Genomic DNA, 55,897 nt, shown 5'->3' with positions numbered 1-55,897 from the left:
CACCGCTCCACCAACGCGGTGAAATCCAATGCCAGCGCCATCTGGCGGGCGCACCGGCGCGGTGCCGCCTTCGCCAACCCCTGCTTCACCCAGATCCATCCCACCTGCATCCCCAGCGGCGATCCAGGCCAGAGCAAGCTCACGCTGATGAGCGAAAGCCTGCGCAACGACGGCCGCGTGTGGTTGCCGGCCCAGGCCGGCGATGCGCGACCACCGCACGCCATCCCCGAAGCCGAGCGGGATTACTTCCTGGAACGCCAATACCCCACCTACGGCAACATGGTGCCCCGTGATGTGGCTTCGCGCCGGGCCAGGGAACGCTGCCTGGAGGGCCACGGGGTGGGCCCCGGCGGCCGCTCGGTCTATCTCGATTTCAGCGACACGATCCGTCGTGAGGGACGCGCTGCGATCGAAAGCCGCTACGGCAATCTCTTCGCCATGTATGAACGCATCACCGGCAGCGATCCCTATGCCGAACCGATGCGCATCTACCCGGCGCCGCACTACACGATGGGGGGGCTATGGGTCGACTACAACCTGATGAGCACCATCCCCGGACTGTTCGTGCTGGGTGAGGCCAACTTCTCTGAACACGGCGCCAACCGGCTGGGCGCCAGCGCCCTGATGCAGGGCCTCGCCGATGGCCTGTTCATCGCCCCGGCCACGGTGAGTGGCTGGCTGGCGGGCCACCTGCACACCGAGGTGAGCGCCGATCATCCGGCCTGCCGCGACAGCATCGCCGCGGTGCAGGCCCGCATCGACGGCCTCGGCAGCACGAGCGGCGGCCACAGCTGCGACAGCCTGCACCGGCAGCTGGGGGACACCATGATCGGCGCCTGCGGCATCAGCCGCCATGCCGACGGCCTGCGCGCCGCCATGGCGGAGGTGCGGGCGCTGGAGTTGGCCTTCGCCCAGGAGCTGCGTCTGCCGGAACCGCGTGCGGGGCGCAATCCCGAGCTGGAGAAGGCGCTGCGGCTGGAGGACTTCCTGCAGCTGGCCGGCCTGATGCTGCGCGATGCGCTGGCGCGGGAGGAATCCTGCGGCGCCCACTTCCGCGAGGAGCACCAGAGCGCCGATGGCGAAGCGCTCCGCAACGACGACAACTTCTGCCACATCGCCGCCTGGCAGTGGACCGGGGAGGGGCAGGAGCCGACCCGCCACTGCGAACCGCTCCACTACAGGCACGCCACGCCCAGCCGGCGCAACTACCGATGAGCAGCGCTTCCCTCCGGCTCACGCTGCGGATCTGGCGTCAGGAGAGCCCGCGGCAGCCCGGCGCCTTCGTGAGCTACCCGCTGGAGGAACTCAGCCCCGATCTCTCGCTGCTGGAGGCGCTCGATCGCCTCAACGAACAGTTGCTGATGGCCGGTGAGCGGCCGGTGAGCTTCGATCACGATTGCCGCGAAGGCATCTGCGGCGCCTGCGGCTTCATGGTGAACGGTCAGGCCCACGGCCCCCAGCGCGCCACCAGCGTCTGCCAGCTCTACCTGCGCCACTTCCGCGACGGCAACACGCTCACGCTTGAACCCTGGCGCGCCCGGGCCTTTCCCCTGCAGCAGGACCTCAGCGTCGACCGCTCCGCCTTCGACCGGGTGCTCGCGGCCGGCGGCTATGTGTCGGTGAACACGGGCAGCGCTCCGGCGGCCAATGCGCTGCTGGTGGGCCGCGAGCAGGCGGAGCAGGCCTTCACCGCCGCCAGCTGCATCGGCTGCGGTGCCTGCGTGGCCGCCTGCCCCAACGCCTCCGCCAGCCTGTTCGTGGCGGCCAAGCTGGGCCATCTGGCCCTGCTGCCCCAGGGGCAACCGGAGCGGCAGCGGCGCTCCGCTGCCCTGCAGTCCGCCATGGCGGCCGAGGGCTTCGGCAGCTGCAGCAACCAGCTGGAGTGCGCCGCCGTGTGCCCGAAGGAGATCTCCGCCGACTGGATCAGCCGCATGAACCGCTCCGGCTGACCGACTGAGCCACCCACTGACTGAGCCACTCCCTGAGTCACCGACTCACCGACCGCCATTGCGACTGCGGAAAGGCTGCCAGATCCGCGCACACTGCCATGCTGACCGCAGAACGATGAACTTCTTCGTCAAACTCACCGATGCGATGGCGAGCCGCCAGTCGCTGCTGATCACCGGTTTGGATCCCAACCCGGAGATGCTGCAGACCTGGACCCGCCATCACCCCTCCAGCGGCTCGTTCCTGGCTCAGGCACGGCGCTGGATCAAGGCGGTGATCGACGCCACCGGTGATCACGTCTGCGCCTACAAGCCGAGCCTCGGCTTCTACCAGGCGCTCGGGCCGATCGGCATCGAGCTGCTGCACGAAGTGCGCGAGCTGGTGCCGCGCGACATGCCACTGATCCTGGATGCCAAGCACGGCGATCTGAACACCTCCTCGGCCCTGGCCCAGTACGTGTTCCGCGAGCTGGGGGCTGATGCCCTCACCCTCTCGCCCCTGGCCGGCCAGGACATCGTCGCCCCGTTCCTGCTCTACCCCGACCGGGCCGTGGTGATCACCTGCCACAGCTCCAACCCCGGCGCCCGGGTGTTTCAGCATCACCCCGACGAAGACCGGCCGTTGTACACAACGGTGGTGCGCGAAAGCCAGTTGTGGGCCACCGCCGAGCAGCTGCTGCTGGAGGTGGGCACCAGTGATCCAGCGGTGCTGGCGCGGGTGCGCAGCGCGGCACCGGAACGCTTCCTGATCCTGCGCAGCCTCTGGGAGCAGGAGGAGCGGCTGGAAGCTCTGCTGCAGGCGGGCCTCAATGCCTCCGGCGACGGCCTGCTGCTGCCCCTGCCCCAGCACCTGCTGGTGGAGAAAGGGATGGCGGCCGGCACCAGCGCCCTGCGCATCCAGATCGAAACCATGCGGCACCGCTGGCTCAGCAACGTGGCCGACCGCTGCGACCTGTGGCTGCCGGCGCCAGAGACGGGGGCTGCCGCTGCTGTCCTCGGCGGGAGTGCCGGAGCTGTCGTCGAGAGCGATGGGGAGGAGGGAGATGGTGAAGACGTTGACGGGGAGGCGGGTGCAGCGAAGCAGGGTGCTGACCTCGGTGCTGGCGCTGGCAAGGGCGGTGGGGGCTCGCTCAACGCCGCCGTCTCCAGCTCAGGTGGGCGGGGCGCCGGGCGCAACGCAGACGCCGTCGGCACCGGGAGCGACGGTGCGAAGCGTGAGGGGGCGGGGCGCACCAGTCGTGTCAGCAGCGTCGATCCGCTCGATGAGCTGATCGTGGAACTGTTCGACGTGGGCTGCCTGCTGTTCGGTGAGTACGTGCAGGCTTCCGGCGCCGTCTTCAACTACTACATCGATCTGCGCCAGATCATTTCCGACCCCAACCTTTTCCACCGGGTGCTGCATGCTTACGCCGGCCAGCTGGAAGGGCTGCGGTTCGATCGGATCGCCGGCATTCCCTACGGATCGCTGCCCACCGCCACCGGCCTGTCACTGAAGCTGCACCTGCCGCTGATCTATCCCCGCAAGGAAGTGAAGGCCCATGGAGCGCGGCGGTTGATCGAGGGCGACTTCAACGAGGGCGAAACCGTGGTGGTGGTCGACGACATCCTGATCACCGGCGGCAGCGTGCTGGAGGGGATCGGCAAGCTGGAAACCTCGGGCCTAGTGGTGCGCGATGTGGTGGTGTTCATCGACCATGGCGGCCAGGCTCGCCAGCGACTGGCGGACGCGGGCTACCGCACCCATGCGGTGCTGATGATCCCGCGCATCACCAACGTGCTGATGGCCGCCGGCCGGCTCAGCAGCGACCAGGCCAGCCTGCTGGGCGGCGGTGCCGCGCATTCCGAGGGCTGAACTCCGGTGCTCAGCTGGCCACTTCTCAAGGGAATCAGCCAGCGGTGACACCAGAGGCCAGGGTGGATCCCATTGCGGAGCCGGTGGATATTGACCCCCCACGAGCAGAAGTGGACAGGACCAACACCAAGGCACCGGGATGATGCGATGAGGGTTCTGGCAGCCAAGAGTTCTGCACGATTCTCAGAGGCCAGAACCAGCAGGCCTTCAGGGTTTTAGTCAAGCGCTTGAAGCATGCGGGGAATGATGCAGAACTCTCCCAGGGAGTCAGCGGCATTCCATGCAGTCAGCACCCTCTATGGGTGACGTGGACACCGGAAACCGTTCCAGGCTTAATGGGAATCAGCAGCGTCTATGGAAGGCAGCTGCTTCTTTGATCGTCAACAACCTCCTGGCCAGCGAAGGAACGGCTCAGTCGGAGAGCAGTGCGGCGTCTTCAGACTTGTGATTGGTTGTGGTGTCCAGATTGGCAAGACAGGTTGCTGAGCCAAATACGAGGAGTTGATCTCCCACCTGAACGATTGCGTTGCCATTGGGGAAGCGCAGATTCTTTCCCTTTCTGCGGATGGCCTGAACAGTGACGCCGAATTGCTGTTGAACCTCCAGTTGAGCCAAGCTTTTGCCTGCCAGTGCACTTCTTTCCTTGATACGGATCCAAACGGAGGAGTCATCCGCTTGCGGAAGGTTGGACACTGACCCAGAGGCAAGCTTCTTGAAGGCAGCCAGCTCATCTGCCTCGCCCACCAACAAGTAGGTGTCGCCCTCCTCGAACAACGTATCGGCCTCTGGATAGTCGATGTGTGTGCCATTGGCTCGGGTCACTGCCATCATGATGACGCCCGTTAATGATCTAAGCTGTGATTCGGCAATGGATTTACCAAGCAAAGCGGATTGCGGCGGAAGAGGATAGAGCTTGGTTGTCATCGTCCTCGTTGCATCCTTGATTTCCTTGAGAATCTGATCTTTAGATTGTTGAGGCCTCAAGGTGGAATAATGAGAATCTCGAATCTGCTGAATGTTTTGCTGAATAGCCAGTGAGGGGATACCCAAGGTGGAGAACAGATGGGTTGAGAGTTCCAGGCTGGCCTCAAACTCCGGCTGTACGACTTCTCTTGCACCCATTTGGTAAAGAGGCTCAATCTCGCCCTCAGTGCTTGCACGTACCACCAGATCCAATTCAGGATTGAGCACGAGGGATCTTTTCAGACACAGCCGAATGCTCATGGGGTCGGGCAAGGCAATCGCCATTCCTTTGGCCTGGGTTACTCCTGCCTTTTCAAGGACGAGCGCACTTGCTGCGTTGCCAAAGATGTATGGAATCTTTGCTTCTCTCAGTTTCTGCACATACTGCTCGGACTGCTCGATGACCATGACGGGATAGTCGCGCTCAAGCAGCAGCTTCACAATGTTGCTGCCAACTCTTCCGTAGCCACAGACCACAATATGGTTGCGCAGAGATGCAACCTCCGAGGAGGCTTCCATCGCACCATCGGCTTTTGCAAACCAGGAAAAAGACTCAGCTCTCTCCAAAAGCGCAGGCAGCCACTGAAGAACGAAAGGCGTAATAATCAACGTGACCGCAGTTGTGCCCAGAATCAACGAATAGACATTGTCTGAGATCAAGCCAAATTTACTGCCTTGCCCTGCCAGCACAAACGAGAATTCACCAATCTGAGCCAATCCCAGCCCTGAAATGATAGCTGTCTTCAGCGGGTACTTAAAGAAGAACACCAAGGGTGCAGTGATCAACGACTTGCCGATTAACACAAGAGCGACCAAGCCCAGAATGAGCGGCAGATTATTCCAGAGGAAAACTGGATCGATCAATATACCAATGGCGGCAAAGAACGCCGCTGCGCAGATATCCCGGATTGGCTCTACGTAATCAAGAGTCTGATCAGAATATTCAACCTCTGAGATCATCAGACCTGCAACAAAGGCACCCATTTCGGTTGAGAGTCCAATTTTCCCAGTGAGCAGTGCAATGCAAAGGCAAAGTGTGACGACACCAAGCAGGAAGAGTTCATGGCTTTCCGTCTTTGCCAGGAGTTGCAAGTAAGGAGGGATGAGCCACCTGCCCACCACATAGGCACCCAGGGCGAACAGGGCAAGCTTCAGGACAGCGAAACCAATCGAATAACCGAGTTCTTCTATCGGGCTATTGAGAGCTGGCAGGATCGCAAGCATCAAGCCAAGGGCCAGATCCTGGACAATCAAGATCCCAAGCATGACCTGTCCATGGGCCGTAGCCATTTCATCCTGTTCTGCCAAAGCTTTGATGACGACGGCAGTGGACGAGAGCGAAACCAACTCGCCAAGGAAGATGCCCTGCGGAACAGTGGTGACCCAGCCCACAGTCACCGCCACCAGGGCCGTCAGAGAAATGGTTAGGAGCAGCTGCAAGCCACCACCACCCAACGCAATCTTTTTGACCTTATTGAGCTCTGCAAGGGAGAACTCAACGCCGATTGTGAAAAGCAGGAACGTGACGCCTAATTCGGCAATGGTTTCAACTTCTTCGTAGTTCCCAATCAATCCAAGCTCAAACGGGCCAACAATCACGCCCGCAAGCAAATAGCCCAGGATCACTGGTTGCTTCAGCAGGGATGCCAGCAAGCCGCCAAACGCAGCAGCTGCAAAGATGATGATCAGTTCTGTCATTGGTGGTGGGAAGGCGTTCTCGGTCTAAGCACCTGATGGCGTCGCTACAACGACTCTCGGTGAGGCCTTTCCACTCCCATGCCGTGAAGGATTCAACTTCCTACGAAGAGAGGTGTCTCTGCGCGAAGGGAAACGCCTCGGCGATTCAGTCCGACCGTCCTTTCCAGTCAGCTGGCTGGGGGCATCCAGCGGGAGCGATCAGGACATGCTTAGGAGGGTGATTTGGCCTTGGATAGGAGCGTGATAGGGGCGTGCACAGGAAGTGATTGGGTCATCCTCAAAAGAGTGATTGGGTCACCCATAGGAGAGGGGTTGAGCCCCGTACAGAAGGGTCATCGGGCCATGCGTGAGAGTGTGCTTGGGGTACCAGACAGCAGAGTGATGAGTGTAACCGTGGGCATCTGTCTGCATCGATACGTTGGTTCAACAAGCACCAAGCCGCAACCTCAGGCCCGCCTGATCATTTCCCCACGCACAGTCTTCTGACCAGCTCCGTGCCATTGCAATGGCAGGAAAGTTGGTCATCGTGCCGGTTGTTGATTCACCGCTGATGACCAGCTGCCTAGAGAAACCTGTGAGCCGGCCCAGTCGGGTCAGTGAACGTATGGGCTCCCGGCGGCCGCGGACAGCAGACCCCAAAGCCCCCCTGCAGCGGAGCTGAGGTCTGGACCCGCTCTTGTGCAGTTCACCTGGCCATAGAACAGGCTGAGAGTTCCGTTGACACCCGCTGGCCTCAAAAGGAAGAGGGCGATCACCTGATGCAGGGGTGGGATCAAGGTCCTCACGCTGTGAATGGTCGTCGGCGTTTGCTTCGATCTTCTGCCTCAGTGCCTCTCCACAGGGAGGATGCAAGCCGAGGAAGCCGGCGCCGAACGATGGGCGTGGCAGAGTTCGCCGCCGCGTGATGTCCCCTCAGTCGACCAGGCGCCAGGGCAGAGTCTGGCCGGCGTGGAATGGCACCAGCACCTCCACACCGCCGTTGCCATCGGCCAGCTCCAGGCGCCGTGGCACCGGCACCGGCTCGCGGCGCAATTCCACGGTCTGCTCGTGGGGCGGCAGGCCGTAGAAGCGGGGGCCGTAGAGCGACGCGAAGGCTTCGAGCCGGTGCAGCGCCCCCTCCTGCTCGAACACCTGGGCGTAGCTCTCCAGCGCATGGGGCGCATTGAAGATGCCGGCGCAGCCGCAGGCCGCTTCCTTGGCGGAGCGGCGATGGGGGGCGGAATCGGTGCCGAGGAAGAAGCAGGGGTTGCCGGAGACGGCGGCACGGCGCAGGGCCAGGCGATGCCGTTCCCGCTTGATCACCGGCAGGCAGTAGAAGTCGGGCCAGATCCCACCGCTGAACATTGCGTTGCGGTTGAGCTGCAGGTGGTGGGGGGTGATCGTGGCGCACAGGCGTGGGCTATCGCCACCCGCCTGGCTCTCCACGAAGGCCACCGCTTCGCTGGTGGTGATGTGCTCGAGCACCACCCGCATGCGGGGATAGCGCTCCAGCAGCGGCTTCAGGTGCCGCTCGATGAACACCGCTTCGCGATCGAAGATGTCGATCTCCGCGTCGGTGACCTCACCATGCAGGAGCAGCGGCATGCCGATGCGCTCCAGCGTCTCGAACACGGGCGTGAGCCTGGCGATGTCGGTCACGCCATGGGCCGAATTGGTGGTGGCGTTGGCCGGATAGAGCTTTACGGCCGTGAAGATGCCGGCCGCATGGCCCCGCTCCAGTTCCGCCGGATCGATCGTGTCAGTGAGGTAGGCGGTCATCAGCGGCTGGAAGCGGCTGCCGGGCGGCAGGGCGGCCAGGATCCGCTGGCGGTAGGCCTCGGCCATCGCCGCCGTGGTGATCGGCGGGCTCAGGTTGGGCATCACGATCGCCCGCCCGAACGCCCGCGCCGTGGCAGCCACCACCGCGTTGAGCAGGGGGCCGTCGCGCAGATGCACGTGCCAGTCATCCGGGCGACGCATCACCAGGGCAGGGGAGGCCGGGTCCGGCGCGGCTGAGGAAACGGACATCAAACGGCGACCCAGGCCCGGACCTGAACGCCATCATCGCCTTCCTCTGAGGGGATGGAGAGCGGTCGTGCAACGTGTGGGCGTTGTGACCGGCACTCCTTGTGTCCTGCTGGCAAACTGCGCTCACTTCGCCACAGCCCCTGATGCTTCAGCTGCGATCACCGCGCCTGCAACCATCGCGTCTGCAACCATCAGGTCTGCAGCCTTCACGTCTGCAGGGGTCGCGTCTGCGATCCCTGCTGGCGGCGGCTCCGGTGGCGCTGTCCCTGCTGCTGACCAGCTGCGCCAACGACGGCGGCGGCGGCGAAGGGGTGCAGAGCCAGAAGATGGACACGATCCGCAGCCGCGGCAAGCTCGTCTGCGGCGTGGATGGCAAGCTGCCGGGCTTCAGCTTCCTCGGCCCCGACGGCAACTACAGCGGCCTGGATGCCGACACCTGCCGGGCCGTGGCCGCCGCCGTGCTCGGCGATCCGTCGAAGGTGGAATACCGCGACCTCAACTCAAGTGAGCGCTTTGCAGCCCTCGCCAGCGGCGAGGTGGACATGCTGGCCCGCAACACCACCATGACCCTGAGCCGCGATTCAGCCGGCGGCAACGGCATTTCCTTCGGTCCCACCACCTTCTATGACGGTCAGGGCCTGATGGCCCCGGTGGCCAGCGGCATCAAGACCCTCAAGGATCTGGCCGGCAAGCCGATCTGCGTGGAGAGCGGCACCACCACCGAGCTCAACCTGGCTGATCGCATGCGCGAGCAGGGCATCGCCTACACCCCGCTCAAATTCCAGACTGGCGACCAGACCTACGCCGCCTACCTGGGCGGCCGCTGCGTGGCCGTGACCAGCGACCGTTCCCAGCTGGCCGCCAAGCGCAGCAGCTTCCCGCAGCCCGATGCCCACATCCTGCTGCCGGAAGTGATGAGCAAGGAACCGCTCACCCCCGCCACCGTCAACGGTGATCCCGCCTGGGCCGATGCCCTGCGCTGGACCCTCTTCGCCCTGTTCCAGGCGGAGGAGCTGGGCATCACCCAGGACAACGTGGCCGCCAAGGTGGCGGAAGCCAAGGCCAACACCAACCTGGCCGACCTGCGCCGTTTCCTTGGCGTGGAAGGGGATTTCGGCAAGCAGCTGGGCCTGCCGGCGGATTTCGTGCCGAAGGCGATCGCTGCGGTGGGCAACTACGGCGAGATCTTCGAGCGCAATGTGGGCACCGGCTCCCCGCTCAAGCTCGAACGGGCCGAGAACCGGCAGTGGAAAGACGGTGGGCTGATCTACTCGCCGCCCTTCCGTTGAGCACCTCGCAATGAGCGACATCCAGCGGGTTCCCTGGTGGCGGGATCGGCGCGTGGTTCCCTGGCTGGTCCAGGGGGCTGTGGGGCTGGCGATCCTGGTGGTGATCGCCCTGCTGATGGGCAACCTGGTGCGCAACCTCACCGCCGCCGGGCTGCTGCTCACCTGGCGCTGGCTCGGGCAACCTTCGAGCTTCGATGTGGCCGAAAGCCTCATCCCCTTCGATGCCTCCATGCCCTACTGGCGGGTGTTGCTGGTGGGGCTGGTGAACAGCCTGCGGGCAATCGTGGTGGGCCTGGTGGGGGCCACGCTCCTGGGCACGGCGGTGGGCATGGCCGCCTTCAGCGGCAATGGCCTGCTGCGCCGCCTGGCGCGGGTGTATGTGGAGGTGATCCGCAACATCCCGTTGCTGCTGCAGCTGCTGTTCTGGTATTTCGTGGTGTTCCTGGCGCTGCCGAACAGCACGGCGGCCCTGCAACTTCCTGGGGTGGTGCTCTCCAAATCGGGGCTGTATCTCGCCTGGTTTGCCGAGGGTTTCCGCTGGCAGGGGCCCACCCTGGTGAACGACGTCTGGCAGGCGCCGCTGCGCCTGTCGGTGGAGTTCTCGGCCCTGATCACCGGCCTGATCACCTACACCGGCGCCTTCGTGGCCGAGGTGGTGCGCGGCGGCATCGCCGCGGTGCCACGCGGGCAGTGGGAAGCGGCCACTTCCCTGGGCCTGCACTGGAGCGCCACGATGCGCAGGGTGGTGTTGCCCCAGGCGCTGCGGGTGATCGTTCCAGGGCTCAACAGCCAATACATCTCCCTGGCCAAAAACTCCGCCCTGGCGGTGGCGGTGGGCTACGCCGATCTTTATTCCGTCTCTGAAACCACCCTCAACCAGACGGGCCGCGCCCTGGAAGTGTTCCTGCTGCTGCTGGGCGCCTATCTGCTGATCGATCTGGTGATTTCGGTGCTGATGAACGGCGTCAACCAACTGGTGCAGATTCGCGAGCGCTGATGACCTCCTCCTCCTCCCCGCCGCTGCAGCCGCCCCGGCCCGCTCCCCCCTCCGCCCGCCGTAGCTGGCGCGGGGCGCTGCGTCAGGAGCTGTTCGCCACTCCCCTCGACGGGGTGATCAGCGTGGTGCTGCTCGCTGCCCTGCTGGCCGCTGCGGTGGGCCTGTGGCAGTGGGCCTTCCGCCAGGCCCAGTGGGCGGTGATCCAGGCCAACACCACCCTGTTTGCCGTGGGGCGCTACCCGCTGCCGCAGCAATGGCGCCTCTGGCTGCTGGTGACCCTGGCGGCGGCCACGATCGGTGTGAGCTGGGGCCTGCTGCGCAGCCATCCGCGCGCCGATCGCACCGGCTCGCTCTGGCCCGTCAACGACCTGGTGGCCATCGCCGTGCTGGCCTTTCTGGCCGCCTGGCTGCCGGCTGCGCTGAAGCTGCCGCTGCCCCTGCAGCTGCGCTGGTGGGCGATCACGGCGCTGCTGCTGATGCTGCGGGGAGTGTCTGGGCAGTGGGGGCGGCTGGTGCCGCGCCGCCTGCTGCGCTTTCTGCCGCTGTTCTGGCCGGCGCTCTACCTGTTCGGCATGGTGCTGATCGCCGGCGGGCTGGGCGTTCCGCACGTGCCGCCGTCGGAGTGGGGCGGCCTGCTGCTCACCCTGCTGATGGCCAGCTTCGCCATCCTGCTCAGCTTCCCGATCGGCATCGTGGTGGCCCTGGGCCGCCGCAGCACCCTGCCGCTGCTGCGCTGGAGCTCGGTGCTTTACATCGAGTTCATCCGTGGCGCCCCGCTGATCACCCTGCTGTTCCTGGGGCAGAACATCCTCGGCTACATGCTTCCCGGCGGCTGGGCCCCCGACCGCGTCTGGCGGGCCGCCTGGGTGCTCACCTTCTTCTGCGGGGCCTATCTGGCGGAAGCTGTGCGCGCCGGACTGGCGGCGGTGCCCGTCGGACAGCTGGAGGCCGCCCGCTCGCTGGGGCTCTCGGTGCCGCAGGCCCTGCGGCATGTGGTGTTGCCCCAGGCCCTGCGCATCGCCCTGCCCGCCACGGTGGGGCAGTTCATCTCCCTGCTGCAGGACACCACCTTGCTGTCATTGATCGGCCTGCTCGATCTGCTCGGTACCGCCCGTACGGTGATGGCCAATCCGGAATTCCTCGGCAAAAACGCCGAGGTGTACCTCACCCTTGCGGTGCTGTTCTGGTGCTGCTGCGCCGCCCTTGGCCTGGGCAGCCGGGCTCTGGAGCGCCGCCTCGATCCCTCCCACTCCCCCACCTGACCATGACCGCCAGTCAGCCGATGATCGAGGCCCGCGGGGTCCAGAAGTGGTACCCCAACGGCTTCCATGCCCTGCGCGGCGTGGATCTGAGCGTGAGCCGCGGCGAGGTGGTGGTGATCATGGGGCCCTCGGGCTCAGGCAAGAGCACCTTCATCCGCACCTTCAACGCCCTCGAAGACTTCCAGGAGGGCACGATCACCATCGATGGCATCGCCCTCTCCAACGACCTGCGCAACATCGATGCGATCCGCTGCGACACCGGCATGGTGTTCCAGCAGTTCAACCTCTTTCCTCATCTCACCGTGCTGGAGAACCTCACGCTGGCGCCGGTGGTGGTGCGCAAGCGGCGGAAGGCCGAGGTGGAGGCCCAGGCCCTGGGTCTGCTGGAGCGGGTGGGCATCGCCGAGCAGGCGGGCAAGTACCCCGGCCAGCTCTCCGGCGGCCAGCAGCAGCGGGTGGCGATCGCCCGCTCGCTCTGCATGGAACCGCGCATCCTGCTGTTCGATGAACCCACCAGCGCCCTCGACCCAGAGATGGTGGGGGAGGTGCTGGAGGTGATGCGCGCCCTCGCCGCCGACGGCATGACGATGGTGGTGGTGACCCACGAAATGGGCTTCGCGCGCGAGGTGGCGCACCGGGTGGTGCTGATGTCGGAGGGGCAGATCGTGGAGGAAGCGGCCCCCACCACCTTCTTCACCAACCCCCAGCACGAGCGCAGCCGTCAGTTCCTGGCCCAGATCCTCTGAGCGGTTCAGCCCAGCAGCCCGGCCCAGACGGCCAGCTGGCGGCCGGCGCCGATCAGGGCCGCCGTGAGGATCAGCCGGAGCACCGGCCAGCGCCAGCGCAGCAGGGCCACGGCCGCCGCCACCATCAGCGCCAGCGCCGCCGGATCGAAGCCACCGCCCGCGCCGTCGGGCCAGAGCACATGGCCGGCGAAGAACACCGCCAGGTTGGCGATCACGCCCACCACCGCGGCGGTGATCGCCGTGAGCGGCCCGCTGAGGCGGATGTCCTCGCGGCTGGCTTCCACCAAGGGCCCCCCGGCCAGGATTAACAGGAACGACGGCAGGAAGGTGAACCAGGTGACCGTGAGGCCCGCCGCCACGGCCAGCGGCAGGGCCGTGGCGGCAGCGGCAAGACTGGTGGCGGTGCCCGCAGCGAGGCTGGTGGCGGCGTCCGCGCTGAGATGGGCGAGCGCGGTGTTCCAGCCGCCCATGAAGCCCACGAAGGTCACCACCATGATCAAGGGCCCCGGTGTGGTTTCACCGAGGGCCAGGCCGTCGATCATCTGGCTGGCGCTCAGCCACTGGTGCTGTTCCACCGCCCCCTGAGCCACGTAGGGCAGCACCGCATAGGCGCCACCGAAGCTGAACACGGCCACGCGGCTGAAGAAGCGGGCCATCGTGGCCAGCAGCCCATCCCATCCACCCATGCCGCTCACCAACGCCAGCGGCAACGCCAGCGCGGCGAGCCCGGCCAGCAGGATCAAGGCCAGGCGGCGGCGATCGAAGCGGGCATGGGCGGGGGTGGGAGTGGCATCGCCATGCAGTGGGGGCCGCTCGGCGCTGGCCGTGGTGCTGGTCGGGGCATGGCCGGCCTGGCGAGACGGGCTGAACAGCTGCGGACGCCAGCGACCGCCGAGCCAGCCGATCACGGCCGCTGTGAGCAGGATCACGGGAAAGGGCAGCCGCAACAGGGTGAGGCCGCCGAAGGCCAGCACCGCCAGCGCCAGCAACACCGGGTTGTGCAGGGTGCGCCGCCCGAGCCGCCAGGCCGCCTGCATCACGATCGCCGTCACGGCCGGCTTGAGCGCCCAGAACACTGAAACCAGCAGCGGCAGCTGCCCCCAGATGGCGTAGACCGCCGAAAGCAGCAGCAGCAGCAGCAGCGAGGGCAGGATGAACAGGCTGCCCGCCACCAGTCCACCGGGGATGCCGTGCATCAGCCAGCCGATGTAGGTGGCCAGCTGCTGCGCTTCCGGGCCCGGCAGCACCATGGCGTAGTTGAGCGCATGCAGGAAGCGCCGTTCCGAGAGCCAGCGTCGGCGCTCCACCACCTCGCTGTGCATCAGCGCCACCTGCCCGGCCGGCCCTCCGAAACTGATCAGCCCCAGCTCCAGCCAGTAGCGGGCGGCCTCTGCGAAGAGAACCGGCCGCTGGGCGGGAGCCGCAGAGGATTCTGCGGCGGGCTCAGGCGGCGGGGTGGCAAGGGTCATGGGGTCCGACGCCGGCGGGGTTACGGGAGGCGCACCCCGATGGCTGGGGCAAAGCTAAGAGCCGGCCGGCCCAGGGGTGGGGGGATCGTCGGCGATCAGGTGCAGATCCACGTGGCGGCCCACCAGCCGCTGCTGCAGCTTCTCGGCCAAAGAGCGCCCCAGCAGCGCCCGGCCCCGGGAGCGTGGCGACTGGCCCATCACGATCTGGGTGATCCGCCGCTCGGCGGCCACATGGGCGATCGCGCCAAGCACATCGTCGCTATCGAGACGCAGGAACTCAGCGCCGAAGTCGTTGCTGAGGCGGGTGCAATCCTCCAGCACAAGGCTTTCCTCCCGGGTCAGGAAACGGTGGGGGTTGAGCACGATCACCACCAGCAGCGGGGCATCCATGAAGCCGGCCAGGCGGGCGGCGCGGCGCAGCAGCCGCCTGGAACCCGGATACATCGACAGACAGACCAGCACCCGTTCGCGCAGGGAGCTGTCGGGGGACGTTTCGTCATCGACCCGGTCGGCCACTTCCCGCAGGGCAAGCTCCCGCAGGGCCACCAGGTTGCGGCGCTGGAAGAAATGGGCCAGGGCCTGGCCCACCTTCTCGCTGGCATAAACCTTGCCTTCGCGCAGGCGCTCCTGCAGCGTTTCGGGGGTGACATCCACCAGCACCACCTCATCGGCCCGCTCCAGCACGCGATCGGGCAAGCGTTCGCGCACGATCACGCCGGTGAGCTGGGCCACCAGATCGTTAAGGCTCTCCAGGTGCTGGATGTTCACGGTGGAGTACACATCCACCCCCGCCGCCAGCAGGTGCTCCACGTCCTGCCAGCGCTTGACCCGCTCGCTGCCGGGGGCGTTGGTGTGGGCCAGCTCGTCCACCAGCACCAGTTGCGGGCGTCTGGCCAGCAGGGCGGCCACATCGAGCTCCTCCAGCCACACCCCCTGGTGATGGAAGCGGCGCAGCGGCACCCGTTCCAGGCCCTCGGCCTGGGCGGCGGTGTCCACTCGGCCATGGGTTTCGAGCACACCGATCACCACATCCGTGCCGGCGCGGCGCAGCTCGCGGCCTTCCTGGAGCATGCGGTAGGTCTTGCCGACCCCCGGCGCCATGCCGATGAACAGCTTGTGGCGCCCCCGGCCTCTGGAAGAGCGGATCATGGCGACGACCTCATCGGGTGGGGCTCAGGCGCAAGGGTTCAGGGGGCGAGGCGGTCGAGCTCCAGGTTGAGCGTCAGCACATTCACCCGCGGCTCCCCCAGCAGCCCCAGGCTGCGGCCTTTGGTGTGGCGGCGCACCAGCTGGCGCAGCTGGTCGGGGCTGAGGCGGCGCGCCGCACTCACCCGCTCGATCTGCTGCGCCGCCGCGCCGGGCGAGAGATGGGGATCAAGGCCAGAGCCTGAGGCATAGAGAAGATCGGCAGCCGGTGGGCGGAGCCCGGCGGCTTGCAGCAGCTCCGCGCCCTCACGCACCCGCGTGGCCAGCGCCGGGTTGGTGGGACCCAGGTTGCTGGGGCTGGAGCTGGGTGCCCCTGGCCCCGTGCTGTAAGCGATGGCACTGGGGCGGCCCCAGAAGTAGCGCGCGCTGGCGAAGGGCTGGCCGATCAGGGCCGAGCCCACCACCCGGCCCTCCAGCCGCAGCAGCGAACCATTGGCCTGGGCGGGGAACAGCCCCTGGCCGATCATTAGCAGCGGCAGGGTGTAGAGCACCACGCTGATCAACCAAAGGGCCGCCGTGAGCCGCAGGGCGCGCAGGGCGTCGCGAAGCAGGGACATCAGAAGGTCTCCGGCTGAAAGATCACCACGAACAGATAGATCGACAGCGCCACGGTGCCGCTCAGCAGCAACGACAGCGCGCCCGTCTGCAGCGGTGGGTGGAAGCTGCGCACCAGTGCGGAGGCCGCCACCGCACCAGCGGCCAGCAGCAACGGGATCCAGAAGATCGGTCGGGTCAGGAACATCGCAGGAGCCTCAGATCAGAGAGAACGAACACGGGGGCGGGATTGGAAGACAAACGCTGGGTGTGAATGGCGATGGCGGAATCAGACCAGGCGCAGTGACGTGAGCGCCAGGTCGATCGCCTTGATGCCCACGAACGGCACCACCAGACCGCCGAGTCCGTAGACGAGCAGGTTGCGCCGCAGCAGCGTTTCCGCCGAATCCGGGCGGAACGCCACCCCTCGCAGGGCCAGGGGCACCAGGGCGGGAATGATCACGGCGTTGAACACCATCGCCGAGAGGATTGCGGAGTGGGGGCTCTGCAACTGCATCAGGTTGAGGGGACCGAGCCCCACACCACCGAACAGGGCCGGCAGGATCGCGAAGTACTTGGCCACGTCGTTGGCGATCGAAAACGTGGTGAGCGCCCCGCGGGTGATCAGCAACTGCTTGCCGATCGTCACGATGTCGATCAGCTTGGTGGGATCGCTGTCCAGATCCACCATGTTGGCCGCCTCCTTGGCGGCCTGGGTGCCCGAGTTCATCGCCACGCCCACGTTGGCCTGGGCCAGGGCCGGGGCGTCGTTGGTGCCGTCGCCGGTCATCGCCACCAGCTTTCCGAGCCGCTGTTCCGCCTGGATCACGGCGATCTTGTCTTCCGGGGTGGCCTCGGCGATGAAGTCGTCGACGCCGGCTTCGCGGGCGATCACCCCGGCGGTGATCGGATTGTCGCCGGTGAGCATCACGCTGCGGATGCCCATGCGCCGCAGCTGATCGAAGCGTTCGCGCATGCCCGGTTTGATGATGTCCTTGAGGTAGACCACGCCGTAGATGGTGTCGCCACGGCACACCGCCAGCGGCGTGCCCCCCAGCCGCGACACCTGCTCAAAGGCCTCATCCAGCCCGCCGGGTGCCTGGCCGCCACGGGATCGCACGAACCCCTTGATGGCATCCACCGCCCCCTTGCGCAGTTCGGTGCCATCGGCCAGATCGGTGCCGCTCATCCGAGTGCGGGCGGAAAACTCCAGGCCGATGGCCCCCGCCGCGTCGAATCCCGCGCTCACACCGAGCTTCTCGGCCAGCCGCACGATCGATTTACCTTCGGGCGTGTTGTCAAAGCCACTGGCACCGAGGGCGACGGCAGCGAGCTCCGCCTCGCTGTGCCCACCCACCGGCAGGAACGCCTCCGCCAGGCGGTTGCCCAGGGTGATCGTGCCGGTCTTGTCGAGCACCAGGGTGTTGATGTCGCCGCAGGCCTCCACCGCCCGGCCGGACGTGGCGATCACGTTGAACTGCGCCACCCGGTCCATGCCGGCGATGCCGATGGCGCTGAGCAGGCCGCCGATCGTGGTGGGAATCAGGGCCACGAGCAGGGCCACCAGGACCACCACCGGGGTGGGCCCGCCGATGTAGGCCGCCACGGGCGGCAGGGTGGCCACCGCGATCAGGAACACCTGGGTGAGCACGGCCAGCAGCACCGTGAGGGCGATCTCATTGGGGGTGCGGCTGCGCTCAGCGCCCTCCACCAGGGCGATCATGCGGTCGATGAAGCCCTTGCCGGGATCAGCAGTGATGCGGATGGTGAGCTGATCGGACACCACCCGCGTGCCGCCCGTGACCGAACTGGCCACATCGGAGCCGGCTTCCTTGAGCACGGGGGCGGATTCACCGGTGATCGCCGATTCATCCACCGCTGCCACCCCACCCACCACCTCGCCATCGGCGGGGATCAGCTCACCGCTGCTCACCCGCACCTGATCCCCCTGGCGCAGGCTGCTGGAATCCACCAGCGCCTCACCGCCATCGGGCAGCAGGCGGCGGGCCTGGGTGCGCGCCTGGGTGCGGCGCAGGGCATCGGCCTGGGCCTTGCCGCGCCCTTCGGCGAGGGCTTCGGCGAAGTTGGCGAACAGCAGGGTGAACACCAGGATCGCGGCGAGCGCGGCGTTGAAGCCCCGACCTGGTGCCTCGCTGCTGAGGCCGAACAGCTGGGGCTCCAGCGTGGTGGCCAAGCACACGAGCGTGCCGCACCAGACCACGAACATCACCGGATTGCGCACCGTGTGGCGCGGATCGAGCTTGCGGAACGCTTCCACGCTGGCCCTGGCCAGCAGACCCTGGCGTCGGGGGCGTTCGGTGTAGCGCCGCTGGTCGCGGCGGCCCCGCGGCATGCGCGGGAAGAAGGGCCGTTGAAGGATGGTCATGGCAGGCGCAGGGCGATCAGCGAGGGAGCGAGAAGGCTTCGGCGATCGGCCCCAGGGCCAGCACCGGGAAGAAGGTGAGAGCGCCGAGGATCAGGATCACCACGGCGGTCACCAGCGTGAACAGGGCCGTATCGGTGGCGAGGGTGCCGGGCCCGGGGGGCACCGGGGGCTTGCGGGCGAAGCCTGCCGCCAGCTGCAGCAGCGCGAAGATCGGCAGGTAACGCCCGCCCAGCAGGCTCACAACTGTGCTGAGGTTCCACCACCGGCTGTTATCGGCCAGGCCTTCGAAGCCGCTGCCGTTGTTGGCCGCCGCCGAGGTGTACTCGTAGACCACCTGGCTGACGCCGTGAAAGCCCGGATTGCTGATGCCCGCGAGTGTTGGCGCATCGGCCAGGGTGAGCGCCGCCGGCACCAGCACGAACAACGGATGGATCAGCAGGATCAGGCTGCTCCACACGATTTCCGCCTTCTCCACCTTGCGGCCGAACAGCTCGGGTGTGCGCCCCACCATCAGGCCGGTGAGAAACACCGTGAGGATCAGGAACACCAGCAGGTAGGCGGCGCCGGTGCCCTGGCCGCCGAACACCACCTGCAGGAACATGTTGAACAGCGGCACCATGCCCCCCACAGGCATGAGCGAATCCATCGAGCCGTTCACCGCGCCGGTCATGGTGGCGGTGGTGATGGCGGCGAACAGGGCGGAGAGGGTGGCGCCGAAGCGCACCTCTTTACCTTCCAGATTGGGGCCGCTCAGCCACGGCGCCAGCAGGGGGTTGCCGGACTGCTCAGCCTGGATCGCCACCACGGCCAGGGCCAGCAGCAGCCCCGTGACCAGCAGTAGCAGCAGATTGGCCTGGCGCCGGTTGCCGAGAAAGCGGCCGAAGGCGTCGAGGGTGGCGGCCGGGATGGCCAGCATCGCCACCATGGCCAGCAGGTTGGTGAAGGGGCTGGGGTTCTCGAACGGATGGGCGGAGTTGGCCCCGAAGAAGCCGCCGCCGTTCTCACCCAGCTGCTTGATCGCCTCGTAACCCGCCACCGGGCCCCGCACCAGGATCTGGGTGGCGCCTTCGAGCGTGCGCAGGCTCACCGGACCGCCCAGGGTCATGGGCACGCCCTGGATCAGCAACACCACAGCGAACATCAGGCTGAGCGGCAGCAGCACCCGTGTGATCGCGCGGATCAGGTCGCTGTTGAAGTTGCCCAGCGGGCGGCCGGTGAGCCCGCGGATGAAGGCCACACCCACCGCCAGGCCGGTGGCGGCCGAGGTGAACATCAGGAACTGGATGGCGCCGAGCTGGGTGAGATCGCTGAAGGTCTGCTCCGGCAGGTAGTGCTGCTGATCGGTGTTGGTGACGAACGAAATAGCGGTGTGCAAGGAGAGATCCCAGGGCACCGGCGGCAGCCCCTGGGGATTCAGCCAGGGCGGTTGAACCAGAAGCAGCAGCAGGGCCACGGCGGTGAAGCCGAAGTTGCTGAGCAGCAGCGGGCGCAGGTAATCCCAGGCCAGTTCGGCGGGCCGGCCTGGATCACCCACCCAGCGCAGCAGGGTGGATTCGAAGGGGGAGAGCCAGCGGTCCAGCCAGGGCTGGGGCTGGCCGTCGAACACCTGCCAGAGGTGGCGGCCCAGTAGCCGGGAGGTGCCCAGCATCAGCAGGATCAGCAGGGCCACCTGTAGCCAGTCGGTCATCGGCGGTAGCGTCCGGCGCGGAGGACCCGATCACTGTCTTTGCCGCCTGCAGCTGGGCGCCACTAGCGGAGGGTATGTCGTTGAAACAAAGCTCCCTACCCATGGGTATAGAGGCTCTGGCCTTTCCCAGTCGCCAGGTGGCCCTGCTCACCGTTGCGGTGGCACTGGTGGAGCTGGTTACCCCGGTGCCGGTGGTGCTGGGTTATCTGTACGTGCTGCCTCTGTTGCTGTTGAGCGAGACGGCCCCGCCGGCGCGGATCTGGCGCTATGTGGCCCTCAGCTGCGCCCTCACGCTCGCCAACCTGGTGGTTCCGCACATCACTCCCCCCGACGGCTCGGTGCTGACCAACCGGCTGATCGTCTGCGGCGCTTTGGTGCTGAGCGCCAGCCAGTGCGTGCGCATTCAGGCGTTGCAACGCCAGCGGCTGCAGCTGGAAGGCCAGCTGGCCGTGGCGGATCTGCGCCGGGATTTCGTGGCCACCCTCGCCCATGACCTCAAGACACCGATCCTGGGCACAATCGCCACCCTGCGCAGCCTGAGCAACCAAGGGGAAAGGCGGCACGACCCTCAGCTGCAACGGCGCCTGGCCACGATCGAGCGGGGCCAGAACCGAGCTCTGCAACAAATTCAGACGCTGCTGGAGGTCTACCGCAACGACGCCGAGGGCCTACGTCTGCAACGCCAGGCCGTGGACCTCACCCGCCTGGTGGAGGACGTGATCCGCGACCTCGCCGCCCTGGCGGAGGAGCGGCAACTCAGTCTGCAGCTCGGCTTCGGGGAGAGCTCCCAGCGTCAGCCCCACAGCCTCTGGGGCGATGGGGCCCAGCTGCGACGGCTGGTGGAGAACCTACTGATTAACGCCATTCACCACAGCCTGCGGGGCAGCTGCATCCGGGTGCAACTCTCGGACCATGGCAGCGGCCATCGGCTTCTGGTGGCCGATGGCGGTCCGGGCGTGCCGGAGGAGGAGATCCCCCGGCTGTTCCAGCGCTTCCAGCGTCTATCGGAGGAGCGGCCAGGCAGTGGCCTGGGGCTCTACCTCTGCCGCCAGATCGTCAGCGCCCATGGGGGATCGATCGGGCTGCGCAACCGGCCGGGCGGCGGGGCCGAAATCGACGTGGTGTTGCCGCCGGGAGAGCCCGAGGCTGCCGGAGAGGCCAGGAATGGGCGCTCGGCTCATTCGGCGGTGGAGGGTTGAACCGATGCGCGTGCTGGTGGTGGAAGACGACGAGCTGTTCCGACTGGGGCTCGAATTGACGCTGCAGGGCTTCACCGGCATCGAGGCAGTGACGGCGGTGGCAGATGGCGAGCAGGCGCTCGACCTGCTGCGCCACCAGGCCTTCGAATTGATCCTGCTCGACCTGGGCCTGCCGGGTCTGGGGGGGCTGGAAACCTGCCGCCGCATCAGTACCGACCACCCCCGGATTCCGGTGCTGATGGTCACCAGCCAGGATGACCCCGTCTGGTGCCACCGCCTGGTGCGCGCGGGAGCACGGGGCTACCTGCACAAGGGCATGGCGGCGGCGGATCTGCAACTGGCGATCCAGTCGGTGTTGCGGGGAGCCTCGTGGTGGGATGCGGAGGCCACCGTCGCCCTGCGCGCACTGGGTGAAGCGGACGCCCTGGCCGCAGCAGATCGTGCAGCAGCCAGCTGCTCGCCGGTGGATGGCACGGAACCTGCCCTCGCCGGCAGCCTGGCCCTGCTGACTCCCCGGGAGCGGGAGGTGCTGGAAGCGATGGCACGGGGACTGAGCAACCGGGAGATCGCCGCCGAGCTCTGCATCAGCCTGGGCACCGTGCGAGTCCACGGCCACCAGATCATGCAGAAGCTGGAGGTGGCCAACCGAACCCAGGCCGTCCTGAAGCTGCTGCCCCGGCGGCCGTAAAGCGGTGAGCCAGGCGTCCGAGCACTGGAACTCCAGGCACCGCTGAGGCTGTGGGTACAACGGCGGTCCCCATGTTGAAGCCGCTTCCACCCCCGCTGCCATTGAGGCGTGCGCTTGTGGGCCGTGTCACGGTTCGCCTGTGCTTGGGGTGTTCCGTTGCCCTTGCTACGGGACGGCCTGATCGCCAGACACAAGCTTTTCAGGTCCTACCCGGATGGGCTGTTGCCGATGACACGACGTGCAAGCTCAGGGGACAGCCTGTCTGCCCTTGACACCTTCGATCACTTCACAACCAATCTGTTCGCTGGCATTCACCAGGCTGAACTGCGCCGTCTGGGGGTGGTCCTGCTGGCCGCTGGAGCAGGCCTGTTGCCCCTGATGGCGGGGTCGGCCCACGCCGCTCTGACCAAGGTTCCCACCAACGGCGCCGACACCCTGTTGATGCTGATGGGTTCAGCTCTCGTGTTGCTGATGACACCGGGCCTGGCCTTTTTCTACGGAGGCTTCACCCGCGCCAAGAATGTGCTCAACACGATGATGATGAGCTTCTTCATGATGGGGCTGGTCGGTGTTCTATGGGTGGTGATCGGCTACAGCCTTTCCTTCGGCGTGGGCTTCAAGAGTCCGTTCATCGGCGGGCTCGAGTTCTTCATGATGAATGGAGTCGGCGGTCCATTGGGTGATGCACCGCTCGCCGATGGCTTTGCGATCAGCGCCACGAGTTTCGCCCTGTTTCAGGGCATGTTCGCGATCATCACCCCGGCGCTGATCAGTGGCGCGCTCGTAGAGCGCATCAGCTTCAAGGCGTGGTTCTGGTTCACCCTGCTCTGGAGTGTGTTCATTTACTGCCCGATGGCCCACATGGTCTGGGGCGGAGGCTTCATCGGACCGCTCGGTTCCATTGGCGCCATCGACTTCGCCGGTGGAACAGTGGTTCACATCGCCTCAGGCGTGGCCGCTCTGGTTGCCGCAGCGATCGTGGGCCCTCGTAACGCCTTTCCCGATGCAACGCGCCCACCGCATAACGTGCCGTTCATTCTTCTGGGTGCGGGGTTGTTGTGGTTCGGCTGGTTCGGCTTCAACGGCGCCAGCTATTTCGCCGCTGCAGGAGCCGGCCTGTGTTTCGTCACCACCACCACATCCGCCTCAGCCGGGATGCTCACCTGGTGCCTGATCGAATGGTTCAAAGGTGGCAAGCCCACCGCCGTGGGCGCGGCCACAGGAGCCGTGGCGGGGCTGGTGGGAATCACCCCAGCGGCCGGCTTCGTCACGATCGGAACCTCCCTGCTGTTCGGCGCGCTGACTGCCGCAGCCTGCTTCATCGCCATCCAGATCAAATCCGCCATCAAGTTTGACGACTCCCTGGATACCTTCATGGTGCACGGCGTTGGCGGAACAGTGGGAGCCCTGCTCACCGGCATTCTTGCCGCAAAGGTGCTCGTTCCTCTGGATTACTTCCCCCTTTCCGCCAAAATCCTCGCCGAAAGCGGTAACTTCGGCCTGTTCATCGCCCAGTTCAAGGCCACAATTCTCACCTATGCCTTCGTTGGCGTCGGCACAGCCATCATTCTCTACGTCGTCAAAGCCACCTGTGGGCTGCGCCTTGAGGCTGATGATGAAGAGCGTGGCGTGGACATCGTTTGCCACGGAGAGGAAGCCTACGAACCAATGACGAATTAGTATTTATTTGGTAGCTTGGCACGATTGGCCAGAACCTGCCTAAACTCAGGCCTGGCTTCTTTCAGCCCAACCCCCAACCAGCGGCTCAGTCAACTCCCACGGGCACTTACCGCTGCGGCCATCGGTTTTTACCGATGGCCGTTTGGGTGGGCCATCCTCCAGTCCCTTCATCACCGCATTTCTGAGTCACCATGAAAAAAATCGAAGCGATCATCCGGCCCACCAAAATCGATGATGTGAAAACAGCCTTGGTGAATGCCGGAATCATCGGCATGACCATCACCGATGTGCGTGGCTTCGGCAGACAGAAAGGCCAGGTGGAAACCTATCGTGGTGCCGAATACACCATTGAATTCATCACCAAGGTGAAAGTGGAAGTGGTCGTCGAAGACGACAAGGTGGACACCGTGATCGCCGCGATCACAGGCCCTTCCCGCACCGGCGAAATCGGCGACGGCAAGATCTTCGTGCTGCCTGTGGAGGCTGTCGTGCGCATCCGCACCTCCGAATCAGGAGCGGCTGCGATCTAACGCTCTCCTCCAAAGCCGAGCGTACGATCCCCATCTGAACGCGTCTGAGCCGACCCTTGACCAAGGATCCACGCGGATCAGGCAGCCAGTCGCTCAGACGCCTACTGATCGGAGCCCCGCTTCCCACCAGCGCCCACGCCGAGGAACGGCTCACCAACGCCGAAGCTCTCGCCATCCTCAGCTCCGACGCCCTCTCCTCGGTGGCTTACGCCACCCAGGAGATCGTGCTGGTGCTGGGCATGGCCGGGGCCGCCGCCCTGCCGTTCACGTTGCCGATCACAGGCGTGATCGTGGCGTTGATGCTGGTGGTGGCGATCAGCTACAGGCAAACCATCAAGGCCTATCCCCATGGTGGTGGCTCCTACCGGGTATCCCACGACAACCTCGGGGTGATCCCCGGCCTCTGCGCCGCCGCTTCGCTGTCGATCGACTACACGCTCACCGTGGCGGTGAGCACGGCGGCAGGCATCGCCGCCCTCACTTCCTATTTCCCCCTGCTCGACGCGCTGCGCGAACCGTTGTGCCTGGTGGCGGTGGCCCTGCTGATGCTGGCCAACCTGCGCGGCGTGCGCTCCACGGCCCAGCTGCTGAGCCTGCCCACCTTCCTGTTCATGGGAACGGTGTTCACCCTGGTGGTAGCTGGCCTGATCCAGTGGAGCCAGGGGTCACTCACCGCTCTGCCGCTGGCCGAGCAGAGCCGGCTGCTGAACAGCGGAGACGGCGCCTCGCTGGCGGCGCTGGGGCCGGTACTGCTGATGCGCGCCTTCAGCTCCGGCTGCGCCGCCCTCACCGGCATTGAAGCGATCAGCGACAGCGTGATGGCGTTCAAGCCGGTGGAGTGGCGCAATGCCCGCCGCGTGCTCACCGTGATGGTGATCCTGCTGGCGTTGATGTTCAGCGGCATCAGCGCCCTGGCCACCGAGCTGGGGCTGGTGGCGCAGGACACCGGCCCCACCCTGCTCTATCAGCTGGGAGAGCGCATCTTCGGCAATGGACCACTGCTGCTGCTGCTGCAGCTCACCACCCTGCTGATCCTGCTGCTGGCCGCCAACACCGCCTTCGCCGACTTTCCCCGCCTGGCCGCCTTCCTGGCCCAGGACGGCTTCATGCCGCGCCAGCTCGCCTCCCTCGGCGACCGGCTCGTGTTCACCAACGGCATTGTGCTGCTGAGCAGCTTCGCGGCGGTGCTGTTGCTGGTGTTCGACGGCAGCGTGACCCGCTTAATCGCGCTTTACGCCGTGGGGGTGTTCGCCAGCTTCACGCTCTCCCAAGCCGGGATGGTGATGCATTGGTGGAGGGGGCGCAGCGCCGCTGAGGGCTGGCGAGGCAAGGCGCTGGCGAACGGGCTGGGCTGCCTGGTCACCGGTTTGGTGTGCGGCGTGCTGCTGTTCAGCAAGTTCACCGAGGGGGCCTGGCTGGTGGTGGTGGGCGTGCCGCTGCTGGTGAGCCTGTTTCTGGCGATCAAGACCCACTACGGCCGCATGGCCCGCCGCCTCGATCTCAGCCCCGGCGCCCCGCTCAGCCTGCCGCCGGCCCCCGCCCAGGGCGGTACCCCGGTGGTGGTGCTGGTGGGCGCGCTCAACCACGGCAGTGCCGATGCGGTGCGTTATGCCCGCAGCATCGCCGGCCCCCTGGTGGCGGTGCATGTGGACCTCGATGGCAGCGGCGCCGAAGCCTTCCGCCAGCAATGGAGCCAGCGGCTGCCGCAGGTGCGCCTGGTGGTGTTGCCCTCCCCTTACCGCTCCCTGGTGGATCCGATCACCTCCTTCGTGCACCGCTTCGAAGCGGAGCACAACAAACATCCCACCAGCTTCTGCACCGTGGTGATACCCGTGTACGTCACGCGCCGCCCCTGGGAGAAGCTGCTGCACAACCAGTCGGCATTGAATCTGCGCCGGGCCCTGCGCAACGGCGGCACTCGGGTGGTCACCACCGTGGGCTTCTATCTCTGAGCCCACTCTGGGCCCGCCGGAATCTCCCTACCCTCGGCAGCAGCGCGTTCAGACCGCTCGATCCCATCACCTCTGGTTCCTTGCTCCTTCCTGCTCTGATCGCCCCCACCGCCCACCTCAGCCCTGGGGCGTTGTTCAGCCAGTCGTCGCTGTTCGGCTTCGGAATCGCCTTCAGCCCGCTGCACATCGCCGTGGTGGCGCTGCTGTTGCTCGGCCCTTTCCCGCTGCGGCGTTCCTTCGCCTACGTGAGCGGCTGGGCGATGGCCAACGGCCTGGCGATCCTCGCCCTGATGCTTGTGGGCGACCGCTTTTCCCTGGCCCTCAACCACGGCGAACAGGGGCAGGTGGCGATTGATCTGGTGGGGGCGGTGGCCCTGCTGGGCATCGGCCTGTTCCAGCTCACCCCGGCGGCCGAGCTGGGCCACGAGGGCATGGCGGTGAAGCTGCTCAACCAGCTGCCAGATGTGCGCACGCCCTTGCTGGTGCTGATCGGCGCCACCAGCGCCCTGCTGACGCCGGAAAACCTGGTGTTCTATCTCAAGGAAGCGGGCCTGCTGCTGGTGAACCAGCCAGGGGTGAGCCGTGATCTGGAGCTCACCGGCGTGTTCGTGCTGGTGGCCAGCTCCCTGCTGCTGCTGCCACCGCTGGCCTGGATCGCCACCGGTGGCGGCATCCGCGAGCCGCTGCTGCAGGTGGAAGGCTGGCTGGTGCACCGGGCCGAATGGGTGGTGGGCGTGCTCGCCCTGCTGATCAGCGCCTACCTGGCCTGGGAAGGTCTGCACGGCCTGTGGATGCTGCAAGGAGCTGCGCCGCTGTGATCGCGACCGAGCCGCTGAGCACCCTGTCGGCGGTGCTGGTGGCTCTGGCCCTGGTGATCGTGGTCTCGAAGCTGCTGGGGCGCCTGCTGGCCCGCTTCGATCAGCCCGCGGTGATCGGCGAGATCCTGGGCGGCATCGTGCTGGGGCCCTCCTTGCTGGGGGCGCTGGCACCCCAGCTGCAGCAGGCGGTGTTTTCCGCGGCGGTGCTGCCCCAGCTCAACCTGCTCTCCCAGCTGGGCCTGATCCTGTTCATGTTTCTGGTGGGGCTAGAGGTGAACCCGGAGCATCTGCACGGCCGGTTGCGTCTGGCGGCGCGCATTTCGCTGGCGGGCATCGTGCTGCCGCTGCTGCTCGGGGTGCTGTTGGCCGTTGGCCTGGAAAGCGTGCTGCCAGAGCTGTTGCCGGGCGATCGCACCCTGCCGGGCCTGTTGTTCATGGGCACGGCAATGGCGATCACGGCCTTTCCGGTGCTGTCGCGCCTGCTCAAGGAACGGGGGTTGCTGGGCATGCCGCTCGGCCAGCTGGTGATCAGCTGCGCCGCCATCGACGACGTGGTCAGCTGGGTGCTGCTGGCGGCGGTGGTGTCGTTCACCCGCTCCGGATCGGTACTGGGCGCTCTGCCGGCATTGATCGGCACCCTGGCCTGGGCGCTGCTGCTGCTGCTGGGGCTCAGGCCGTTGATGCACCGGCTGGAGGAGCACTACCGGCGCGAGCGGCAGCTGAGCCCGATTCTGCTCTCATTGCTGTTCGCTGGAGCGATTCTCTCGGCCGTGATCACCGACTGGATCGGTGTGCACTACATCTTCGGGGCGTTTCTGTTCGGCCTGGCCCTGCCCCGCTACGGCCCGCTGCTGCGCCGCCTGCGGCTGCACATCGAGGATCTGGTGCTCACCTTGCTGCTGCCGGTGTTCTTCGCCATCAGCGGCCTCAACACCCGGATCGCGGACCTCGATCAGCCGCTGCTGTGGCTGGCCATGCTGGCGGTGCTGGCCGTGGCGATCGGCGGCAAGTTCATCGGCTGCTGGGCCATGGCCCGCCTGGGAGGGTTGCCCCCCCAGCAGGCCCAGGCGGTGGGCTGGCTGATGAACACCCGAGGGCTCACGGAACTGGTGATCCTCAACGTGGCCCTGAGCCTTGGGGTGATCAGCACCACCCTGTTCACGATGATGGTGGTGATGGCCTTGGTGACCACCGCCATGGCCTCTCCCCTGCTCACCCGGCTGGGGATCAGCCCGGCAGCATCACCCGGTTGATCACGTGCACGATGCCGTTGTCGCAGACGATGTCGGCGGAGAGCACGGAGGCATTCTTCACCTCGAAGGGCTCGGCGCAGCGGATCGGGATCGGGGCGCCCTCCAGGCTTTCCCAGCTGGGCTGATCCACCAGCTCACTGCGGCTGAAGGCGCCGGAGAGCACGTGGAACTTGAGGATGCGCGCGAGTTGGGGCGGGTTGTCCACCAGGGTCTGCACGGTGCCGGGCGGCAGGGCGGCGAAGGCGTCGTCCACCGGGGCGAACACTGTGAAGGGGCCAGGGCTCTCCAGGGCTGCGGTGAGGCCGGCCACCTCCACCGCCGTGAGCAGGGTGGAAAACAGGCCGGCGCCTTTGGCGGTTTCGATGATGTTGGCCATGGCTGGGAGTGTCTAGCGGTAGTCCTGGGTTTGCACATCCCGGAGGCGGGCCTCAGGGCGAAGGAAGCGATCCATCTGGGCCTCGAAGAAGGCGCGGTTCGCCTTGAGGTGCTCCGGATCGGGATCATCGAGAGGGAACAGCAGGGCGCAGCGCAGCGCCTGGATCACCGCTGAGGTCACGTTGTACATGGAGCGCTGGAAGGTGATGCCCAGCTGCACAAGGATGTCGTCTTCGCCGCGCTTGTGGTTGCGGTAGAGCTCCACCAGATAGGGCGGCAGGAAGTGGAGCATGTCCTGCATCAGCAGGGTGGGCGGGATGCCGGCTGAACCCACCGGGAACACATCGGCATAGAGGATGCCGTAGTGGAAATCCGCCTGCTCCGACGGCACCTGATCAGCCTGGGCGTTGTAGCTCTTGGTGCCGCGGAAGGGGGCCGTGCGATAGAACACCGCCTCCACATAGGGGAGGGCCGCCTCATACAGCCAGGTGAAGCCTTCCGACTTGGGGATGATCTCGATGCATTCACCACCGATGTAAACGTGGTGATAGATCGGCCGGCCGGCCACGGCAAAAATGCCGTTCACCAGGAAATCCATGGCGGCTGGCACACCAGAGAAGCCCCCTTCATCGTAGATGTCGCTCATCTCGAAGAACACCGGCGCCATCACCTCCCAGAAGAGGCCAAGATTGGCGTAGTAGCTCATCTTGCGCACCTGCTCCAGGAACATCTCCGGGAACAGCTTGTGCAGGCCCAGCATCAGTGGGTTGCCTTTGAAGTAAGCGAGGATCGCCCGCTCGGCGTTGGCCTTGTAGGCGTCGCTCTCCAGGTAGTCGTAGAAGCGGCCGCCCATGCCCTGGTGCCAGAACATGGCATCCATGCAGGCCTCCGCGAACTCCATGTTGATGCGGTCGTGCCAGAGGTGATGGAGCAGCTTCGGCAGCTTGCCGGCTTCGCCCTTCTCCATGAACTCCAGCAGCTCGGGATGGGCCGTGGCCGGCCCGCGCCAGATGCGCAGCTTGGAATCATCACCCGCGTAGGAATTGGGCAGATCCAGATACTCCTGACTCGGGAAATACTTGAACGCCGGCAGGGGATCGAGGAACACCCGCTCGGCGATGTAGAGCAGGTCGCGCCAGTAGAAATCCATCGGCACGGCATAGGCCTTGTAGATGCCGATGATCTGCATCAGGTTTTCCGGCGTATCCGGCAGCATCGAGCCGCCGGCTTCGAGCCGCTGCACCACCTCAGCGAAGGGGTGGGTGGAAGGGGGCAGGGCGGTGGCGGGAGTGGTGACGGTCATGGCCGGAGAGCCAGCGAGGTGGGCAGGTGCAGGGGCGCCAGCGGGGCGTGGAGCGCCGGGGTCGTCAGTGAAGGCAGGGTGGCGAGCGTTGGCAGGGCTGGGCTCGGGGCAGCCATCGCCAGGGCGTTGATCGGCGGGCGGGAGAGGGCGAGGGCGCTGGTGGTCTCCTCACTCCAGCCCAGCAGGATCTGGGGCCAGAGGCCCGCCAGGATCACCAGGAAGGAGAGGGCCAGGGCCGGCAGCCGCTCCACCCAGGTGGTGCTCACGTAGTCGGCGGTCTTGTTGTCGAGGCGGCCGAAGCCCACCCGGTTGAACAGGCGCACCGCATACACGGCCGTGAGGCCCGAGGCCAGGATGCAACCGATCGTGGGCAGCGGGAACACCGGCCAGCTGCCCTGGAACACCACCATCTCCGCCAGGAAGCCGGCCTGGCCGGGCACACCAGCCGCTGCCATCAGGGCCAGCAGCAGCAGGCCCAGGGTGAAGGGCAGGCCCCGGCTGGGGTTCATCAGGCCGGAGAGGGCGGCGATCTCGGTGGTGCCCGTTTTCGCCTCGATCTTGCCGACCAGGCAGAACAGCAGGGCCACGATCATGCCCTGGGCGAGGATCTGGGCGATCGCCCCCTGCAGGCTCAACGGCGTGGCGGCGGCCAGGGCCAGCACCAGCAGGCCCATGTGGCCCAGGGCACTGAAGGCCACCAGGCGGCGCATGTCCGTCTGGGCGATCGCGTTGAGGGCCCCATACAAGGCGCTGACCATGCCGACCACGGCAATCCACGGCGACCACTCGGCCCAGGTGTCGCCCAGCATGCCGATGCCGAAGCGCAGCAGGCCATAGGCCCCCAGCTTCGAGACCACCCCGGCCAGCTGCATGGCCACGGGCGTGGAGGCCTGGCTGTAGGTGAGCGGCTGCCAGCCGTGCAGCGGAAAGATCGGCATCTTGAGGCCGAAGGCGAGCAGCAGCAGGGCCAGGATCCAGCGCTCCGCCCCCTCCGGCAGCACCGCCTGGGCCATGTCGGCGTAGGCGAAGCTGAAGCCATTGCGGTTGAGCAGGGCCAGGGCCAGCACGCCCGCCAGCAGGGCCATCCCCGACACCGCGCCATACATCAGATAGCGGATCGCAGCGGTGGCACGCCGCTCGCCGCCCCACACCGCCACCAGCAGCGTGGTGGGGATCAGCGTGATTTCGTAGGCCAGCACGAACAGCAGGCCGTTGCAGGCCAGGAAGGCACCGGTGAGGCCCACGTTGGTGGCCAGCACCATGGCGTAGAAGAAGCGCCGCCGCGGCTGGCTGATCGGCGTGGCGAACACCGCCATGAAGGAAAGAAGAGCCGTGAGGCCGGCCAGCGGCAGCGACAGGCCATCCAGGCCCAGGTGAAGCTCCAGACCAAGCTGGGGCAGCCAGACCTGGCGGAGTTCCGGCACCGGGTGGCCCGCCAGCCACAGCAGCATCAGCAGTTGCACCGCCGGAGCGAACACCGCCACGCGACGGGGCCAGGGCCCCGGCAAGGGGGCGAGACAGAGCAGCAGTACAGCCGCCAGGGGAAGCAGCAGAAGGGTGAGCAGCATGGGAGGTCTCGGTGGTCTGCTTCAGAGGGAGAGGAAGGCGGGCGTGTGGCGGGTGAGGATCCACAGCCCCATCAACACCACCCCCACCAGCACGGTGAAGGCATAGGCCTGCACCCGGCCGGTGGTGCTGAGGCTGAGGCGGCGCGCCCCCTCCAGGGCCAGGTCGCCGCTGCGGTTGCTGAAGCCGTCCACCAGGATGCGGTCGACCCAGCTGCTGGTGGCCGCCAGCGCCACCACCAGACCCACCACGGTGCGGCGGTAGAGGCCTTCAGTGTGCAGGTCGGCGGCCAGCCATTCCTGCAGCCCGGCCAATGGTCCGGACAGCTTGGGCAGGTGCTCGGTGGAGAAGAGATAGAGCACCGACCCGGCCGTGATTCCCAGCAGCGTGGAGGCGAGCAGCGGCAGCGCCATCGGACCCCACTCCGCGCCAATGCCGGCGCGGTTGATCAGGATCGGCAGGTGCAGCACCAGGCCGGTGGCCACCATCGCCGGCAGCACCATCAGCCACAGCACTTCGGCGGAGCGCTTGGTGAACACCGAGGGCTTGCCGCCCCAGATCAGCCCGAAGATCCGCACCAGTGCGGCGCTGATCAGGCCATTGGTGAGCAGCACCACGGCGGTGAGCAGCAGCGGGGCCTGGCTGTCCGAGAGGCTGGCGGTCATGGCGCGCAGGGCGCCGAAACCGGCCAGCGGCGGCAGCCCCACCAGGCCGGCGCCACCCACCAGGAAGGCGATGCCCATCAAGGGGCGGCGCGACCAGAGGCCACCCAGCTGGGTGAGGTCCTGGCTGACGTTGCTCGACACCACCGTGCCCAGGGCCAGCAGCACCAGGGCCATCGGCAGCGGATACACCAGCAGCATGCGCCAGGCGGTGTCTCCGGCACCGGCGCCCACGGCCAGGAACAGCAGCCCCAGCCAGCTGCTGACCAGAAAGGAAACGGCCCGCTTGATATCGATCTGGGCCAGGGCGATCAGGGCGCCCACCAGGGCGGTGGTGCCGCCCACGACCACCAGCACGGCCTGCACGGTGGGGCTCACCGAGAGCAGCGGCTCAAGGCGCAGCAGCACCCAGGCCCCGCCCAGCACCACCACGGAGTTGCGCAGCACCGTGGAGGGGAAGGGGCCTTCCATGGCCTCGTCGAGCCAGAGGTGCAGCGGGATCTGGGCGCATTTGCCCATCGGGCCGGCGATCAGGGCCAGCAGGATCAAGGTGAGGCCGGGGCTGGGGGTGGCCTGTTCGGCCCAGGCATTCAGGGCGTTGATGTTCCAGCTGCCGGCCACCGGCAGCAGCGCCACCAGGCCGGCCAGCAGCACCAGATCGCCTACCCGCTTGGTGAGGAAGGCATCGCGCGCCCCCTTCACCACCAGCGACTGGTTGAACCAGGTGCCCACCACCAGATAGGTGCCAAGTGTGAGCAGCTCCAGCACCACATAGGCGAAGAAGAGCGAATCGGTGAGCACAAGTGCGCACAATCCGGCCTCAAACACACTCAGGCAGCCGAAGAAACGGGGCCAACCCCAGTCCATCTCCAGATAACCGATCGCATACACCTGAGCCAGAACATGGATGCCGCAGATCATGGTCATGGCGATCAGCACCGGCGTGTTGATCGTGGCGTCGAAGCGAATCGAGAGGCCAGCGGTATCCAGCCAGGGCCAGCTGCGGGTGAGCGGGGTGCCGCTGAAAGCGATCCAGGCCGCGAGGCTGTGCAGGAACGCCACCAGGTTGAACAGGAGGTTGATGTAGCCGGCGGGGCGTGGGCCGGTGCGGGAGATGAGCCCGGGCACCCACAGCAGGGAGAAGAACGCTCCCAGCAAGGGATAAAGCGGAATCAGGAAGGCCGTCTCAAGGACGGACGTTGCAAAGGAGGCCGTCTCGGGCGGGGGGACGGTCATCTGATCGCGTGGCTTCCGGGATGATCGCGAACAATAGGGATAGGCCGATGGCGTTTGGGGGATGGATGAAGAGGTATTGCCAATGGCTGCCCCAAGCAAGCGTGATCAGTGGGCCGGCTGATCCTTGGAGGCCTGGATGGAAGGCTCCGTGGATCCGAGCATCGGTAGATCCATGCACAGAATCCGTATTTGTACTTAGCGGGTTAACAGAAGGTGAAGGCAGCGAAGGCCGCGAGCCGCAGCACCGCCGCCCCAGCTGCACCACCAGGGTGGGAACTCCGAAACGCAGCCAGTAGCCGAAGGGGAGCAGCGCGTCCTGCTGCCTGGCGATGCCGGCTCCCACCAGGTTGGCGAGGCGCCGATCAAGGGGACGTTGCCCCCTCCGCCCCGGCCAGGCCCGCCCGCGGGTCAGAGCGGCAAGGGGCCTCCTAGAGGGTGAGGCGAAAAGGGCGCGGCTGCGGGCTCAGGCCTCAGCTTCCTCGGCTGATCGTTGCTGATGATGGCGCTGGCCAGAGAGCAGGCTCGGCTTCGCCTCGACGCCTGGATCAGCCGACGACGCTGCGCAGGCCGACGGCCGCCTGCAGGGCCTCGTGGCGGCTGATCTCGGTGTGGGCGGCATCCAGCAGCTTGAACATCCGGAGCCGCTCGAGCCGTTGACGGGTGGTGCCATGCGCTCCCACCACATAGACGTTGCGCCCCTTCTCCACCGCCTCTTCCACGGCGTTTTCGAGGGCCAGTGCCGCGGTCACGCCCAGATGGGACACGGAGCCCAGATCGAAGACGATGCTCTGGCAGTCGGTGATCGCGTTGTGCTCGCGGGCGATCGCCTTGGCCACGCCGAAGATCATGGCGCCGTTGAGCTGGAAAAGCAGCACCTTGCCTTCGCCCTGATCCAGCAGCACCTTCTCCTCCGGGGTGAGATCAAGCTCGCCGTCGCCGGTGCTGATCGCCTTCACACCCCTGGATTGCAGGGCGTTCATGCGCTCGATGGTGAGGAAGTTGGCCACGAACACGCCGATGCCCACCGCCACCATCAGATCCACCAGCACGGTGAGCAGGATCACCCCGTACATGATTGCGGCGCCCTTCACCGAGAGCAGGTGGGCGCGCTTGAGGAAGCCCCAGTCGATGATGTCGATGCCCACCTTGAGGGCGATGCCGGCCAGCACCGCCATCGGGATCGAGGCGGCCAGGCCCGAGGCCCCCAGGATCACCACCATCAGCACGATCGCGCGGGTGAGGCCCGAGAGCGCACTGCGGCCGCCCGCCTGAATGTTCACCACCGTGCCCATGGTGGCGCCGGCACCGGCGATGCCACCGAACAGGCCGGACATCACGTTGCCCAGGCCCTGACCGAAGAGTTCCTTGTTGGAGTCGTGCTCGGTGCGGGTGAGGCTGTCGGCCACCATCGAGGTGAGCAGGGCGTCGATGCAACCGAGCATGCCCAGCACGGCCCCGTAGAACACCATCCGCTGGAGTTCACCGGGATAGAAACTGGGCAGCTGCAGCGGCGGCAGGCCGGAGGGGATCGCGCCGATGCGGCGGATGTCGGCATCACCGAAAGCCACCAGCGAGATCAGCGTGCCCGCCACCAGCGCCAGCAGCTGGGGCGGCACCAGCTTCTTGAAGCGGGCCGGCGTGAACCAGATGATCGCCACGGTGAGAGCGGCCAGGAACGTTTCCACCGGCTGGATCTGACCCAGCAGCAGGGGGACGGACTCCAGGGTGCCGAGCACGCCGCCGGCGGGAATCGCCTGACCAAGGAAGGGGCCCACCTGAAGAATGATCAGGATGATGCCGATCCCGGACATGAATCCCGAGATCACGGTGTAAGGCATCATCGTGATGTAGCGGCCCAGCTTCAGCACCCCGAACAGGATCTGGAACAGGCCCGCCAGGATCACCACGGTGAAGGCCATCGCCAACCCGTCATCGGGATGGGCCGCCGTGAAGGTGGCGATCACCGTGGTCATCACCACTGTCATCGGGCCGGTGGGCTCGGAAATCAGGGTGGGGGTGCCACCGAACAGGGCGGCGAAGAAGCCCACCAGCACGGCACCCCACAGGCCTGAGGCGGCCCCTGCGCCCGAGGCCACCCCGAAGGCGAGCGCCATCGGCAGGGCGATCACCGCAGCGGTGACGCCGCCGAACACGTCACCGCGGACGTTCTGAAGGCTGATCCGGTTGGTGATGCCCACGCGGGTTCGCCTTGCCTCTGAACCGTCACCGTACGAAGGGTGTCCGGATTCGGCAGGGGCCGCAGGTCATAATTGCGCCCTCAACCGGTGTCCTCAGTGCTCAGCGTCGTCGAAATCATCGTGGGCATCCTGCTGCTGTTCGGCGGTGGCGAGCTGTTCGTGCAGGGGTCGGTGGCGCTCGCCCTGCTGCTCGGCATTCCTCAGCTGGTGATCGGCCTCACGGTGGTGGCCATGGGCACCAGCGCTCCGGAACTGTTCGTGAGCGTGCTCTCCACCCTCCAGGGCGCCGACGACATTGCCGTCAGCAACATCGTCGGCAGCAACATCTTCAACGTGCTGGTGGTGCTTGGTTGCAGCGCCTTGATCCTGCCGCTGCGGGTGCACAGCCGTCTGATCCGGCGCGATGTGCCGATCCTGCTGGCGGTGTCGATGGCGGTGTGGGGCATGGCCTCGCCTGGGCGCATGACCTGGCAGGCGGGTTTCGCCCTGCTCACCGCCCTGGTGATCAACACCATCTGGGAGATCCGCTCCGCCAAGGAGGACGGCGATGCAGACAGCGACATCGATGCCGATGAGGCCAAGGGTGGCTACCTTCCCGCCTTCATCAAGCTCGCCGCCGGCCTGGGGCTGCTGGTCTGGGGCTCTCAGATCCTGGTCAAAGGGGCCACGGCCATTGCCCTGAGCCTGGGGGTGAGCGAAACCCTGATCGGCCTCACGATCGTGGCGGCCGGCACCTCCATGCCGGAGCTTGTCACCTCGATCGTGGCGGCTTTCCGCGGCAAGGCCGATCTGGCCATCGGCAACGTGATCGGCAGCAACCTGCTGAACCAGCTGGTGATCCTCGGGCTCTGTGCCTTCATCTCCGGAAGCCGCGGCCTGAGCGTGGATCCGGTGATCGTTCACCGCGACCTGCCGATCATGGTGGCCACCACCGTGGCCTGCCTGCCGATCTTCTTCAGCGGCGGGGTGATCACCCGCCTGGAGGGCGGCATCCTGATTGGCCTGTACGGCCTCTATCTGGTCGAGCAGATCCTCCCCTACACCTTCCCCGGCCTCGACGGCCCGATCGAGCGCTTCACCCTGATGGCCTTGATTCCTGCCCTGATCGTGCTGCTGGGCTGGCAATCCATGAGCCACTGGCGCCAGACACGTCGCCTGCCCGGCTGAGGCCGGGCGGAGCTGCCGCAGAGCTCAGCCAGTACTCGCCAGAACTGAGGGTGCACCCACGAGTGATCAGGCGGGATAGCAGCCCTTAAGCGGCTGTCCTGGTGGGTCCGGCAGGTTGGCGGATCAACCAGAGTTGGTCGCCCTGCACCCACAGCAACAGCAGACCTGCGGGGGAGTGCACCGACACAGCGTGCGGCTGGCTGAGGCCCATGGCCTGGGCAGCCGCCAGGGGCAGGCGGCGCAGTTCCACCCCCTGAGGCAGGTCGGTCAGGCTCTCGGGCCTGTTGCTGGCCATCGCGCCGGTGTCCCAGAGCAGCCGGTAGGGGCGATCGGCGTTGGCACCAAGCCGTAGGTGACGCCTGGCCAGGGCGGCGCTGGCAGCCTTCTGGCCCTCGTCCATGGCCGGGCGTTCCGCTCCCGCCGGCGGGGCGGCTGCGTCTGCGGCCGCGGCGTTTGAACCAACAGCAGTTGGCGCGGCGGCCGCCCCGGCCTTGCTCTGCAGCTGGGCGACAAGTTCCAGGGCGGAGGCGGCGCTGGCCGGAAGGCCGGCGGAGGCAGCCGGCGGGACCCCCCAGGCCAGGCCGCCGCGGCCAGCGCTGCCTGCAGCGATGCGGGAAGCCGGCAGCACCGGAGTGGCGGAACGGCGCGGGGTGGTTGGGCCGGCCTCGAGCGGCGGCGGCGGCGGCAGTGGCAGGCTGTTGCCGAAGGGCAGATCGATCGTGCTCAAGCTGGCTGCCAGCGCCACGGGCTGACGGGCACCACTGCTGAAGCGCAGCAGCTCCGGGGTGTTGTCGGTCACCGGCAGGCGCGGGGCCGGTGGGCGGGGACGCACCGTCAGGTTGCTGCTGGAGAGCCAGAGGGCATGGGCTCCCACGGCGATACCCACCGGCAGCAGCCAGCGGGAGGTGCCGATCGCCGCCAGCCAGCGCCGGTTGGCGCCCGCCCGCGCCCAGGCGGGCAGCTGGAGGCTGTGGCCTGCGGCAGGGGGCCGGCCGTCAGGAGGCAGGGGCTTGGGACGGGGAGGGAAGTTGAACGTCAAAGGGAAGCGCACTGGCATCGAGCAGGGGAAGAAATCGCTGCACCAATCCCCAGGAGGTGGTGGGGGAGGGAATCAGCCGCACGCGGGCCTGCGCGTTGATGCGGCGGGCCTCCTGCAGCAGGGCGGGCAACTGGCCCGGGTTGACCGTGCGGTTCCAGAGGCGCAGCCGCCCATCGGCCTCCAGGTGCAGCACCACCAGGCCGCGGTGGGCGGGCGCCTGGGCGAGCTGCTGAGGCAGAAGAAGCAGCGCCATGCTGAACAGGCCGAGGGCCGCCCCAAGCAGCGCCAGCCAGAGGCCCTGCTCACCGGCCGTGATCGGGCCGGCCGTGCCGATCCGCCGCACCGCCAGGGCTGGTGAAAGCCCCGAGAAGGGGTTGGCGCGCTCTGCTGGTCTCACAGTGGGCCCGGCAGACGGTCGATCCACACCGGCTGGCGGCTGTGGCGACGCAGCCAGGCCAGGTCGCTGCTCACCTGCCTGCTGGAGCGGGCATCGGAGGGCAGAAAACGCACACCCTCTGGGTTGGTGGCGCTACGCAGCTGAGCCACCAGCGCCACTTCACTGATCGCGGCGCCATCGAGGTACCAGCTGCCGCTGGCAGCGCGCACCAGAAACCAGTGGGGCTGAAGGCCCTGAGAGGCGGTGGCGCGATGGCGCGGCTCCGGCTGCCGCAGCACAACGGGCAGGGCAGCCACGGCGGTGAGGGCGATCAGGTTGAGACCGGTGAGTGCCAGGAGGCGGAAGGTCATGGGGCCTCGGCCGCAGCGCGCAGGCAGGCCAGCTCCAGACGACTGCGTTGCCATTGCCGCAAGCCCTGATTGGTGCGCAGCAGCACCGCAGCGATCAGGGCGACCACCAGGCCCAGCCAGGTGCTGACCAACACCTCGCCGTAACCCTGCACGCTGGCGCCGCTGGGCAGGGTGAGGTCGGGGCCGAGCTCGGCGAGCACACGCATCAGACCGCTGACGGTGCCGATCAGGCCCAGCAGGGGGCCGATCAAGGTGGCGGCTTCAAGCACGGGCTCACCCTGGGCCATGGCCAGCTCCAGCTGGGCCAGCTCAAGGCCTTCCCGTTGCTGGCGGCTGGCGCCTGCGGGCGTGGCCGAAAGGGTGTCGAGCAGGAGGCGCTCCTGGCGGGTGGAACTGAGACCCCAGCGCTGCCAGTAGCGCAGCCGCTCCACGCCGATCGCCAGCACCACGATCGAGAGCAGCAGCAGGGGAACCATCACCGGACCACCGGCACGCAGCGCCGCGAAACCCATGCCGCCGCCCAGTTTCCCTTCCTTTGCAATGGCGAAACTAAGGGGCCGCGGGGCCGGGGCTGTGTCGTGCCAGAACTTGACAAACGTGTGGAAACCATTCACCGCTTTGGCGTGGGTTCCGCCTCATCCGGGAGACCTCCAGGCCGCGCTGGCCTTGCAGCTCGGAGGCTTGGGCGCGGGCTGCGCGGCAGCTCTAAGCGAGGACGCACAGCCTTCGAGCCAGGTGGCCCTGTTGCTGCCAGGCTGCTCTTAGCCAACTGATGTTCCGATGACCACGATCTTCGCCGACAGCAGCTTCAGCATCGGGCGCACGCCAATGGTGCGGCTCAACCGGGTGGTGGGTGACTGCAAGGCCACCGTGCTGGCCAAGATCGAGGGCCGCAACCCCGCCTATTCGGTGAAGTGCCGCATCGGCGCCGCCATGATCTGGCAAGCGGAGAAAGATGGCCTGCTGGGAGCCGGCAAGGAGCTGATCGAGCCCACCAGCGGCAACACCGGCATCGCCCTGGCCTTCGTGGCGGCGTCCCGCGGCATTCCGCTCACGCTCACGATGCCGGAAACGATGAGCCTTGAGCGGCGCAAGCTGCTGGCGGCCTACGGCGCCAAGCTCGAACTCACCGAGGGCCGGCTCGGCATGACCGGGGCCGTGGGACGGGCCCGCGAGATCGCCGCCTCCAACCCCGACCGCTACGTGCTGCTGCAGCAGTTCGCCAACCCGGCCAACCCCCAGATCCACCACGACACCACCGGGCCGGAGATCTGGGCCGACACCGATGGCGCCATCGATGTGCTGGTGGCCGGTGTGGGAACGGGCGGCACGATCACCGGCGTGAGCCGCTACATCAAGAACACCCTGGGCAAGCCGCTGGTGTCGGTGGCGGTGGAGCCAGTGAACAGCCCGGTGATCAGCCAGACCAAAGCAGGCCAGCCGATCCAGCCCGGCCCCCACAAGATCCAGGGCATCGGCGCCGGCTTCGTGCCGGACAACCTGGACGTGGAACTGGTGGACCGGGTGGAGACAGTGAGTGATCAGGAGGCGGTGGCGATGGCCCGGCGGCTGATGCGCGAGGAGGGAATCCTGGCCGGCATCTCCTGCGGTGCCGCCACGGTGGCTGCCCTGCGCCTTGCTGCAGAAGAGGCCTACGCCGGCAAAACGATCGTGGTGGTGCTGCCCGATTCCGGCGAGCGCTACCTCAGCTCCGTGTTGTTCGAAGGCGTGTTCGACGAGGCCGGGCTGGCGATCGCGGGCCGCTGAGCGGCAGCTGGGCCGGCGATGCGGGAGGCTTCCCGCCACCAGGCCCAGCCCTCACGGTTGATCAGCAGGCCGATCAGCACCAGCACCACCATCAGCGCCACCTGATCGGGGCGTGAATCGGGCACGAGGATATCGGCGATCAGGTGCGGCAGGTTTGAGATGGTGTACACCACGCTGATCCAGAAGTGCAGCCGCCGCCATGGCCGCCAGCGGGCGGGATGGCCCGGATCACTGGCGGCATAGGCGATGGTGACCAGGCAGGCGAGTGGTACCAGGAAGTAGCCGAGCATGGCGCCGAACAGCAGCGGCAGCATCGCCACCGGCACCTGGCTCTCGATTTCCGGCGACTGACCATGGAACAGGGGCATCAGCCCCAGGTCGACATGAAACAGCATGGCCAACAGCCAAGCCAGCCATAACCAGCGCAGGCGCATGGCCTGGTCCACGGCGGGGGGCCGATCAGCCGGAAATGAAAGTGGGGGCAAGGGATGCGCTGGGATCAGCAGTCTGCGATCAGGGGTGCTTGACTCGGCCATCGTCATCACTCGCGTCGCCGTTGTCAGCATCGCCATTCCTGGCCCATGCGGCCGCATGGGCGCCTTGGTTCGCAATCAGACCTGGCGCAGCGGTAACCAACGGCATGGCATGGAGGTCTGAGCCATGAGCGCCTTTCTCACCGTTGCCTCAGAGCCGGCTGGTTTGATCACGCTGCTGATTTTCGCCGGCGCGATCCTGCTGTTCATCACCGGCTGGCTGGCGCCGGAGGTGACCGGTCTGCTGGCGGCCGCTCTGTTGGTGACCTTCAAGGTGCTCAAACCCGATGAGGCCGTTCAGGGATTCGGCAGCCCTGCCCTGATCACCTTGATGGGCCTGTTTGCCGTGTCAGCGGGGTTGTTCCGCAGCGGTGGCCTCGATCGCCTGCGGGCCTTGATCGGCTCCGATGCGGTGCGCAGCCCGAAGCGCATGATCGCGCTCATGGTGGGCGTGGTGGCCCCTCTCTCGGCGTTCGTGCCCAACACACCGATCGTTGCCACGCTCCTGCCGGTGCTGGAGGGCTGGTGCCACCGTCGCGGCATCTCCCCCTCAAAAGTGCTGCTGCCCCTGTCCTTTGCCACGGTGCTGGGGGGCACCATCTCCCTGCTCGGCACCTCAACCAACCTTCTGGCCAGCGATGTCAGCCGCCAGCTGGGCTATGGCTCACTGGAGCTGTTCAGTTTCACGGCGATCGGGATTCCGGTCTGGCTGATCGGCTCGGCCTACGTGCTGTTCTTCTCCGAACGAATGCTCCCCGATCGGGGTCTTGATGGCGACGACCTACTCGGCACCATGGCGCGCGAGGGCTACTTCACCGACGTGCTGATTCCGATGGAGTCGGAACTGATTGGGCAGTCCCTGCACAACAGCCGGCTGCAGCGCCGTTTCGATGTTGACGTGCTGGAGCTGCACCGGGGCAGTGAAAGCTTCACTGCCCCGCTGGCGGATCAGGTGCTGCAGGCCGGCGACCGGCTGATGCTGCGCTGCAACCGCGACAACCTGCTGCGCCTGCAGCAGGAGCACACCGTGACCCTGGCGCCGATCACCGACCTCGACGACGGCGTTCAGGAACCGGCCGAATCCTCCAGCAGCTCCCCCCAGCGCGTGGTGGAGGTGCTGTTGCCAACGGGTTCCACGATCGTGGGCTCCAGCGTGCGGGATCTGCGCTTCCGCCAGCGCTACAACGCCACCCTGCTGGCGGTGCGACGCGGTAACCAGGTGCTGCGCGAGCTGCTGGGGCGCGTGCAATTACAGGCTGGCGACGTCCTGCTGCTGCAAGCCCCGCTCGATGCGATCCGCGGCATGCAGGCCAATAACGACCTGGTGCTGCTCGACGAACTGGAGAAAGACCTGCCCACCACCAGCCGAAAGTGGGTGGCGGTGGTGATTTCGGCACTGGTGATCCTGTTGCCGATGTTCAAGCTGCTGCCGCTGATGGCGGCGGTACTACTGGCGGTGGTGGCGATGGTGGCCACCGGCTGCCTGCGTCCCGGAGAGCTGCAACGCTCGATCCGCTGGGATGTGATCCTGCTGCTGGGCTCGCTCACCAGCTTCAGCGTGGCGATGCAATCCACCGGGCTGGCCGAGGCGCTCGCCACCGATTTGTTGCGCTCGATGCAGGGTTGGTCGCCCTATCTGGTGCTGCTGTCGGTGACGGTGCTCGCGCAGATTTTCACGGAGGCCCTCAGCAACGGAGCCACCGTGGTTCTGCTCATCCCGATCGCCACCGAGGTAGCCAAAGGACTGGATCTGCCGCCGATGGCCTTCATCTTCGCCGTGATGTTCGCCGCCAGTCAGAGTTTCCTCACGCCGATCGGCTATCAGACCAACCTGATGGTGTTCGGCCCCGGCCGCTACCGCTTTCTCGACATGACCCTCTACGGCCTGCCACTCACCCTCACCCTGGCCGTGACGATGCCCTGGCTGATCTGCCGCCACTTCGGCATCTGAAGCCCACACTGGAGGGAAGCGCCAAGCCCTCCAGTGCTCAGCAAGCTGAACGAACGTCTGCAGCGCTGGGGGTTCAGCTGGAGCGGCTGGGGTGACAACCGCCGTGGTGAATGGTGGCTGGCGGCCCAGCTGCTGCTGATCGCCGCCCATCTGCTGCCGGCCACGCCAGCGCCAAGCCGCCTTGGCATCGACTGGCCGCTGCCCTTGCAGCTGGTGGGCCTGGCCCTGTTGGTCGTGGGGCTGGGGCTGGCCCTGCAGGCGTTCCTGAAGCTGGGCGACAGCCTCACGCCGCTGCCCGAACCGATGCCCGGTAGCGCCCTGGTGACGGCCGGGCCCTACGGCCGCTGCCGCCATCCGCTGTACCAGGCAGTGTTGCTCTGCTCGCTGGGGATGGTGATCGCCCTGGGCAGCCTGCTGCACCTGTTGCTGCTGCTGGGCCTGGCCGCCGTGCTGGGGGGCAAGGCCCGGCGTGAGGAACGCGCCCTGTGCGCCACCCATCCCGACTATCCCGCCTACCGGGAGCGCACGCCGGCGATCGTGCCCTCACTCCCCTGGCTCGACTGGCGCTGATGCGGTGTGCAGGCCAAGGCTCAGGCGTGCACCAGGTTTCCGGGCATCTCCGCCTCCGCCTGCAGGTGGGCGATGCCGCAAAGACGCTGTCAACCCTATCTGATTAAAGCTGTTATGCCCTTTTCCGCATAAGTGTCAACATGCGACAGGATGTGCATGACGATCGGATTCTTCAGTTCTTGGTCCTGTTCTCACGCACTCAAAAGGTGCGTCACCCACGCCAAAACGGCAAACATGACGGCATGATGGTTGGCGTTGCTAGGTATTTTGCGTAATGAGTGCTGCGGCCGATGGGCTAGTTCCAACCCCCCAGCTTCTGGAAGAACTCAGCCAGTTCTTTCGCCTCCTGAGTGAGCCGGCGCGGCTGCAATTGCTCTGTCTGTTGAAGACGGGCCCCCAGGATGTGGCCGCCCTGATTGCCTCTACCGGCTTCAGCCAATCCCACATCAGCCGCCAGCTGAGCCAGTTGCAGCGGGCGGGGCTGGTGCGCTGTGAGCGGGAGGGCACCCGCTTGATCTACACCGCCGACGAGCCGCTGGTGGACGATCTCTGCATGTTGGTGATGGGCCGCCTGCGGGAACGGCTTGAGCAGCAGCTTGAGCACCTGCAGGCCGCCTGATTCGTCGCCTCAGACCAACCGCGACCCGCTGGCCTTCAGTCGCTGGCGGGGATCAAACACCGCAGCGATCGTGCGGATCAACCAGCGTCCTTCCGTGCTGACGCGGAAGCCATTGGACTCCAGCTGCAGCAGGCCGTCGGCCTCCAGGGCCTGCAGGTCAGCCCATTCTGCCGCGAACCGCTGGGGGCCGTTGAGCGGTTCTGCTCCAGCCTGGGCGTTTATAGCTTGGCCGGTCTGATCTGCGCCGCCAAGGTGGGCAAAATCGACGCGAAAATCGCACATCAAGCGCTGAATGATGCGACGCCTGAGCAGTTCGTCAGGATCCTCCACCACCAGCCCCCTCTCCACCGGCAACACGCCGGCGTCCAGCGCCTTCAGATAGGCCCGGAGATCCCGCTGGTTCTGGCTGAACAGGGTGGGGTACTGGCTGATCGCCGTGACGCCGATCGCCAGCAGGTCGAGCTCTCCACCGGTGGTGTAGCCCTGGAAATTGCGATGCAGGCGGCCAGCCCGGGCCGCCACGGCCAGGCTGTCCTCCGCCAGGGCGAAATGGTCCATGCCGATGGCGTCATAGCCGTGGCTGGTAAAGGCGTCATAGGCGCCCTGCAGCATCTGCACCCGCTCGCGCTGGCTGGGCAGATCATCAGCAGCGATCTTGCGTTGCAGCGGCAGTTGCTCGGGCAGGTAGGCGAAGCTGAACAACGACACCCGATCGGGCCGCAGCTCCTCCACGAGGGCGATCGTGGCGGCGAAACGGTCAGGCGTCTGCAGCGGCAGGCCGCAGATCAGATCCACGTTCACGCTCTCGAAGCCCGCCTCCCGCATCCAGCCCATCGCCCGCCGCAGCTGATCGGGCGGCACGATCCGGTTCACCGCCGCCTGCACTTCTGGATCGGCGTCCTGAATGCCGAAGCTGATGCGGTTGAACCCGAGGCGGCGCAGGCCCAGCACCTCGTCACGGCTGAGGAATTCCGGATTCACCTCGATCGAGGCTTCCAGGCCGGGCTCCAGATCGAAGTGGTGGGCGATCAGCGCCCAAAGCTCCGCCTGCTCGCTCACGCTCAGGTAATTGGGAGTGCCGCCACCCCAGTGCAGCTGGCTGAGGCGCCGGCGCTGGCCCGAGGCCTGCTGGATCAGCGCCAGCTCACGGCCCAGGGCCTGCAGGTAGGGGCCCACCACCTTCGAGCCGGCCTGGGTGGTGATCCGGTTGCAACCGCAGTACCAGCAGGCATGGCGGCAGAAGGGGATGTGCACGTAGAGCGACAGGGGCTCGCTGCTCGGCCGGGCCAGCTGCGCCGCCAGCTCACCAGGGCCCACACCGGTGTGGAAGCTGGCGGCCGTGGGGTAGCTGGTGTAGCGGGGCACGGGCTTGTCGTGCTTCAGCAGCAGCTGCAGCGGTTCGAGGCGGGCAGGAGCAGTGGTGGGCATGGGACGGGGGGGCGCGCAGGAGAGAGTGAGGAAAGAGGGGAAGAGGCAGCAGCCAGGGGCAGATGGCGCGGCGGGAGGGCCTGAGGCACGACATCCAACCGCCAGCTGTCGGGCTCAGGCGGCGCCCAGATCGCCCAGTTCGGCCAGCAGGCGCTGGGTGTCCTGGAAGGCCACCACCGCTTCATCAAGCAGCTCACCTTCTTCCGCCTCGCTCAGGTCGAGTTGCTCAAAGGCGTCGTGCAGGGCGGCCTTGAGCACCGGCAGCGGCTGATCGAAGGCCCAGAAGCGCACGGCCGGCAGGCCATGGGCCGCCAGGATGGCGTTGGCCTGCTGGGCCAGCTGTTGGCCGCCGGAGAGATCGCCGCCGTAGCGCACGTAGACGTGGGCCAGAAAGCGGTGCGGAGCCTGCTGGGCCAGGGCCTGCAGATGCTCGAGCCAGAGGGCGGCAGCGGCGGAGCGCGGCGTGGCGGGCGCTGCCGCCAGGGCTGCCGCATCGGCGGCGAGGGCAGCACTGCGGGCCAGCGCCGCCCAGGGGAAGTCGATCGCACCAAGGGCCGCGGTCAGCTCAGGGCCCTGCTGCTCGATCAGGGCGTAGCCGGGGCCCAGTGCACGGATCAGAGCTGCCAGCTGCAGCGGGCTGGCCTGGCCGTCGAGCAGGGCGCGTGAGAACTCCATACCTTCGGCCTGGTGGTGGGCGGCGCCGATGCGGCCATGCAGACGGCGCACCCGCGGTCCGAAACCCTTGCGGGCCGCCAGGTCGGCGGGGCTGGCGTGATCGGAGAGGTCGCTCGGGGAGGTAGCGGTTGGGGAGGCGGGCGCGGGGCTGGAGGCCGCGGCGGGGTGCGTGGTGGTCATGGCGAAGGCAACCGGGGCGGGGCCTGACAGAGGCCGAACCAGCTAACGGTATCGCGCTACCGTTATGTCGTTGTTTCGTCGTTGCAGATTCGTTGCAACGTTCAGCACCCATGGCTGCCATCCCCTCCACTCCCCAGGTCTGCGGCGCAAGGCCGCTGCAGCTGCTGCTGGCTCCCAGCGGCCAGCTCAGCCACGACGGCCAGCTGCGGGAGCTGATCGCCGAGCGGCGCGACCGGCAGGGCGCCAACGTGGAGCTGTGGTATCTGCGCCCGGTGGTGCTGGCGGCCCTGCTGCCGGAGCATGGCGCGGGTCAGGAAGCAGTGGTGGCGGCTGATCCGGCGGTGATCACCTGGTTGCAGCTGCGCTTCGGCGGCAGCGTGAGCACTGCCGTCCTCGACCCCCAGCAGCTGCACAACCGGGCCGGCGGGCTGCCGCCGCGGGCGCCGCTGGCGGCGGTGACGCTCTGAGGTCTCCGTTCAGGACCTCCACACCGAGGTGTCCAACGCGACAGCCAGAGCCACCGGGCCGCTTCAGGGTCTGGTGGTGCCGCTGGCCCGCGCGCCCGGATTCCGCCGACCGCCAGCCCCACGCCGTCTTCGCCTCACTCCTCCCTGGTGACCAGGGCTTCCGTCATGACCCTCAGCCCGCTCCGGGGCCCCCGCCAAGGGGTTCTGATCGATCGGCTCCGCCACTGGCTCGATGGCATCGGCCCGCGTTCCCTGCCGCTGGCCCGCCTGCTGGTGCGGCTGATTCCTGCCCGCTGCCCGTTCGAGCGCACCGTGGTGATCGCGGGCCACACCGTGCTGCACATCCCGCCGCTCTGCCAGATCAACCCCCTGTTCGATGAGCTGATGGCGCTGCGCTTCCGTGCCCTCTGCCGCCTGGAGGCCCACCAGCAAGGCCAGCAGGAACGGCGTCAGGACCGCCAGCCTCAGGCCCGGCGGCAACACTCCTGACCCTGGCGAGGGCAACCGCGCTCAGCCTCAGGCCACTGGATTCAGCTTCAGGCCCCTGCACTCAGCCGCAGGCCACCGCCGCCAGGCGTGCGGCCAGGCGCGTGGCCTGGCGTGGGGCGAAACCGACCGCCTCCAGCGCCGTGCCCAGGCAGCCCATGAATTCCCCCACCAGCGCGCTGGGATCGATGCCGATCGCTTCGAGGTCGCCGTGCACCTCCCGCAACATCGCCATCGCCACGGGCACCGCCCGCTCACACCAGCGGCTGATCGGCGCCGCCACAGCCGGGAAGCGGGCCGCCAGCTGGCGCTCGCCGTAGTCGAGGTGTTCGGCCTCATCGGCCAGCACCGCCGCCGTGATCGGTGCGGCGTAGGCATCGGCCACCGGCAGATAGCAGCGGTAGGCGGCCACGGCGAAGCTTTCCACGATCAGGCACTGGATCACCAGAGCCCCCACCGTGTCCGTGGTGCTGAACGCCTCGTTGAACAGGGCGCGCAGCGGCGCGAACAGGCGGCGCGCCAGGGGGAGATCGGGGCGAATCGCCAGCTGGCGGCCGCAGCCCACGAAATCCACGGCGTGACGGCCTTCCATCGCCGCCAGGCGCCGCAGCTCGTCGCCGTCTTCCGGCAGCAGCTGGGCCAACTGGCGGAAATGGTGATCGGCCAGGCCCTCACCCACGATCACAAGACCGTTGATCCGCCCATAGGCATCGCGATACGCAGGGGTGAGCGCGGGAGCAGGCATGGTGACCTCAGGTGATGGGAACGGGAAGGGGGTGATGGCCCACAGGCTGCGCCTCGGGGGCACCAACAGCCGCCGGCTGTGGGGAACGGCCACCGACCGGCTCCGGCGCAACAACAGCCAGCGGCTCCGGGGGGCTACCAGCCACCGGCTTTGACGGAACAACAGCCGCCAGCTCCACCGGCAGCGGTTCGTTCATGGCGGCGCGGGCCGCCAGCCAGCGGTCTGAGGCGGGCATGGTCAGGCAGTCGTCGAACCAGGGGCCGCCCAGTGTGTAGTGCAGGATCTTTGGGGACGCCGGCAGGGGCTGCACCCCCACCAGCACGTTCCATTCGGGCGGCAGGGCGCCGATCTGCTCGTCGGCCAGCCAGTGGAACTGGTGCAGCTCCAGGCCCGAGGCGCTGTTCACCAGCTCCGGCGTGAGCGCCGTGCAACGCGCGCAGTTGAAGAGCATCACCGACGACCAGTTCTTGCGGCCGTAGGGCGTCTGGGGCATCCCCTGGAACTTCAACCCCTGCTCACACACGTGCTGGTGCTTCACCACCTGCACCGCATAGCGTTCATCGCGCAGGGCCCAGAGCTCGGCGAGGTCCGCCAGGCAGAGCATGTCGGCATCGATGAACAGGGCCCAGCCCTGGTAACCGGCCAGCCAGGGCACCAGGAAGCGGCTGAAGGAGAAATCCGTGCTCTGGCGCGGATCGCGCTCCCGCTGGTACACCCCTGCCAGCTGATCGAGCCGCACCTGAGCGATCAGCAGCGGCAGGCTGGAGCGGGCCTGAAAGGAATCGGCGAGCACGTTCACCGCCACCCGTTCCCGCGGGTCGTAGCCGATGAACACGCGCGGGATCTCGAAGCCGGCGGGTGTGTGGGTCATGCCCCCTCCGCCGGCACCATCGGCTGACAGAACTGACGCAGCAGCAACCCAGCGAAGCGCAGCTTCAGGCCCAGCCTGCGCAGCAGTGCGCCCGGCTCCGTCTTGAGCGCCTGCATCTGCTGGAAGCAGGTGACCAGGCGGTCGCGCAGCTCCAGGTAACGGCTCTGCTCGAGGTCGAACACCCAGGGGAAGGCGCGGCGGGCGGTGCGGTTGGTCTGGCGCATCACCTCGGCATCGAAGCGGCGGGGATCCATGCCCAGCAGGCGGTAGAAATCGCCCCGCTCACACACGGTGAGGCTGTGGGTGAGAAACACCGACCAGAGGAAGAAACGGCTGAGCAACTTGCCGCGCAGCCCCTGCTTCAGACCGGGCCAGCAGCGGATCAGCAGGTTGAAGATGTCGCCGTGGCGGTTCTCGTCCTGGCACCAGGGTTCGAAGAAATCGAACAGCGGCGCAAAGGCGTTGTCTGGGTTGGCCTTGAGATGGCGGTCAATCAGGATGTAACGCCAATAGCCGATCTTTTCGGACAGAAACACGGAATAGAGCACCCAGCTGAGCGGGAACCAGGTGATCGGCCGCTTGGTGCTCAGCTTGGGCAGATCGAGCTCGATCCCTTCCGCCACCAGCGCCCGGTTGAGGAAGCCGGCATGGCGGGCTTCATCGCGGGCCATCAGCTGGAACAGGCGGCCCAGCTCCTGGCGTTCGGCCTGGAACAGGCGGCGGGAGAGCTCCTTGAACAGCAGGAAACCGGAGAACTCCGACACGCACGACCGCACCAGATAGCTCTCGTAAGCGGTCTTGGCTTCCGGGCTGAGAGCGCGCAGACGGTCGAGCGGGGCCTTGCGGTCGAAGTGGTCGCGGTTGTGATCGGCCTCCATCTCGGCGAGCATCGCCTCGAAGGCAGGCCGCTGCTGCTCCAGGTCGGTGCGGGCGGCCTTGTCGATCTCCGTGGTGTAGAAGCGGGGCGTCAGCAGGTCTTCGCGCAGGTGGGGGGCGGCCGGGGTGGCAGCGGCGGCGGGCTGGCGGATGGTGGCGGTCATCGGGAGGCGCTCGAGAGGGGGACAGGGGCGGCGGCGGCGCGGGCATAGGCGACGGCATCGGCGCCATGGCGATGCAGGTGGAACCACTCCTGCAGATCGAGCAGCCAGCCGAGCCGCTCGGCGCTGCCGGCGGGGGTGCAGGCTGCGAGCTCGGCGGCCTGGCGGTGGCTGTAGCGATGGCCGGGGCAGAGGCAGCCCACTTCGGCGAGCCAGCGCTCCTCCAGCCGCAGATGCAGACCCAGGGCCCGCACCAGCTGACGGCAGCCGGCGGTGGAGGCCTCGCCGTCGATCAGCTGATCCAGCAGCGCCTCGATGCGGCTGTGCTGCCGTTCCAGCAACCGGCTGCGCTCCGACCAGAGCCGCGGCCAGGGCCGGCTGCGGCCGCGCCGCTGCCAGCGAACACGCTGCCGGGCGGCCGGCAGTGCTTCGGGGGCTGGCGGCAGGGGAGGCGCAGCAGCGGAGGGGGCGGGGAGCGTCAACACCAGCGGCATTGTTCAACGCTATAACGACATCGTGATACTAGAGGATGACGGTCAGGCCGCAACCGTCCGGTTACAGGAGCTGGGGAGTCGCTGCACAGCAGAGAGCGCCAGGAATGGTCAAGGCCGAGGCCGCCTGCTCTGGCCTGCGCAGGGCGTTCCGACAGTTCACGGCAGCGACGGCTACCGTCTGCCCACACAATCCCGGCAGACCGCCGGAAGACCCCGCCTCCATGGCTCCCTTTCGTCTGCTTGAACTGCTCATCCTGGGGGCGGTGCTGGCAGGTTTTGCGGGCTTGCTGCTGCGCCGCAACCTGTTTCTCAAGATCCTGTCGATGGACGTGATGGGCTCAGCAGTGGTGGCCCTGTTCGTGCTGGTGGGGGCCCGCTCCGGCCTGCGCAGCCCGATCCTGCCGGCCAGCGGCGCTGCAGCCATTGATCCGGGAACGCCCTGGGCCGACCCCATCCCCCAGGCAGTGATTCTCACCGCGATCGTGATCGGCCTTTCGATTCAGGCGTTGCTGCTGGTGGTGATCACCCGCCTCTCGCGCATTGATCCCAGCCTGGATCTGGCCAGCTTCGACACCGGTGGCCAGCGGTGATGCTCACCTTCATCCAGGGGCTGACGCTCACCTTGATGCCGCTGCTTTCCGCCAAGGCGATGGTGATCGCCTGGTTGCTGCTGCCGTTCCTGGCCGCCTTCCTGGCGGCCGTGCTGCCACCGCTGGCCCGTTGGCTGGCCCTGCTCTGCAGCCTGGCCACCACCGCGATGGCCGTGGCAATTCAGCTCGGCGGCCTGCCCGGCAGCGTCGAACTGCTCGGCGCCTACGGGGTGGCCCTGAACACCGATGCCTTCGCCGTGCCGTTCCTGCTGCTCAACGCCCTGGTGTGCAGCGCGGTGGTGATCGACAGCTGGCGGCGCCCCCTGCCGGGCCCCTTCCTGCTGCTGCTGATGGTGCTGCACGGCGGCCTGTGCACCGCCTTTGTGGTGATCGACCTGATCAGCCTCTACGTGACGCTGGAAGTGGTGGGGATCAGCGCCTTCCTGCTGATCCTGATCAGCCGCTCCGATCGCTCGCTGTGGGTCGCCCTGCGCTACCTGCTGATCGGCAACACCGTGATGACGCTGTTTCTGATCGGAGCCGCCCTGGTGTACCTGGAGCGCGGCAGCTTCCGCTTCGAGGCTGTGGCGAGCACCACCAGCATCGCCGCCCTGGCCCTGATCCTGGTGGGCCTGCTGATGAAATCCGGCCTGTTCCTCTCCGGCCTGTGGCTGCCCGTCACCCATGCCGAGGCGCCGGCGGAGGTGTCGGCCTTGCTCTCAGGTGTGGTGGTCACCGCCGGCATCGCTCCGCTGCTGCGCTTCAGCTCCGGGGTGCCGGCCCTGGGCCCGGTGATCACGGGCATCGGCCTGGCCAGCGCCGTGCTGGGCCTGGTGTTCGCCCTCGCCGACGCTGATGCCAAGCGCCTGCTGGCCTGGAGCACCCTCTCGCAGATGGGGCTGGTGGCGCTCTCGCCGGTGGCCGGCGGCTTCTATGCCCTGAGCCACGGCACCGCCAAGGCGGCGCTGTTCCTGGTGGCGCGCCGCTTCCCCAACCGCGCCCTGCAGGGCTGGCGTGAGCGGCCCCTGCCTGCCGGGGTGTGGTGGCCGCTGTGCATCGGCTCGCTCTCGATCGTGGGCCTGCCGCCGCTGGCCGGCTTCACCGCCAAGGCGGGCCTCTCCGCTGGGCTTTCCCTGCCGCTGGAGGTGACCGTGACGCTGCTGAGCATGGGCACGGCCGCGGCCTATGCCCGCTTCTGGGGCGCGCCGCTGATCCGCAGGCCGGCGTGCAGCAGTGTGGCCGGCGCAGGCAGTGCTGCCGGCGCAGACAGCCCTGAACCCGCCTGGTCGCTGGGTGTGATCCTGCTGGTGCTGGCGCTGGTGGTGATCGGCGCTGTCGCCCTGCCTTGGACGGAAAAGCCCGCCAGTGCCGCGGCCAAGACCGGCCTGGTGCTGCTCGGCGGCTGGGGCTTGCACCATCTGCTGGAAGGGGAGGGCCTGCGGTTGCGGCAGCGGCTGCGGCTGCCTGAACTGGAGGGTCTCTCCGACCTGCTCGGCGGTATCGGCGTGGTGGGGGCGGGCCTGCTCGTGATCCTGAACCGATGAGACGTCTCCTGCCCCTGCTGCTGAGCACCGCCTTCCGGCTGGCGCTCTGGTGCCTGCTCACCAGTGACCTCAGCCGGCTCAACCTGTTGATCGGGCTCGTGGTGGCCCTGCTGCTGCCCCGCGCCCGCTCGCGACCGCTGCCGTTGCGGCTGCTGCTGAAGGCCACCGTGCGCGGCCTGCTGGCGATTCCCCAGGCCTACGCCGAGGCGTTCCGGCTGATGGTGGCGCCCGGGGTGGTGGAGCGCGAAACCAGCGAACCGGCCACCGATCGGGCCCTGCCGCTGCTGGTGTTCCTCGATGTGTTCCGCATCACGCTCACCCCATTCACGATCGTGCTCGGCCTTGAAGACGGCGGCCAGAGCTACCGCATCCACTCCCTTCTTCCTGCCGCCAGAGCGGAGGCCTCCGACCGATGACTGTGTTGCTGTGGGGCATGGTGCTGGCCCTGCTGATCCCGATCGCCGTGGCCTGCCGTCCCTCCGATGTGTGGGACCGGCTGGCGGCCTTCTCCAGCGTCTCGTCGAAGGTGGCGCTGATCATCCTGGTGGTGTCGGTGCTGCGCGACGACCGCATGCTGGGGCTGGTGGGGGCGATCGTGCTCAGCGCCGGCAACGCCGGCCTGCTGCTGCTGGCCAACCTGCTGCGGGAGGTGGAGCGATGAGGCCCGACTCCTTCGCGGATCACGCCAGCCTGCTGCTGCTGGGCGCGGGCCTGGTGCTCTGGTTCTGGGGCACCTGGCCGCTGCTGGGCACGCACAGCTACCTGCGCAAACTGCACGCCCTTTCGGTGGCCGACACGCTCGGATCGTCGCTGATGCTGCTGGGCCTGCTGCTGCGTATCCCCGCGCAATGGCCGCTGCTCACCCTGGCGCTGGTGGGCCTGATCGTGTGGAACACGATTTTCGGCTACGTGCTGGCCGCCTGCTCGCTGCCGTCCCATCCCAGCCGCCCCACGGAGGAGGAGACCACCCCATGACCGCGCTGTTCGATCTGGCGGGGCAGCTCGATCTGATCCTGCCGATCACCGCCCTGCTGCCGCTCACCGCCGTGCTGCTGGTGAGCCAGTCCAACCCCTACCAGACACTGGTGCTGCGGGGCATTCTCGGTTCGGTGGCCACCTTGCTCTATGCCCTGCTGGGGGCGCCGGACGTGGCGATCACCGAGGCGCTGGTGGGCACCCTGCTCTCCACCACCCTCTATGCCGTGGCGCTGCGTTCCTCGATGGCGCTGCGGCTCTCGTTTCCCGATCGCGCGCCGCCGTCGCCCCAGTGCCAGCAGCTGTTGCGGGCCTGGCTGGAGCCCGCCGGCCTGCGGCTGCGGCTGGTGCCGCCGACGGAGGCGGCCCTCGCTGCCGCCGATGGCTGTCACGGCCGCCTCGAAGCCGACCAGCGGCTGGTGCTGGCGAACCCGCGGCTGCTGAAGCGCCTGCAGGCCCTGGAGGGCTATCGCGCCTGGCGCGAGAGCGGCGGCGCGCTCGACCTGGCGGAAACCCCATGACCTGGCTCTACCTGGTGGCCGCCACGGCCCTCTGCCTCTCCCCCCTGGCTTCGGCCCTGCCGCCGGCCGCCGATCTGGTGCCGCTGATCAACACTCTCGTCGAACAGACGAACGTGCCGAATCTGGTGTCGGGGGTGATCCTCTACACCCGCCTCTACGACACGGTCACCGAGGTGGTGGTGTTCACGCTGGCGTCGATCGGCGTGCGCTTTCTCTTTGCCGGCGAAACGGCCAAACCAAGCGTGCGCGCCCTTGCTGATGCTCCTTCAGTGGTGCTCTGCCAGCTGGGCGGCACGATCGCCGCCCTGATCGGTGTGGAGCTGGCCCTGCGCGGCCACCTCTCGCCCGGAGGCGGCTTTGCGGCGGGGGTGGCCGGCGGCACGGCGATCGGGCTGGCCCTGATCAGCGGCTCGGCGGAACTGTCCGATCGTCTCTACCGGCGCTACCGCGCCGACCTGTGGGAGAAGGGGGCGGTGATCGCCTTCGTGCTGCTGGCCGCCCTCACCCTCGGTGGCCTGCCGCCACCGCCCGGGGACTTCGGCAGCCTGGCGGGTGGCAGCTGGATCCCGCTGCTCAATGTGCTGGTGGCGATCAAGGTGACACTGGGATCCTGGGCGATGGTGCAGCTGTTCGTGCGCCACCGAGGGCTGCTCTAGACGCTGCTGCTCAGCCGCAGCGTGGAGCCGCGGTCGCCGGCGATCACCTCGATGCCGCCGCGGATGCGCTCGCGCAGGGCGCTCACGTGGCTGATCAGGCCGATCATGCGGCCGCCCTCGCGCAAGCGGTCGAGCTCGTCCATCGCCAGCTGGAGGTTGTCGGGATCGAGGCTGCCGAAACCTTCATCGATGAACAGGGCCTCCAGAGGCACGCCGCCGGCGTGGGCCTGCACCGTGTCGGCCACGCCCAGGGCCAGGGCCAGGGAGGCCTGGAAGGTTTCGCCGCCCGAGAGGCTGCTCACCTCCCGCTCCTCGCCGGTGTAGGCATCCAGCACGCGCAGGCCCAGCCCGGCGTTGCGGCCGCCGTGGCCGCCCTCATCGGTGAGCCGGAGCTGGTAGCGGCCAGAGGTCATCAAGGTGAGCCGCTGGTTGGCGTAGCCGCAGATGTCGGCGAGGTAGGCGGAGAGCACCCAGCGCTGCAGGGAGATGTAGGGGGCCGCCTTGCCCTGGCAACGGTTGGCCACGGCACTGAGCCGCTCGGCCCGCTCCTGCTTCGCCGCCAGGGCGGTGGTGCCGGTGCGGTGTTCGGCGGTGAGGCGGGTGATCTCCCGCTGGGCGGCCCGGGCTTCGCTGTGGCGCTCCACGGCCCGGGTGCGTGCCCCATCCAGGCGGGCCACGGCCTCGCCGGCGGCGGCGGTGTCGGGCCGGGCTTCCGGCAGATCGGCCAGATCGGGGGCGGCCAGGAGGTTGCGCTGCTCGATCACCGCCGCCTCGTAGGCCGCGATCCGCTCGACCAGCTTCAGGCGCCAGCTCTCCTCCTGCAGGGCCGCCGCGGCATCCTCCGCCGTGGCGAAGGGTGAGGCGGCCAGCTCCTGAGCCAGCCGCCGGGCCGCCTGCTCCAGCTCGCTGGTGGCACGGGTGTGGGCGCCCGCACCGGCCACCAGGGCCTGGAGGGCGGCCTCCAGGGGCCCGAAGGCCCGCAGCACCACGCCCGGCTCCAGGCCCTCCCCCAGCTCTCGCGCCACCTGCTCCGCCAGGGTCTGCTGCCGCTGGCTGGCCTCGGCGGCGGCCTGGTTCTCCAGGGCGATCGCGGTGGCGGCCGCCTCAATGGCCTTGGCCAGCTGCTGGCGTTGCTGCTCCCGATCGGTGGTCTGCTGCTCCAGCGCCGGCAGGCCTTCGGCCAGGGACTGGGCCGCCTGGTGGGCCGCAGCGGCCGTGCCGGCGGCCTGGCGGGCGGCGAGCGGATCGACGCCGTCGCCCGCCTTCTCCAGCACGACGCCGAGGGCGGCCTGGGCGTTGGCCAGGGCCACCGCGGCCGCCTGTGCCGCCTGGG

At 67.4% G+C, this 55,897-nt stretch carries 53 protein-coding genes (1 of these 53 cut by a window edge); 28 read left to right on the top strand and 25 right to left on the bottom strand.

The window, feature by feature from the left end:
• The 3 genes from KBY86_RS08245 to pyrF form a co-directional block, all read left to right on the top strand.
• Positions 1–1,215 carry the 3' portion of a fumarate reductase/succinate dehydrogenase flavoprotein subunit gene (locus KBY86_RS08245; RefSeq protein WP_255140804.1) on the top strand. Its footprint begins 699 nt before the window's first position, so only the last 1,215 of its 1,914 coding nucleotides appear in the window; its start codon lies off the left edge, out of view; the stop codon is at positions 1,213–1,215.
• Entirely contained in the window at positions 1,212–1,949 is a 738-nt protein-coding gene (locus tag KBY86_RS08240) for a succinate dehydrogenase/fumarate reductase iron-sulfur subunit (protein ID WP_255099393.1), read from the top strand. Before KBY86_RS08245 ends, KBY86_RS08240 begins: the two co-directional genes overlap by 4 nt.
• A 115-nt stretch (positions 1,950–2,064) precedes the next feature.
• Positions 2,065–3,798: an orotidine-5'-phosphate decarboxylase gene (pyrF, locus tag KBY86_RS08235; RefSeq protein WP_255140803.1), complete on the top strand. Its 1,734-nt coding sequence runs from the start codon at positions 2,065–2,067 to the stop codon at positions 3,796–3,798.
• Positions 3,799–4,209: 411 nt separating this feature from the next.
• Here the strand turns inward: pyrF and KBY86_RS08230 are convergent, their stop codons facing one another.
• The gene (locus tag KBY86_RS08230) at positions 4,210–6,459 is read right to left on the bottom strand and encodes a cation:proton antiporter (protein ID WP_255140802.1); all 2,250 of its coding nucleotides are present in this window, start codon (positions 6,457–6,459) and stop codon (positions 4,210–4,212) included.
• Between the two features lie 912 nt (positions 6,460–7,371).
• Positions 7,372–8,466 carry a dihydroorotase gene (pyrC, locus tag KBY86_RS08225; RefSeq protein WP_255140801.1) on the bottom strand — a complete coding sequence of 365 codons (1,095 nt, stop codon included), beginning with the start codon at positions 8,464–8,466 and terminating at the stop codon, positions 7,372–7,374.
• A 143-nt stretch (positions 8,467–8,609) separates the two neighbouring features.
• Here pyrC and KBY86_RS08220 point away from each other — a divergent pair, with 143 nt between their 5' ends.
• Genes KBY86_RS08220 through KBY86_RS08205 form a run of 4 tightly spaced genes read left to right on the top strand, consistent with a single transcriptional unit; the run spans position 8,610 to position 12,760 of the window.
• Positions 8,610–9,755: an amino acid ABC transporter substrate-binding protein gene (locus KBY86_RS08220; protein ID WP_255140800.1), complete on the top strand. Its 1,146-nt coding sequence runs from the start codon at positions 8,610–8,612 to the stop codon at positions 9,753–9,755.
• Between the two features lie 10 nt (positions 9,756–9,765).
• The gene (locus tag KBY86_RS08215; protein ID WP_094510714.1) at positions 9,766–10,752 is read left to right on the top strand and encodes an ABC transporter permease subunit; all 987 of its coding nucleotides are present in this window, start codon (positions 9,766–9,768) and stop codon (positions 10,750–10,752) included.
• Complete coding sequence (locus KBY86_RS08210) at positions 10,752–12,014, top strand: amino acid ABC transporter permease (protein WP_255140799.1); 1,263 nt, start codon at positions 10,752–10,754, stop codon at positions 12,012–12,014. Before KBY86_RS08215 ends, KBY86_RS08210 begins: the two co-directional genes overlap by 1 nt.
• Positions 12,015–12,016: 2 nt before the next feature.
• Positions 12,017–12,760 carry an amino acid ABC transporter ATP-binding protein gene (locus KBY86_RS08205; protein ID WP_094510716.1) on the top strand — a complete coding sequence of 248 codons (744 nt, stop codon included), beginning with the start codon at positions 12,017–12,019 and terminating at the stop codon, positions 12,758–12,760.
• A gap of 5 nt (positions 12,761–12,765) precedes the next feature.
• On the opposite strand, the gene chrA is transcribed toward KBY86_RS08205, so the two are convergent.
• From chrA to kdpA, 6 genes are all read right to left on the bottom strand, one after another.
• Positions 12,766–14,229 (bottom strand): chromate efflux transporter, encoded by a 1,464-nt coding sequence (gene chrA, locus KBY86_RS08200; RefSeq protein WP_255140798.1) that lies wholly within the window; start codon positions 14,227–14,229, stop codon positions 12,766–12,768.
• A gap of 54 nt (positions 14,230–14,283) precedes the next feature.
• Positions 14,284–15,378, bottom strand: coding sequence for a sensor histidine kinase KdpD (locus KBY86_RS08195; protein ID WP_255140797.1), 1,095 nt, complete (start codon positions 15,376–15,378; stop codon positions 14,284–14,286).
• Positions 15,379–15,416: 38 nt separating this feature from the next.
• A complete protein-coding gene (gene kdpC, locus KBY86_RS08190) occupies positions 15,417–15,986 on the bottom strand; it encodes a K(+)-transporting ATPase subunit C (RefSeq protein ID WP_315855849.1) in 570 nt (189 codons plus the stop codon).
• Positions 15,987–15,991: 5 nt separating this feature from the next.
• Entirely contained in the window at positions 15,992–16,177 is a 186-nt protein-coding gene (locus KBY86_RS08185; RefSeq protein ID WP_255099405.1) for a potassium-transporting ATPase subunit F, read from the bottom strand.
• Positions 16,178–16,258: 81 nt separating this feature from the next.
• Positions 16,259–18,355 (bottom strand): potassium-transporting ATPase subunit KdpB, encoded by a 2,097-nt coding sequence (gene kdpB, locus KBY86_RS08180; protein WP_255140795.1) that lies wholly within the window; start codon positions 18,353–18,355, stop codon positions 16,259–16,261.
• Positions 18,356–18,371: 16 nt separating this feature from the next.
• Positions 18,372–20,042, bottom strand: coding sequence for a potassium-transporting ATPase subunit KdpA (gene kdpA, locus KBY86_RS08175; protein WP_255140794.1), 1,671 nt, complete (start codon positions 20,040–20,042; stop codon positions 18,372–18,374).
• Positions 20,043–20,143: 101 nt separating this feature from the next.
• Between kdpA and KBY86_RS08170 the strand changes: the two genes are divergently transcribed.
• The 7 genes from KBY86_RS08170 to KBY86_RS08140 all read left to right on the top strand — a co-directional run bounded on the left by KBY86_RS08170 (position 20,144) and on the right by KBY86_RS08140 (position 28,162).
• On the top strand, positions 20,144–21,241 hold the full coding sequence (locus KBY86_RS08170) for a sensor histidine kinase KdpD (RefSeq protein ID WP_255140793.1): 1,098 nt from the start codon (positions 20,144–20,146) through the stop codon (positions 21,239–21,241).
• A 4-nt stretch (positions 21,242–21,245) separates the two neighbouring features.
• Entirely contained in the window at positions 21,246–21,929 is a 684-nt protein-coding gene (locus KBY86_RS08165) for a response regulator transcription factor (protein ID WP_255140792.1), read from the top strand.
• Positions 21,930–22,157: 228 nt separating this feature from the next.
• Positions 22,158–23,609 carry an ammonium transporter gene (locus KBY86_RS08160; protein ID WP_255099412.1) on the top strand — a complete coding sequence of 484 codons (1,452 nt, stop codon included), beginning with the start codon at positions 22,158–22,160 and terminating at the stop codon, positions 23,607–23,609.
• Positions 23,610–23,800: 191 nt separating this feature from the next.
• Complete coding sequence (locus KBY86_RS08155) at positions 23,801–24,139, top strand: P-II family nitrogen regulator (RefSeq protein WP_255099414.1); 339 nt, start codon at positions 23,801–23,803, stop codon at positions 24,137–24,139.
• Positions 24,140–24,195: 56 nt separating this feature from the next.
• Complete coding sequence (locus KBY86_RS08150; protein WP_255140791.1) at positions 24,196–26,091, top strand: APC family permease; 1,896 nt, start codon at positions 24,196–24,198, stop codon at positions 26,089–26,091.
• A gap of 80 nt (positions 26,092–26,171) precedes the next feature.
• The gene (locus KBY86_RS08145) at positions 26,172–26,909 is read left to right on the top strand and encodes a GAP family protein (protein ID WP_255099416.1); all 738 of its coding nucleotides are present in this window, start codon (positions 26,172–26,174) and stop codon (positions 26,907–26,909) included.
• The gene (locus KBY86_RS08140; RefSeq protein WP_255140790.1) at positions 26,906–28,162 is read left to right on the top strand and encodes a cation:proton antiporter; all 1,257 of its coding nucleotides are present in this window, start codon (positions 26,906–26,908) and stop codon (positions 28,160–28,162) included. The genes KBY86_RS08145 and KBY86_RS08140 overlap by 4 nt, the downstream gene beginning before the upstream one ends.
• On the opposite strand, the gene KBY86_RS08135 is transcribed toward KBY86_RS08140, so the two are convergent.
• The 5 genes from KBY86_RS08135 to KBY86_RS08115 all read right to left on the bottom strand — a co-directional run bounded on the left by KBY86_RS08135 (position 28,137) and on the right by KBY86_RS08115 (position 35,502).
• Positions 28,137–28,538: a fasciclin domain-containing protein gene (locus KBY86_RS08135; RefSeq protein ID WP_255099418.1), complete on the bottom strand. Its 402-nt coding sequence runs from the start codon at positions 28,536–28,538 to the stop codon at positions 28,137–28,139. The genes KBY86_RS08140 and KBY86_RS08135 overlap by 26 nt on opposite strands.
• A gap of 12 nt (positions 28,539–28,550) precedes the next feature.
• A complete protein-coding gene (locus KBY86_RS08130; protein ID WP_094510730.1) occupies positions 28,551–29,840 on the bottom strand; it encodes a CO2 hydration protein in 1,290 nt (429 codons plus the stop codon).
• Positions 29,837–31,408 carry an NADH-quinone oxidoreductase subunit M gene (locus KBY86_RS08125; RefSeq protein ID WP_255099420.1) on the bottom strand — a complete coding sequence of 524 codons (1,572 nt, stop codon included), beginning with the start codon at positions 31,406–31,408 and terminating at the stop codon, positions 29,837–29,839. Before KBY86_RS08125 ends, KBY86_RS08130 begins: the two co-directional genes overlap by 4 nt.
• A 21-nt stretch (positions 31,409–31,429) precedes the next feature.
• Positions 31,430–33,304, bottom strand: coding sequence for an NAD(P)H-quinone oxidoreductase subunit F (locus tag KBY86_RS08120; RefSeq protein WP_255140789.1), 1,875 nt, complete (start codon positions 33,302–33,304; stop codon positions 31,430–31,432).
• A gap of 545 nt (positions 33,305–33,849) precedes the next feature.
• The gene (locus tag KBY86_RS08115; RefSeq protein WP_255140788.1) at positions 33,850–35,502 is read right to left on the bottom strand and encodes a SulP family inorganic anion transporter; all 1,653 of its coding nucleotides are present in this window, start codon (positions 35,500–35,502) and stop codon (positions 33,850–33,852) included.
• Between the two features lie 87 nt (positions 35,503–35,589).
• On the opposite strand from KBY86_RS08115, the gene KBY86_RS08110 reads away from it, so the two are divergent.
• Positions 35,590–36,669, top strand: a complete 1,080-nt coding sequence (locus KBY86_RS08110; protein WP_255099423.1) for a calcium/sodium antiporter — start codon at positions 35,590–35,592, stop codon at positions 36,667–36,669.
• 85 nt (positions 36,670–36,754) lie between these two features.
• Here KBY86_RS08110 and KBY86_RS08105 read toward each other — a convergent pair whose 3' ends face one another.
• From KBY86_RS08105 to KBY86_RS08090, 4 genes are read right to left on the bottom strand one after another with little or no spacing between them, the layout of a single operon-like run.
• Positions 36,755–37,708 (bottom strand): hypothetical protein, encoded by a 954-nt coding sequence (locus KBY86_RS08105; RefSeq protein ID WP_255140787.1) that lies wholly within the window; start codon positions 37,706–37,708, stop codon positions 36,755–36,757.
• The gene (locus KBY86_RS08100) at positions 37,665–38,105 is read right to left on the bottom strand and encodes a hypothetical protein (RefSeq protein ID WP_255099425.1); all 441 of its coding nucleotides are present in this window, start codon (positions 38,103–38,105) and stop codon (positions 37,665–37,667) included. The genes KBY86_RS08105 and KBY86_RS08100 overlap by 44 nt, the downstream gene beginning before the upstream one ends.
• Positions 38,102–38,455 carry a hypothetical protein gene (locus KBY86_RS08095; RefSeq protein WP_255140786.1) on the bottom strand — a complete coding sequence of 118 codons (354 nt, stop codon included), beginning with the start codon at positions 38,453–38,455 and terminating at the stop codon, positions 38,102–38,104. Before KBY86_RS08095 ends, KBY86_RS08100 begins: the two co-directional genes overlap by 4 nt.
• Complete coding sequence (locus tag KBY86_RS08090) at positions 38,452–38,967, bottom strand: MotA/TolQ/ExbB proton channel family protein (protein ID WP_255099427.1); 516 nt, start codon at positions 38,965–38,967, stop codon at positions 38,452–38,454. Before KBY86_RS08090 ends, KBY86_RS08095 begins: the two co-directional genes overlap by 4 nt.
• A 268-nt stretch (positions 38,968–39,235) precedes the next feature.
• Between KBY86_RS08090 and cysK the strand changes: the two genes are divergently transcribed.
• On the top strand, positions 39,236–40,222 hold the full coding sequence (gene cysK, locus KBY86_RS08085; RefSeq protein WP_094510740.1) for a cysteine synthase A: 987 nt from the start codon (positions 39,236–39,238) through the stop codon (positions 40,220–40,222).
• On the opposite strand, the gene KBY86_RS08080 is transcribed toward cysK, so the two are convergent.
• Complete coding sequence (locus tag KBY86_RS08080; RefSeq protein ID WP_255140785.1) at positions 40,156–40,707, bottom strand: hypothetical protein; 552 nt, start codon at positions 40,705–40,707, stop codon at positions 40,156–40,158. The two genes, cysK and KBY86_RS08080, sit on opposite strands and share 67 nt — an antisense overlap.
• 175 nt (positions 40,708–40,882) lie before the next feature.
• On the opposite strand from KBY86_RS08080, the gene KBY86_RS08075 reads away from it, so the two are divergent.
• The 3 genes from KBY86_RS08075 (at position 40,883) to KBY86_RS08065 (ending at position 43,895) form a co-directional block, all read left to right on the top strand.
• A complete protein-coding gene (locus KBY86_RS08075; protein ID WP_255099429.1) occupies positions 40,883–42,706 on the top strand; it encodes an SLC13 family permease in 1,824 nt (607 codons plus the stop codon).
• Positions 42,707–42,739: 33 nt separating this feature from the next.
• The gene (locus tag KBY86_RS08070) at positions 42,740–43,276 is read left to right on the top strand and encodes a methyltransferase (RefSeq protein ID WP_255140784.1); all 537 of its coding nucleotides are present in this window, start codon (positions 42,740–42,742) and stop codon (positions 43,274–43,276) included.
• Positions 43,277–43,550: 274 nt separating this feature from the next.
• On the top strand, positions 43,551–43,895 hold the full coding sequence (locus KBY86_RS08065; protein ID WP_094510743.1) for a helix-turn-helix transcriptional regulator: 345 nt from the start codon (positions 43,551–43,553) through the stop codon (positions 43,893–43,895).
• Between the two features lie 9 nt (positions 43,896–43,904).
• Here the strand turns inward: KBY86_RS08065 and hemN are convergent, their stop codons facing one another.
• Together hemN and KBY86_RS08055 are read right to left on the bottom strand one after the other, a co-directional pair.
• Complete coding sequence (hemN, locus tag KBY86_RS08060; RefSeq protein ID WP_255140783.1) at positions 43,905–45,323, bottom strand: oxygen-independent coproporphyrinogen III oxidase; 1,419 nt, start codon at positions 45,321–45,323, stop codon at positions 43,905–43,907.
• Between the two features lie 114 nt (positions 45,324–45,437).
• Positions 45,438–46,178 carry a biliverdin-producing heme oxygenase gene (locus tag KBY86_RS08055; protein WP_255140782.1) on the bottom strand — a complete coding sequence of 247 codons (741 nt, stop codon included), beginning with the start codon at positions 46,176–46,178 and terminating at the stop codon, positions 45,438–45,440.
• A 110-nt stretch (positions 46,179–46,288) separates the two neighbouring features.
• On the opposite strand from KBY86_RS08055, the gene KBY86_RS08050 reads away from it, so the two are divergent.
• Positions 46,289–46,645: a hypothetical protein gene (locus KBY86_RS08050; RefSeq protein WP_255140781.1), complete on the top strand. Its 357-nt coding sequence runs from the start codon at positions 46,289–46,291 to the stop codon at positions 46,643–46,645.
• 165 nt (positions 46,646–46,810) lie between these two features.
• A complete protein-coding gene (locus KBY86_RS08045; RefSeq protein ID WP_094510747.1) occupies positions 46,811–47,134 on the top strand; it encodes a Mo-dependent nitrogenase C-terminal domain-containing protein in 324 nt (107 codons plus the stop codon).
• Positions 47,135–47,195: 61 nt separating this feature from the next.
• Here KBY86_RS08045 and KBY86_RS08040 read toward each other — a convergent pair whose 3' ends face one another.
• Genes KBY86_RS08040 through KBY86_RS08025 form a run of 4 tightly spaced genes read right to left on the bottom strand, consistent with a single transcriptional unit; the run spans position 47,196 to position 50,266 of the window.
• Positions 47,196–47,876: a long-chain fatty aldehyde decarbonylase gene (locus KBY86_RS08040; protein WP_255140780.1), complete on the bottom strand. Its 681-nt coding sequence runs from the start codon at positions 47,874–47,876 to the stop codon at positions 47,196–47,198.
• Between the two features lie 7 nt (positions 47,877–47,883).
• Positions 47,884–48,747: a glycosyltransferase gene (locus KBY86_RS08035; RefSeq protein ID WP_315855846.1), complete on the bottom strand. Its 864-nt coding sequence runs from the start codon at positions 48,745–48,747 to the stop codon at positions 47,884–47,886.
• Positions 48,744–49,787 (bottom strand): magnesium-protoporphyrin IX monomethyl ester (oxidative) cyclase, encoded by a 1,044-nt coding sequence (acsF, locus tag KBY86_RS08030; protein ID WP_094510750.1) that lies wholly within the window; start codon positions 49,785–49,787, stop codon positions 48,744–48,746. Before acsF ends, KBY86_RS08035 begins: the two co-directional genes overlap by 4 nt.
• Positions 49,784–50,266 carry a hypothetical protein gene (locus KBY86_RS08025; RefSeq protein WP_255140779.1) on the bottom strand — a complete coding sequence of 161 codons (483 nt, stop codon included), beginning with the start codon at positions 50,264–50,266 and terminating at the stop codon, positions 49,784–49,786. The genes acsF and KBY86_RS08025 overlap by 4 nt, the downstream gene beginning before the upstream one ends.
• Before the next feature lie 233 nt (positions 50,267–50,499).
• On the opposite strand from KBY86_RS08025, the gene KBY86_RS08020 reads away from it, so the two are divergent.
• The 7 genes from KBY86_RS08020 to KBY86_RS07990 are packed head-to-tail and all read left to right on the top strand — an operon-like array spanning position 50,500 to position 54,564.
• A complete protein-coding gene (locus KBY86_RS08020; RefSeq protein ID WP_255099438.1) occupies positions 50,500–50,868 on the top strand; it encodes a cation:proton antiporter subunit C in 369 nt (122 codons plus the stop codon).
• Positions 50,868–52,412 (top strand): proton-conducting transporter membrane subunit, encoded by a 1,545-nt coding sequence (locus KBY86_RS08015; RefSeq protein WP_255140778.1) that lies wholly within the window; start codon positions 50,868–50,870, stop codon positions 52,410–52,412. The genes KBY86_RS08020 and KBY86_RS08015 overlap by 1 nt, the downstream gene beginning before the upstream one ends.
• Positions 52,409–52,828 carry a Na+/H+ antiporter subunit E gene (locus tag KBY86_RS08010; RefSeq protein WP_255140777.1) on the top strand — a complete coding sequence of 140 codons (420 nt, stop codon included), beginning with the start codon at positions 52,409–52,411 and terminating at the stop codon, positions 52,826–52,828. The genes KBY86_RS08015 and KBY86_RS08010 overlap by 4 nt, the downstream gene beginning before the upstream one ends.
• A complete protein-coding gene (locus KBY86_RS08005) occupies positions 52,825–53,073 on the top strand; it encodes a hypothetical protein (RefSeq protein ID WP_255099441.1) in 249 nt (82 codons plus the stop codon). The genes KBY86_RS08010 and KBY86_RS08005 overlap by 4 nt, the downstream gene beginning before the upstream one ends.
• Positions 53,070–53,387 (top strand): monovalent cation/H(+) antiporter subunit G, encoded by a 318-nt coding sequence (locus tag KBY86_RS08000; RefSeq protein ID WP_255099442.1) that lies wholly within the window; start codon positions 53,070–53,072, stop codon positions 53,385–53,387. The genes KBY86_RS08005 and KBY86_RS08000 overlap by 4 nt, the downstream gene beginning before the upstream one ends.
• Positions 53,384–53,908: a hydrogenase subunit MbhD domain-containing protein gene (locus KBY86_RS07995; protein WP_255140776.1), complete on the top strand. Its 525-nt coding sequence runs from the start codon at positions 53,384–53,386 to the stop codon at positions 53,906–53,908. The genes KBY86_RS08000 and KBY86_RS07995 overlap by 4 nt, the downstream gene beginning before the upstream one ends.
• A complete protein-coding gene (locus tag KBY86_RS07990; protein WP_255140775.1) occupies positions 53,905–54,564 on the top strand; it encodes a Na(+)/H(+) antiporter subunit B in 660 nt (219 codons plus the stop codon). Before KBY86_RS07995 ends, KBY86_RS07990 begins: the two co-directional genes overlap by 4 nt.
• Here the strand turns inward: KBY86_RS07990 and KBY86_RS07985 are convergent.
• The coding region (locus KBY86_RS07985; RefSeq protein WP_315855845.1) for an SbcC/MukB-like Walker B domain-containing protein at positions 54,561–55,897 on the bottom strand (1,337 nt) is incomplete at its 5' end. The genes KBY86_RS07990 and KBY86_RS07985 overlap by 4 nt on opposite strands.

This window comes from Synechococcus sp. Lug-A (assembly GCF_024345655.1).
Taxonomy (GTDB): domain Bacteria; phylum Cyanobacteriota; class Cyanobacteriia; order PCC-6307; family Cyanobiaceae; genus MW101C3.
This window is presented reverse-complemented; position numbering and strand designations above follow the sequence as displayed.

Coding starts and splice junctions, on each gene's coding strand:
- KBY86_RS08015 (WP_255140778.1), top strand. CDS start 50,868: ATGCTCACCTTCATCCAGGGGCTGACGCTCACCTTGATGCCGCTGCTT.
- chrA (WP_255140798.1), bottom strand. CDS start 14,229: ATGACCCTTGCCACCCCGCCGCCTGAGCCCGCCGCAGAATCCTCTGCG.
- pyrC (WP_255140801.1), bottom strand. CDS start 8,466: ATGTCCGTTTCCTCAGCCGCGCCGGACCCGGCCTCCCCTGCCCTGGTG.
- KBY86_RS08230 (WP_255140802.1), bottom strand. CDS start 6,459: ATGACAGAACTGATCATCATCTTTGCAGCTGCTGCGTTTGGCGGCTTG.
- KBY86_RS08000 (WP_255099442.1), top strand. CDS start 53,070: ATGAGGCCCGACTCCTTCGCGGATCACGCCAGCCTGCTGCTGCTGGGC.
- KBY86_RS08215 (WP_094510714.1), top strand. CDS start 9,766: ATGAGCGACATCCAGCGGGTTCCCTGGTGGCGGGATCGGCGCGTGGTT.
- KBY86_RS08195 (WP_255140797.1), bottom strand. CDS start 15,378: ATGATCCGCTCTTCCAGAGGCCGGGGGCGCCACAAGCTGTTCATCGGC.
- KBY86_RS08090 (WP_255099427.1), bottom strand. CDS start 38,967: ATGGGTTTCGCGGCGCTGCGTGCCGGTGGTCCGGTGATGGTTCCCCTG.
- KBY86_RS08210 (WP_255140799.1), top strand. CDS start 10,752: ATGACCTCCTCCTCCTCCCCGCCGCTGCAGCCGCCCCGGCCCGCTCCC.
- KBY86_RS07995 (WP_255140776.1), top strand. CDS start 53,384: ATGACCGCGCTGTTCGATCTGGCGGGGCAGCTCGATCTGATCCTGCCG.
- KBY86_RS08125 (WP_255099420.1), bottom strand. CDS start 31,408: ATGCTGCTCACCCTTCTGCTGCTTCCCCTGGCGGCTGTACTGCTGCTC.
- KBY86_RS08170 (WP_255140793.1), top strand. CDS start 20,144: ATGGGTATAGAGGCTCTGGCCTTTCCCAGTCGCCAGGTGGCCCTGCTC.
- KBY86_RS08185 (WP_255099405.1), bottom strand. CDS start 16,177: ATGTTCCTGACCCGACCGATCTTCTGGATCCCGTTGCTGCTGGCCGCT.
- KBY86_RS08050 (WP_255140781.1), top strand. CDS start 46,289: ATGGCTGCCATCCCCTCCACTCCCCAGGTCTGCGGCGCAAGGCCGCTG.
- KBY86_RS08055 (WP_255140782.1), bottom strand. CDS start 46,178: ATGACCACCACGCACCCCGCCGCGGCCTCCAGCCCCGCGCCCGCCTCC.
- KBY86_RS08020 (WP_255099438.1), top strand. CDS start 50,500: ATGGCTCCCTTTCGTCTGCTTGAACTGCTCATCCTGGGGGCGGTGCTG.
- kdpA (WP_255140794.1), bottom strand. CDS start 20,042: ATGACCGACTGGCTACAGGTGGCCCTGCTGATCCTGCTGATGCTGGGC.
- pyrF (WP_255140803.1), top strand. CDS start 2,065: ATGAACTTCTTCGTCAAACTCACCGATGCGATGGCGAGCCGCCAGTCG.
- KBY86_RS08065 (WP_094510743.1), top strand. CDS start 43,551: ATGAGTGCTGCGGCCGATGGGCTAGTTCCAACCCCCCAGCTTCTGGAA.
- KBY86_RS08220 (WP_255140800.1), top strand. CDS start 8,610: ATGCTTCAGCTGCGATCACCGCGCCTGCAACCATCGCGTCTGCAACCA.
- KBY86_RS08045 (WP_094510747.1), top strand. CDS start 46,811: ATGACCCTCAGCCCGCTCCGGGGCCCCCGCCAAGGGGTTCTGATCGAT.
- KBY86_RS08205 (WP_094510716.1), top strand. CDS start 12,017: ATGACCGCCAGTCAGCCGATGATCGAGGCCCGCGGGGTCCAGAAGTGG.
- KBY86_RS08005 (WP_255099441.1), top strand. CDS start 52,825: ATGACTGTGTTGCTGTGGGGCATGGTGCTGGCCCTGCTGATCCCGATC.
- KBY86_RS08035 (WP_315855846.1), bottom strand. CDS start 48,747: ATGACCCACACACCCGCCGGCTTCGAGATCCCGCGCGTGTTCATCGGC.
- KBY86_RS08155 (WP_255099414.1), top strand. CDS start 23,801: ATGAAAAAAATCGAAGCGATCATCCGGCCCACCAAAATCGATGATGTG.
- KBY86_RS08135 (WP_255099418.1), bottom strand. CDS start 28,538: ATGGCCAACATCATCGAAACCGCCAAAGGCGCCGGCCTGTTTTCCACC.
- KBY86_RS08120 (WP_255140789.1), bottom strand. CDS start 33,304: ATGACCGTCCCCCCGCCCGAGACGGCCTCCTTTGCAACGTCCGTCCTT.
- KBY86_RS08075 (WP_255099429.1), top strand. CDS start 40,883: ATGAGCGCCTTTCTCACCGTTGCCTCAGAGCCGGCTGGTTTGATCACG.
- KBY86_RS08095 (WP_255140786.1), bottom strand. CDS start 38,455: ATGACCTTCCGCCTCCTGGCACTCACCGGTCTCAACCTGATCGCCCTC.
- hemN (WP_255140783.1), bottom strand. CDS start 45,323: ATGCCCACCACTGCTCCTGCCCGCCTCGAACCGCTGCAGCTGCTGCTG.
- kdpB (WP_255140795.1), bottom strand. CDS start 18,355: ATGACCATCCTTCAACGGCCCTTCTTCCCGCGCATGCCGCGGGGCCGC.
- KBY86_RS08240 (WP_255099393.1), top strand. CDS start 1,212: ATGAGCAGCGCTTCCCTCCGGCTCACGCTGCGGATCTGGCGTCAGGAG.
- cysK (WP_094510740.1), top strand. CDS start 39,236: ATGACCACGATCTTCGCCGACAGCAGCTTCAGCATCGGGCGCACGCCA.
- KBY86_RS08010 (WP_255140777.1), top strand. CDS start 52,409: ATGAGACGTCTCCTGCCCCTGCTGCTGAGCACCGCCTTCCGGCTGGCG.
- KBY86_RS07990 (WP_255140775.1), top strand. CDS start 53,905: ATGACCTGGCTCTACCTGGTGGCCGCCACGGCCCTCTGCCTCTCCCCC.
- KBY86_RS08165 (WP_255140792.1), top strand. CDS start 21,246: ATGCGCGTGCTGGTGGTGGAAGACGACGAGCTGTTCCGACTGGGGCTC.
- acsF (WP_094510750.1), bottom strand. CDS start 49,787: ATGACCGCCACCATCCGCCAGCCCGCCGCCGCTGCCACCCCGGCCGCC.
- KBY86_RS08040 (WP_255140780.1), bottom strand. CDS start 47,876: ATGCCTGCTCCCGCGCTCACCCCTGCGTATCGCGATGCCTATGGGCGG.
- KBY86_RS08130 (WP_094510730.1), bottom strand. CDS start 29,840: ATGACCGTCACCACTCCCGCCACCGCCCTGCCCCCTTCCACCCACCCC.
- KBY86_RS08160 (WP_255099412.1), top strand. CDS start 22,158: ATGACACGACGTGCAAGCTCAGGGGACAGCCTGTCTGCCCTTGACACC.